Origin of the sequence: Streptomyces sp. CB02980 (assembly GCF_014451325.2) — a bacterium.
Classification (GTDB): Bacteria; Actinomycetota; Actinomycetes; order Streptomycetales; family Streptomycetaceae; genus Streptomyces.
The window spans coordinates 57,029-114,699 of sequence record NZ_JACSCH020000013.1 but is presented as its reverse complement, the minus strand read 5'-3'; the positions used below and the strand labels follow the sequence as shown (position 1 = coordinate 114,699).

The following is a 57,671-nucleotide window of genomic DNA, read 5'->3' as shown; positions in this document are numbered from 1 at the left end:
CCGACACCGTTACCAAGAACGGCAAACTGAGCGGCGAGCGGATGCTTCCCGTCCCGAAGGCGGTCGACTCGGACGAGGTGGTCTACATGCAGGCCCACTTGAAGATCGGCGGAGGCAACACCGTCGCCCCGCGTCTCCACTTCTACGAGGACGGACCCCGGTCCGGGAAGGTCTACGTGGGCTACCTCGGCCCGCACCTGCGCAACACGCTCACCTGAGCAAGAGCCGGTGTGCCGCCGTGGCAGCGGCACACCGGTCGTTCCGTCAGTTCCCCGACACGAACCTCACGAAGGGCGCCCACTCCTCGCGCCCCACGGCGAAGGCCGGGCGGGCCAGGTCCTTGGAGTCCCGTACGTGAACAGCGTCTTCGGCGACCGCAATCTCCACGCAGTCGTCACCCTGGGTGCCGCTGTAGCTGGACTTGAACCAGGCAAGTTCCGTCGTACCGCTGCTCATAGCTCTCCTCGCAGTCGCTCCAGCAGGTACCGGGATTCCTTGGGATTCAGGGCCTGCGAGCGCAGTGTTTCATAGCGACGGCAGAGCAGACTCACCTCTTTTGCGTCGGAGATCAGCCGCCCGTTCTGCTGCCCCTCGGAGTAGCCGATCCGCCGTCCCTCCTTGGTCTCCAGGATCCGCACCGGCCCGTCCAAGCACCCGTGGAACTCCAGATCCATCGGCACCACCTGAAGCGTCACGTTGCGCGGAGCCGTGAGCTCAAGCACGTGGCCCAGCATGCTCGCGTGCACCTCCGCCCCGCCCAACCGGCGCCGGAACACGTGCTCCTCCACGATGAAGCTGAACGGCACCGTCGGCCGCTCTCGCACCATCTGCTGCCGCTCCATCCGCGCGACAAGCTGGTTCCGGGTCTGCTCGTCGTCCAGCAGCGGGATGCTGTTGTCGAACACAGCCCGCGCATACGCCTCCGACTGCAACAACCCCGGCACCAGCCGGCACTCGTACGTGGACAGGGCCGCCGCTTCCCGTTCCAGCCGGGCCCATCGTCGGAACCAGGCGGCGAGGCCGACCTCGCCGCGGCTGAGGTAGCGGGCGGCGCGGCGGAGCGCTCCCGTGTTGCCGAGTGCCTCCCCGGCGCGCTCCACGAACGCCTCGTCCGGCATCCGGCATCCGGCGTCCCAGCTCCACGGACTCCACGGTGTGCTTCGAGTACCGGACAAGGGCGGCGAGTTCGGCCCGGCTGAGGCCCGCGTGTTCGCGCAGGGCCTGGACGACCGCACCGAACGTCCGCAGACTGTCCGACGGGTGGGGCTCCCGCTCCCACTCCCCCGTCGGGACCATCCCCGCTTCGGCAGCCCCCGCCGCCGTCTCCTCTTCGGCGATGCTCATCCATCGCCCCTTTCCTTCGTGCCGCGTCCGCGACGGCTCGCGCGCACGTCGCTCGACTTCACGACTCAGCGTGACGACTCCTCTCGCGTACTGTCTACCGCGCGTACCCGTACGCTGACTCCGCGTACGGGGTTCGGTGCTCGCCTCCGGTCGCGGTCGGCCGTCACGCTGGCGTCATGAACCGGCTCGTTCCCCAACTCGGCCCACCTCCATGCGGTTTCTCCCAGCTCCTCTCGTCCACTCGCCGCGGAGCCCGGCTCGCCCGGCTGCTCGCCGTCTCCGCGCTCCAGTCCTGGGGCGCGCCGCAGGACCTCACGGAGCGTGCCGAGCTGGTCGTCGCGGAGCTGGCCGCCAACGCCGTCGCACACGGGTACGCGCCAGGCCGCGACTTCCGGCTCGCGCTCCACTTCGAGCCGGCGGCCGGTCTGGTCCGCGTGGAAGTGACCGACGCCCTCGGCGAGCGGCTCCCCCGTTTCCCCCGGCCGCTCCCCGAGGGCGGCCCGTCCGACGCGCTCCGCACCGGCGGGTACGGCCTCATGCTCGTCGCCGCGCTCGCCGACCACTGGGAGACGATCCCCCACCCGCCCGGTGGCAAGACCGTCCGGGTCGTTCTGACGACACCGCCCCCGGGTGACCGCCGTACCTGAGAAGAGAGCCCCATCGGGACGAGATCCGGCCAAGGTCGAGCGCCCCGCCAGAAGCGCGTTGACGCCGCCAACACACCTCCCTACGGTGGATCTTGTCACGGGGGAAGCAAGGGGGCGACAGCGCGTGCGGGTGGACGAGACCGGGGGAACCGACCGGGAGGTCACGGCGGAATCCCTGCTGGCCGCCGCCGAGCAGGCCTTCCTGCGCAGCGAGTTCGACGTCGTGCAACCGCTTCTGCAGCGACTCCGGAACACGTTCGGCGAGCCCGACACCGATCCGGCCGATGTCCGGTACGGCACCCTCCTTGCGGCGATGGCCGCACGGGTAGAGGACTGGCCGAAGGCGGTCCGGTTGTGCCCTGACGCACCCGTCGGGGCGGAGACCGGGGTCATCCACTTCCTCGCCGTGAGCGCCCTCCGTGAGCTGGCGCGGGAAGACCGGCACGCGGACGCCGGTGTCGCGGCGGTCGCGATCGTGCTGTGGGCGCACCTCCTGGACGAGGAGAACTCGGACGACATCCGCGCGCTGGTCACCGGACGACGGGGCGAGCCCCTGCCCGACGCCCTCTGGGAACAGGCCCTCGGCAGGCTGCGGGGGCGTATCGCCGACCTGCTGCGCGCCCTGGACGCCCGGGCCGGGCGGGACGCCCTCGCCGCCTGGCACACGGCCTGGGAGGCCGAGTGCGCGGACGGCGTGATCGTTTCCTCCGACATCCCCACGGATGCCGGGCCGCACGCCCTGATTCCCCTCGTCGATGCCGCCTGGTACCTCGTCGACCACGGTCGCAGCGCCGACCTCCTCTCCGCCGACACCGCCCGCCACCTCGGCCTCAACCTCTGGGCCGAGGAAGGGCCCACGCACCGTACATACGCTGTCCCTCTGGCCCGAGCCCTCGCGGACCGGGGGCGGGACCGCGTACGAGGCGGCAGGTGGAGCGAGGCGCTCGCCGACATCGGTACGGCGGCACAGCTCGGGCACGCCCTCAAGAGCGACGAGAAGGACGCCGTCATCCGCGCCTGGCGGAACGTCGGGCGGGGCCGGAACGGGCTCGGCAACGACCCTCTCATACGGATCGCCGGACTCGAACAGGCCTACGTGCTGCTGCCCAGGGACACCGCCCTGGCCGCCGAACTGACCGCCGAACTGGTGCGGCGGGGCAAGCAGGTCGCCCACACCGACCCCCTGGAGAGCCGGAGCCTCTTCAAGCGCGCCCTGGCCGTGACACCCCGGGACCCTGCCGCCCAAGCGGAGCTCGACGGCCTCCTCGGGGACGAAGCGTCCTTCGCCAACGCGGTACGGGGCATGCTCGCGCGGGACCCTGCCTGCGGACCGGCGCGGCGGTGGCTGGAGCGCCACAGCGAGGAACGCGCCGTGGCGCTCGCCGTGAGCGGCCATACAGACGAGGCCCAGGCCGCCGTCCGCGAGATGCTCCGCCACAAGGACCCGACACAGACGCCCCTCCGGAAGAACAACCACACCCTCAGCGGCCTTCTGCTCCTCGCGGCCCGGCGCACCGACGCCGGCAGCCGCGACGGCCTGGAACGCCGCGTCGAACTCCTGCGCACGGCTGCGACGATCCCGAGCCGTATTCAGGGCCATGTCCGGGAGAACCTCCACGAGGCGCTCCTCCTCCTCGCGGAGCACCTGGAGGCCACCGCCGCCCCGTCCGACGTCATCGACCTGTTTCTCCGGGACCTGATGCGGACCGGTGTCAGCACCCGCTTCGACAAGGTCGTGGAGAACGCCTATGTGCTCCGCGCCACCGTGCGCAAACGGACGGGCGACCTCGGCGGGGCGCAGCGCGACCTCGCGTGCGCGGAGGCGATCGGCGACGGACTGCCGCTCCAGGCCCCTCTCTTCGGCTCCGCCCCCCGCACATCTCGCCGCGACGACCCCCGACAGGACACCCTCTTTTGACCACCGGCGCCCCTTCCCCGCAGCCCGTCGACACCGAACCGCCCCCGCTCCCCTGGTTCGGCCCCACGCTCCACGAGCTCCTGCCCGACACGCCGCCCGGCACCAGGCCCATGAAGCTCCGGGCCCAGGCGGCCCGGGAACTGAGCGCCGCCCGCGCCCGGCAGGACCCGGCCCGGCAGGCCCTCGTCCACCGGGCCGACCGGAACTCCCACACGCCCGTCGACGCGCTCGTCGCCGAGATGCTCACCCCGCCCCTGCCCCGCCCCGATCCCGAGGAACGCCCGTGACCGGTCCCGACCCCCTCCCCGGCGGCCCCGGCGGCCCGCCGTCCGAGCTCGACAAGCTGCGGCGCAGGGTCGCCGCCCTGTCCGGCAAGCGGGACGAGGCCGAAGCCCGACTGCACGCCCTGCTGGGCGCGCTGCTGCCGTTGGACGACCTGCTCGCCGACACCCGCCGCCGGGCCGGTGTCCTCCACGCGGCACGATCCGCCCGCGAGACGGCCTCGGCGGCCCTTGCGCTGGGCGAGCAGATCAAGGCGGCCCACCTGATGCTGCGCGCCGAGTTCGCGCGGCACGATGTCGACCCGATGGACGTCGTGGGCAGGGCCGTCGACCCGGCGGAGATGCGTGTCGTCGGCACCGAGCCGCACCCGCGCCTGCCGGGTGGCACCGTGCTGCGGGAGAAGGCCACCGGCTTCCGGCGCGGCTCCGCCACCCTGCGGCCCGCGCAGGTGGTCGTCGCGGTGCCGGGGCCCGCACCGGAGCCCGTACCCGATCCGGTACCGGAATTCGAACCCGCGCCCGATGCCGTACGGGCCCAGCCCCGGCGCACCACCCGCGCCCAGCGGCGGCTCCGCCGCAAGCCGTCGGCCGGGCGTGGACGCCGCACCTGACCCGCCTACTTCCCGCCTCCGCCCCACCACGACGACCAGGAAGCGCTCCTTCATGCACCGGACCCTCGGCATCGATCTCGGCACCACCAACTCCGTCACGGCCTGGATGCGCGACGGCGTCCCCGTCGTCCTGCACAACCGGGACGGCGGTCAGGCGACCCCCTCGGCCGTCGGGGTCGATCTCTCCGACGGCCTGCTCGTCGGGCAGGAGGCCCTCAACTGGCGCTCCGGCGAACCCCGTTCCGTGATCACTGAGGTCAAGCGACTGATCGGGCGGCGCTGGGAAGACAAGCTGGTCCAGCAGGCGCTGGAGACGCGGCCGGACGACGCCCCTCCCGTCCGGGAGAGCCCCGACGGCTCGGTGGAGATCCGGCTCGGCGCGCACTGGCTCTCCCCCGTGCAGGTCTCCGCCATCCTGCTCCGCCGGCTCAGGAAGGACGCCGAGGACTCGGCCGGAGTACCGTTCCGGCGCGCGGTGATCACCGTACCCGCGTACTTCGCCGAGCCGCAGTTCGCGGCGGTGCGCGAGGCCGGGCGGCTCGCCGGATTCCACGTGGCACGGATCCTGCAGGAACCGACGGCCGCCGCACACGCCTTCGGGGTCAGGCCGGGCGAGGACGGGATCAAGGACTACGCCTCCGTGCTCGTCTTCGACCTGGGCGGCGGCACCTTCGACGTGTCGCTCCTGACGCTCGGGCCCGGCCACTTCGACGTGGCCGCGCTGGGCGGGGACAACCTCCTCGGCGGTGCCGACTTCGATGCCCTGCTCGACGGACACCTGCGGAACCTGATCGGCGAGCGCGACCACGACGGGGACGGGGACGCCTCCCGCATCCGGGCCGCCGCCGAGCGGGCGAAGATCGAACTGTCCGCGCGGGACACCTCCGAGGTCGTCCTCGCCCCGCTCGGACGGCGGGGCGGCTCCTGGTCCGGAGCGGTGCGGCGTGGCGACTTCGAGGAGCTCCTTACCGGCCACCTACGCGGGATGCGGGAGACCATCGAGGCCGTGCTGACGGGGTACAGCACGATGCCCGAAGACATCCAACGGGTCCTGCTGGTCGGCGGCTCCACCTTCATCCCGGCCGTCCGGCGCGAACTCCAGGACCTCTTCGGCGAGGAGACGGTGTCCGACGCGGTGGACCCCATGACGGCCGTCGCCCACGGCGCCGCCGTGGAGGCCGGGCTCCTCGACACGCTCGGCTGCCCGTCCGAAAGCTGCACCGTCGAGGGGATCCCCGTCGACTCCGACGCCTGCCCGGCCTGCGCCACCCCGCTGCTCGGCAGGGTCACGGTCGACTGCCCCGGCTGCCACGTCCCCGCCCCCGAACTCACCGCCGCCTGCCCCGTGTGCGCCGCAGACCTGTCCGGGCTGCGCGCGACCGCCCCGGCCGCCGCCGTCGTCGTGTGCCCGGGCTGCGACCGGGCCGACAACCCCGCCGGCGCGACCGTCTGCGGCGACTGCGACACGCCCCTGGACTCCGGCGGTCTGAAGTGCCCGGGCTGCTCCATGGTCAACGCCGCCGGCCTCAGCGCCTGCTCGAACTGCGGCGGCGATTTCGGCACCGCCCCCGCCCGGCAGGTCACGGCCCAGGACATCGGAGTCGAGCTGGAGGACGGCGGCGTGAAGGTCGTCTTCCCGGGCGGCACCCCGTACCCGACCGAGTGGGAGCACGTGGACGGCCTCGTGATCCGCGGCGACGACAGCGCCTACGTACAGTTCAACTTCTGGGAGGGGCGGCATCTGCGCTCGGCGCGGCGCAACGAGTTCTGTGGCGGGCACGTCCACCACAGCGCCGACGGGCTCCGGGGCGACCTGCCGCTCACCCTTCAGGTGCGCATCGACACCGACCGGACCATCGACCTGAGGTTCCGCATCGGCTCCGAGGAATGGAGCAGGGCCGAGCTCCGGCGCAACCCGGTCTCCTCCGCCGTCGGCCGGAAGGCCGCCGCGCTCCAGTCCGACTACACCGACTTCCTCACCCGCTGGGCGCGGGAGCTCACCCACGCCGAACGCGACGCGCTCACCGAGATCGGAGACGACCTCGCGGCCCTCGCCCGCGGAGAGACCGTGAGCCGCTCCCTCGACGGGTTCCTCGACTCCGCCCGCGACACCTTGGACCTGTGCACGCGGGCCCGGAACGTCCAGGCCGTGGCCGGGAACCTCGCCAGGGGCGGACGCGGGCTGCTTCCGACGGAACTCCTGACAGAGCTTCGGAACGCGACCCAGGCAGTCAAGGACACCCGCGAGACGATGGACACCACTGCGATGCGCACGGCCGCGGAACGGGCGGAGGACCTCCTGGCCGGCATCGACCCGACGATCCGCACCGCGGTCTCCACCATCCAGTTCGCCGAACAGGGCTCCTTCCCGGCCGCCCTGAGCGCCGAGGTCATCGCCGCCAGGGACGCCCTGCGCAGCGCGGTGGCCGACGGTGGCCAGGACGCCCGGGACGCCCAGCTCGTCCGCCTCGGGCGGCTCTGGGCACAGGGCCAGAACCAGTTCGCGGAGCACAGCGCCCCTACGGCCTCGACGATCGTCCTGCCGTCCCGGCAGTGAGGCCGGGACGGACACGACGACGATGCGGGCGGGGCCTCAGGCCGTCCCGACCAGCCCGTGCAGCTTCTCCAGGTGGCGGGGCTGCCGGCTGCCCCGCCAGCCCAGGACAAGTTCCTCCCGCGCACGGGTGATCATGACGTAGTAGGCCATACGGAGGTCGGCGGCGGTGGGATCGCAGGCCGCGTCGGCCTCCGCGTCGGCGATGACGACGGTGTCGAAGTCCTGGCCCTTGACGCTGGCCCGCTGGACCAGGACGACGCCGGGGCGGGCGAGGTCGAGGTCCCGGTAGCGCCCGGAGACGGCCTTCGAGCTGTACATCTGAGGCTCCTGCGCGAGGCCGGCCCGCTCCAGGCGCCGTATGAGGTCGGACGCGGTACGCAGGGAGGAGACGATCACGCCGATGCGGTGATGCGGCCGCTGGGCGGCCAGGGTGACGAGGTCGTCGACGAGGTCCTTGTCGCCGGTGTAGTTGCGGACGAGCGGGAGCCGTCCGCTGCGCCCGGGTGTCTCGGGACGGGTGCCTCCCGTCCGGAAGTGCTCGGCCAGGGCGGCGATCTCGCGGGTGTTGCGGTGGTTGCCGACGATCGCGACGCGCTCCGTGGACCGTCCGAGGGCGGTGGTGATCTCGGTGAGCGTGGAGTTCGTCTCGGTGAGCCGCTGGCACTCGTCGGCGAAGACGGTGACCGTGGTGCCGAGGAGGCGGGCCAGCTGGTAGAAGCCGGGCGGCAGGTCCTGACCTTCGTCGACGACGAGATGCGGCGTGGCCAGGTCGCCGTCCCCGAAGCCGGCTGCGGCCCGGTGGATGAGGGCCGACCAGTCGAACCAGCCGTCGCCGGTGCTGCGGGCGTCCCGTCCGAAGTGACGGTGGACCCAGCTGTGAACGGTGGCCGCGACCGCGGGGGCACCGGTGACGCCGAGGCCCTGGAGCGTCCCGTCGAGAAGCTGCTGCAGAAGGTTGGAGTAGGACAGCAGGAGGGTTGGGCGGCCGGTGAGGGAGAGGTGGACCGCACGATGGGCGGCGAGCAGGCTCTTGCCGCTGCCGGGCGGCCCGCTCACCACCTGGTGACCCGTCAGCGGCAGGGCATCGAGGCAGTCTCGCTGGGCCGGGGTGAGATCCGGATGGAGCACGGGGGTGGGAACAGAGGTCACAGGCTTCATCCCAGGGCCATGGCGGCCGCGTACTCACGGCTCGCGGTGAGGACGTCGGCGAAGTAGCCGGGGACGTGGACCGACCCGACGACCAGGGCCCGGTCGAGGAGGGTGTTGCCGGTCTGACAGCTCGTCTCGGGCAGCAGGGCGCAGGCGTGGCAGGCGGCCCGGTTGAGGTTTCCGAAGCCCTGGCCCGTGTGCTCGGCGCACAGCGGGTCGGCGGAGCACCAGGCCGCCGCCTCCAGCATCCGGATGAGCGTCTCGGAGAAGTGCGGCTTCTCGCCCTGTCGGACCAGGCCGCCGAGGGTTCCTTCGGCATCGCCAGCGGCCGTGTAGATCAGCAGACCGTGCTGGCCGTACTCGGGGCGGCCGTAGACGCGCTCACGCAGGCTCGCGGTGGTGTAGCCGGAGTCGAACGACAGCTGGCGGATGAGCAGATGGGCGAGGGTGTGCAGGAGAAGGAATCGAGGGGAGAGCTCCGCTCCGACGGTCTCGGCGAGCTGTTCGTCGCGAAATGACTCATCGAGGTCCGCGCGGACCCCGTGGACGTGCGCCTGGACGCGCGGGTCGTTCTCCCAGGCGGTGAGACGCCGCTCGTCGAGAGTGAGGACGATGCCCTCGCCGTAGACCTCGGTCGCCGGCAGCCAGCGCAGCCGCCCACTGGTGTCGGCGGGAACGAGCGTGCCGTTCACCGAGTGGCGGCGGAACCCGGTGAGTGCCCGGACCTCGCGGAGCCGGTCGACAAGAACTACTCCGCCGACATGGGCGTCGAGGGTGGCCCACGGTTCCTCGGTCTCGCCGTCGAGGCCGAGACCGCCCCTGCGGACTGCGAACTCCTGGGTGGCTTCCGGGAGATGTTCGGCGTCGAAGGCGTGCCATTCGTCGCGGCTCAGGTCGATCTTCGAGGCCCCGGGCTGGGGAGCCGGCTGAGACGTCGGCGCACCCGTGGCCTCGGCGGCCAGCTGGTCGATGAGGCTGTCCGGGGCGTCGGTATCGGTCTTGATCATGGTGCGGAAGACCTCCGCCCGGTCCGTACCGAGCGCGCCGAGGTAGACCGCCCACAGACCGTGGCCGCGGACGGATTCAGAGGCGTCACGCTCCACCCGCGGGGGTTCCGCGGATCGCGGGATGTCGAGCGCCGAATAGACGACCGGGTAGTAGACGTTGCCGGCGGTGCGCTGCACGTTGTGGACCTGCTGGCCGCACGTGGCACGTTCGTCCCAGCGCTGCCAGGGGTTGCGGCCGGAGCAACGGCCGGCCTGGGGGCCGAGGATGTCGAGGAGGTCGCGCTCCGCGCCGCAGGTCCTGCCGGCCTCCCCGATCGCCCCGCAGCGTACCGAGAGCGCTTCGAGGCCGGAGGCCCGGTCGGCGACACGGAAGCTGAGACGGCGGGCCTGCCAGGCCTGCCTCTCCTCGGAACAGGCCGCCCGCTCCTCGGGCGTGAGCCTGGAGTGGGCCCAGTAATACCAGTCGATGTCGTCGAGGTGCCCGTCCGGGCAGATGCGGACGAAGCGCATCGGGGTGAGGCGGGGAGCGGCGGCGCACGAGGCGCATACGGGCGGCTCGCCGGGCTTCTCGTGCTCCCGCAGAAAGCGGACCATGGTCCGGCAGGCTCCGCAGAACAGCCAGCCGGGGAAGCGGACGTAGGGGACGCCGGGGCGAGCGGGGTCGTCGTACCGGTCGTTGAGGGTGTGGGGGGCCGCGAAGAACCCGTTGACTACGAGGCGTTTGGCGAGCCGTTCAGAGGTGACGGGGGTCTTGGTCTGCGGCCAGTTACCGGTTCCCGCGGCCACGAAGGACTCGCCCTGGACATCGATCACGGCTCCGACGCCGAACGGAAGCACGGTCTGCGCCTGGCGGACCCGGAGTCTACGCGTCACTTTCCCGCTCCTGTCACGGTGATCTGGCACTCCCGGTCGACGCTGCGCATGGAGTTGAGGGTCTCCCACAGGCCGTAGCGCTGCTCGAATGTCTTGAGCAGGTTGTACTGGCCCTTGCCCTGGCTGTGGTAGTAGAGGTCCTTGCCCTCCGCCTGGGCCCTGGCTGCTTCCCGGCACCAGTCGTCGAGGAGGTAGCCGAGATCGGCGCGGACCTCGGCACGGACCGCGTCGCCGTCGCGACCGGTGGCTCCGCTTTCGGCGATCGCGGCACGCCCGGCGAGGGCGTCGGCGATCCGGTCCGCCTCCGCCCGGTGGCCGGTGATGCGTCCGGCCTGATTCTCGGCGGACAGGCCGAGCCGGTGGCGGACCAGGACGACGAGCGTGGCGTGCAAGGCCCGCCGGCGGGCCGGTTCGGACCAGGGGGTGACGCTGGCGGGTTCGACGTATCGGTACAGCGCCCCGTGGTAGTCGATGAAGGTCTCGTAGTGGGATCGGTCACGCGGGCGGGTGGCGTTGAAGTAGGTGACGACCAGTCCTGGCACGTGGTGGCGGCCCACGCGGCTGGTGGCCTGGATGTACTCGGCGGTGGTCTTGGGCTGGCCCTGCATGAGCATGTAGGCGAGCCTCTTCACGTCGACGCCGACGGAGAGCATGTTGGTGCACGGCAGGAAGGACACGGCCTGTGAATCCGTCCAGGGCTTCTCCAGCCGGTCGAGGAGGATCGGCTGATCGGCGCGCGCCACCGTGCTGTCCAGTTGCTGGACGTCGGCGCCGCCGAGCGGACGGATGCCCATGCCCTCGTCGAGCCCCCGGAGCTGGGCGGGAATGTCGTCTCCCGCAGCAGTGACGGTCCGGCCGAGTTCCCTCAGGCTGTGGTGGTACGCGACGAGCGTCCAGTAGTCGTCACGATGCTCCTCGGGAAGCTGGTGGACGCCTTGCAGCATGGCGGCCGTGGTCGCGACGGCCCCGCGGCCCGCGGTGTGGCCCTGCGCCATCACACCGAGGTAGAGCCGGCCCGGACGGCCGGTGTCGGGGACGGCGAAGAAGCTGTCGTCGGCGTCGAGTCCCGGCGGCGGGAACAGCTGGACGTCCTGGTGGTGCAACGCGCGGACCTGCTCGGCCGACCGCCGGATGGTGGCCGTCGCGGCGACGATCTTGGGCGGGCGGCCGTCGGAACCGGTGCACAGTTCGAGAACGGCCGCCTCGTACAGACCCACGGTGGTGCCGAGCGGCCCGGTCAGGAGGTGCAGCTCGTCCTGGATGATCAGCGACGGCGGCGGATTGCCGGTGCCGGCGCCGAAGAGCCGGCCGGAGAGGGGTTCCCAGGCGAGCCGGGCGAACTTGTCTACCGTGCCGAGGACGAAGGTGGGCGGCTGCTCGTACAGGTGCTGATCGACGACGGCAACGGGCAGGACATCCCGGAAGGCGCACTCGTCCCGGGTGCAGTTGAACGCGAAGGTGTCCGCCTCGGCCTTGATCCCGTAGTCGGAACGGACGGCGGAATGGGTCGGCGGCATGATGCGCGTACCGCACCAGGGACAACGATCGAGAATGAACACGTCCCCGGGGTGGCTGGCGTCACGCTGCTGGCCGAAAGCGTCCTTGGCCGCCTGGAAGCTGTTGGGGGTGGTGGTGTCCCCCACCCACAGACCCACGGTGATGGGCTCGTCCCCGAGGCCGAGTCCCGGTGCACTACGCCGGAGATACTCCAGCGCGCAGACCGTGGTCGCCGCCCGCTGGAACTGCTGGGTGGTCAGCAGGCTGAGGGTGTAGCGACTGAGCACAGTGGTTCCGCCGCCCTCGCCCCTGATCCGGCGCAGCGCGACGGTGAACGCGGCAAGCAGCAGGTACGCCTCCGTCTTGCCACCGCCGGTGGGGAACCAGATCAGATCCGTGGCCTCACGATCACGGTGACCGGGATCGGCGACACCGTCGAGCGCAAGGAGGAAGAAGGCGAGCTGGAACGGCCGCCAGGCCGCCGTGGGGTCGACGGGCGGGTCGGCGGCAACGGAATCCGACCTGAGCCACCGTCGTCCCGCCTGGTCCGGGGCGGAGTGCCGCATCTGCAGCAGCATGGCCCGCTGGGCGATGCGAAAGGCGTCCAGGAGTTCGGGCCGGTCCGGGTCGCACAGGGTACGCACCCCCGCTTCGATACGGATGACGGCCTGACGCACCCGGCCGAGGACCCGTTCCGCGGCCTCCTGTCCCCAGGTCGGAACCTCGACGGATCGCTGGCCCACATACCAGGCGTGGTAGGTGGCGGCGAACTCCGCAAGCTCCTCCCGCAGTTGGTCGCCGCTCACGGCGGGGTCGGCGAGGTGGGAGATCGTGAGTACGGGGGCGTCGAGCGGGCCTCCGGCCCGGACGGCGGGCACTTCGGCCTGTGGCAGGGCTTCGCAGACCAGGGTTTCGACGTCATCGTGGTCGCCGGCCTCTTCGCGGACGGCGCAGCCATGACCGACGGCATGGGTGACGATCCGCCGGTACTGCAGGCGAAGTTCGCGTTCTTCGGGATCGCGGCTGGCCAGCCGGACACTGGGGTAGGGCAGCACGGTGCCGTCGACGGGACGGACCGTGAGACGGCACTGGAACAGCATGTCGTCCCAGCTGGGCGTCTTGCCGTCGGAACCGTCGTGACGCGCCTTGTTCACCAGGGCCACGGTGACGAGTGAGCCGTCGCCGTACGGACGTCGGCGCAGGCGGAGCTCCGCACGGCCGTCGAGAACGGTCACGGCCTGCCGGTCGGGGCCGACGGTGTGCGTCTCGGCAGGAAGGGGCAGCCGCTGCCAGCGGCGTCCACGGCCGGGATCGTTCCGCTGCGTCTCGTAACGGGCGGCCGCACAGGTCACCTCGATCTCCGCGGCAGCGGTGTAGAAGCTGAGCCCGAGGGATGCGGGGAGCCAACTGTTGGTCTCGGGAACGGGATCGGCGGCGGGGTTCGTGTCCGAGGAGGCCTGCTCGACCCCCGGCGCCTCGGGATCGTCGGCCGCGCGCGCGAGCTGCCGCTGGAGGTCCGCCTGCTGCGGATAGAGCGTCCCCATGAGGTACTGCCGGTCGGGCGGCGCGTCGAGCACCTCGCCCTCTCCGCCGGCGGGGCCGACGAGCTGGCGGGTGAGGTAGTCGACCAGCTCCTGGCGCGGGTCCATGTACGGCTTCCTTCGGATCTGGGTGTGTAAACGGCGAGGGCGGGGATTCGGCGTGGGTTCAAGGCCGACGAGGAATGACTCCCCTTTGGATCAGTCGCTGCTTGAAGACCGGTTTGGCCTTTGACTCGATCTGCCGGATGCGCTCACGCGTCACCTTGAAGACCCCACCGAGTTCCTCCAGAGTGGCGGGCTCGCCACCGTCGAGACCCGACCGCCGTACAAGGATGTGGAACTCGCGCTCGGTGAAGCAGACCAGTACCTCCTCGACCGTTTCGAAGAACTCCTTGCGCAGCAGCACGGTGCAGGGGTCGGGAAGCCGACTCGGGCCGATGATCAGGTCGCCGAGAGCCGTGTCGTCGCCGATGATCCGGTGCAGGGAGTCGGTGGGTCGGCTGATTCTGCGGGCCTCTTCCACGTCAGCAAAGGTGAAACCCGTCGCGTAGGCCACGTTCTCGATGGTCCTGGGCCGTCCCTCGTTCAGGAGTTTGCGCTCGGCCCTGGCGACCTTGCTCACCTTCTCGTGCACTTGCACGGGCAACCGGATCAGAGTGCCTTCGTCTGCTATGGCCCGGGTGATGTGCTGCCTGATCCACTGCGTCGCGTATGTCGACAGCTTGTAGCCCTTGGTGGCGTCGAACTTACGGACCGCGCGCATCAACCCGATGGAGCCGTGCTGTACGAGGTCTTCAATGTCCAGCCCTCGCCCCTGGTAGCTCTGCGCGACCTTCCACACGAGCCGCACGTTATGCAGGACGAGGCTTTCGTGAGCGCGCCACTCGTCACTGCCGTACGACAGGGCGGCGATCTCCTCCTTCGGTATGTCCCGCGCGAGGTCCCCAACACCGCAGCGGAGCAGAACGGCAAGGCCCACCTCTTCCTCCGCTTTGAGCAGACGCGTCTTCGGATCGCGCAGCCACCGGTCCTCCTCCAACACCACCCTGGCGGCCTGGACGGCTTCCCACAGCGAGGAGTCGCCCGCGGACATCCCGGGCCCCATGGGCTTCTTCCGGGCCTCGGCGGCCTGGCCCGGTCCCGCAGCCGCACCGATCGGCCGCGGCCGGTTGATCGGGAAGTCGACGCTCAACTCCCGTGCTTCGGCAGGGCCGAGCCCATGGAGCCGTACCACTCCGTCGTGGGCGAGCCTGCTGACACGGCCGTCGGCGTCGGCGTAGCGTCCAAGCATCTTTCGTGCCAGCGCCAGGCGCCAGGCTGCCTCAGAGGCGATCGGGCCCGGTCCGGGGGTGAGGATCCTCCCTGCGGAGGGCTGCCCGGGCACGTCCACCTCCCGCGTCCGGGGCTTCACGCGGAGACCGACACCTGCCAGCCCCGTACGAAGCCTCCGTCGCTGCTCATCAGTCGTGAGTCCGAGCCGCTCCGCCTCCTTCACGAAGGACCTCTGAGTGATGACCCCGCCACGCGACGCACAGCGCCGCAGCCTCTCGATCACGGCGGGCAACTCCGCCTCGATCGTGCGGCGTTCCGCTCCCGACATCACCGGTTCCCCACCCATAACGCCCCCACCTCACGACCGCGTGCCGGTTCCGTCCGGAAGTGCCGCAGACATAACCGAAGCCTAGACTCGGTACGTTTACACCGTCAACATGTTGCCCAAATCTGTGTACTGGCTAGTAGGGGTATCTTGACAGTGTCAACAGGTAGGCTGTGCGATGTTCTCGCAGGCCCGCCCCGGGAAGGTCGTTCCATGTCGCAGCCCCAGCACCTCCTCGGTACACCGGAGTTCCGCATCAAGCTCCTCAAGGGCGGCGGAGTGGCATACGGCCATCTCCTCACCGAGTTCGGCGGCAACGGCACACACAAGTTCCTTCTGCGCCAGGGTTCGTCGGTGGCCGCCGATGCATGGCCCGGGCTGGGCGACCACGCGCGCCGCTCGCGCGCGGAACTCCGTGCGAGCGGCGCACTCGCCGACCCCCCGGCGGCGCTCGGCCTTCCGGACGTACCCGCGCACTGGGTGGCGACCCGGGACATCACCTGCAACTCCTCGTCCGCGGCGGCCGGGCTGGTCTACGGGTACGACGCCTCCGGGCCCGAATCCTGGCGGACCGCCGAGGGTCATCCGCTCGCCGACTACCTCTCCACCGGCTGGCGGGCACCGCGGAAGGCCTGGCTGGTGCGCGGTTCCAACGTGTCGGGGCACAACCTGGTTCGGCAACTGTGGCTGCAGGAGGGGCTCGTCTCGCTCTCCGGGGCCCACCTGCCGCCGCTGGAGGAGGGTGACCCGACCAAGAGCGCGCTGCGCCGCTACGTCGAGGACGGTTACGAGGGGGCGGCCTCGTACAACCAGAAGCGCGGCCTCGTCGACGAACTCCATGGCTTCCTCACCCAGATGCGGGTAGGCGACACGGTGGCGACCATAAGCGACGGACAGCTGCACGTCGGCCGGATCGCCGGGAATGCCGTACAGACCGCATCCCCGGGCGGGTTGTCGAATCTGCGGCGCCCCGCCTCCTGGCAGCCGAACAGCCACGCGTACGAGGAGCTCCCCGAAGAAGTGCAGCAGAAGCTGTCGGTACAGCACGATGTCGTCGACCTCACCGGTGTCCTCGAAGTGCTGGACGGACTGACCGGGCCCGCCGGCGCGGGCGAGGGCATCTCTTCCGCCATGCCGTCGCCCGTCGAGGGGCAGGCGCAGCGGGAACTGACCCTGCCGAAGGTCACGGACGGCCTGACGGCCGAACTGCTCGTCCACGACCGGGCATGGCTGGAGGAGGTACGCGAACTCCTCATCGAGGAACGCCAATTGGTTCTGTACGGTCCGCCCGGTACGGGCAAGACGTATCTGGCCATGAAGCTCGCGGAGCATTTCGGCGGAGGCCCCGAGCAGGTCAAGATCGTCCAGTTCCACCCGTCCTACGCCTACGAGGACTTCTTCGAGGGGTTCCGCCCCGTGGAGGACCCCGAGACCCGGGACGTGGCCTTCCGTCTGACGGCTGGACCGCTCCGAGAGCTCGCGGACCTCGCCTCCCGCGAGGGCAACCGGCACATCCCCCACTTCCTGATCATCGACGAGATGAACCGCGCCAACCTCGCGAAAGTCTTCGGCGAGCTGTACTTCCTGCTCGAGTACCGCAAGCGGTCCGTCCGTCTGACCTACTCGGGGGACGACTTCGGGCTGCCGCCCAACCTCTTCGTGATCGGCACCATGAACACCGCCGACCGGTCCATCGCGCTGGTGGACGCGGCCATGCGCCGCCGGTTCGCCTTCGTGGAACTGTCACCTCGTACCGAGCCGACCGCCGGCCTTCTCGCACGCTGGCTGAAGCGCGAGGGCAAGGACGGAGAACCCGCCCGTCTCCTCGACGCCCTCAACGCCCTCATCAACGACCCCGACTTCGCCGTCGGCCCGTCGTACCTGATGAAGCCGGGTGTGGACCGTGACGGCGCCCTCAGCCGGACGTGGCGCACGAAGATCCTGCCGCTCCTGGAGGAGCACCACTACGGCGAGGGACTTGATGTCGCCGCCCGCTACGGCCTCGACGCCTTGCGGAGGAACCTCACATGAGTCCGGAGGAGGTGTCGTTGCGCGAGCACGGACCCGCCGTCTCCGTACCTCTTGACGCCCAGGTCGGCCGGGCCCTTGCCCGTGCCGGCATTCTTCGGAGCGCCACTCCTGACCCCGGCCGGGACGGCCACTGGCTCCTGAGGGCGGGGAGCAACGTGGGCGCGGTACGAATCCCCGACGGTCCCGTCCTGCGGATCACGCCCAAAACGGCTGTGAGCAGGCTCTTCTTCCTGCTCGGTTTCAGTCTCGACCCGGCCCGGGCCTGGCGGGACAGCGGGGAGGGCACCGTCGACACCGGGGGGTACGACGACGTCGTACCCGCGCTCGCGCACGCCGTGGAGCGGCAGATCGAAGCGGCCCTGCGGCAGGGCGTCCTCCAGGGGTATCGCAGCGTGGAAGAGTCCGCGCTGTTCGTGCGGGGACGGATACGCGAGGCGGATCAGATCCGAAGACATTTCGGCCGGACACCACCCGTCGAGATCAGCTACGACACGTACACGGCCGACACCGCCGAGAACCGCATCCTGCGCGCCGCCGTCGACCGACTGCTCCGCCTGCCCGGGGTGACCGTGCCCGTCCGGCGGCGTCTCGCCCGTCAGCGCCTGCGTCTCGCCGATGCCATGCCGCTGACCCGGGGCCGGGAACTGCCCCGATGGCAGCCCTCCCGCCTCAACGCCCGTTATGAGCCGGCACTGCGGCTCGCCGAGGCCGTCCTGCGCGGCTCATCGCCGGAGCACCGGCCAGTCGGGGCCGTCCCGCTCTCACTGGACGGCTTCCTGTTCGACATGAACAGGTTGTTCGAGGACTTCGTCACCGTCGGACTGCGCGAGGCCCTGCGGGAGTACGGCCTGAACGCGCGCCTGCAGGATCCCCACCACCTCGACACCGCCAAGCGCGTGGGCATACGCCCCGACCTCGTCGTGCGCACCCGGGACGGTCGCACTCCCGTCGCTGTCGTCGACGCCAAGTACAAGCTCGAAAAGGCCGATGGCCTTCTCAACGCCGACCTCTACCAGGCACTCGCCTACGCCACAGTCCTCGGGCTGCGCGAGGCTCACCTGGTGTACGCGGCCGGCCGGGAACCCGTGCGCGTCCATGAGGTGAACGGCGCGGGCATCCGGCTCTATCAACACAGCCTCGACCTCTCGCACCCGCCCGAAGGACTCGTGTCGGCGCTGAATCGCATCGCCCTGCAGCTGGTCGGGACCGCGCCACATCCTTGATCATGAACCATCGTCAGGCAGACACGGGAGGACCTCATGCCCCGGCTCGCTTTCGCCCAGAGCTTCTGGGACGGCTACGAGACCTTGGAAAAGCCGGTTCGCGCCGGAGTGCGCAAGGCCATGGCGAAGTTCCAGGCCCTGAGTGCGGCAGAACTCAACGCGGACAAGGGACTTCATCTGGAGTCCGTGGAGAAGGCGCGTGACACACGGATGCGAACCATCCGCATCACCGACTTCTGGCGGGGCGTCGTGCTCGCTCCCGATGACGGCAGCGATGTGTTTCTCCTGGTCAACGTCCTTCCGCACGACGACGCCTATACCTGGGCCGCGAAGCGTCTGTACAGCGCGAACTCCGCGACGCGGGCGCTGGAGGTGCGCAACGCCGTCGCCCTGGACGAGCTGACGCCGCACTACGAGACGGCGGCGCGCCGGGCTCCCCAGCTACTGTTCACGAAGGTCTCCGACGGAACCCTCCGCGAGCTGGGCGTCGACGACCAAGTACTGCGCGCCGCCCGCTCGCTGGTGGACAAGCAGCAGCTCGACGCCTTCGCCACGCTTCTGCCGGAGGACCAGCTGGAGGTTCTCCAGTACCTCGCCGAAGGCTTCAGCCCCGACGAGGTGTACCGGGACGTCGTGGCCGTCCGCCGGCCCGCGGACGCACCGGCCGAACAGGTCGAGGACCTGGCCACGGTGATCGCCAACACCACCGCCCGCATCCGGCTGGTCACGGGGCCGCAGGAGTTGGAGGAGGTTCTGGAGAAGCCGTTCGAGGCCTGGCGGGTCTTCCTCCACCCCTCCCAGCGACGCGTCGCCTACCGCACTTCGTACGGTGGCCCCGTCCAGGTCACCGGCGGACCCGGAACGGGCAAGACAGTGGCCGCCCTCCACCGGGTGCGGCATCTCCTCGGCCGGTCCGCGGACAGCCGCATCCTGCTCACCACTTACACGAACGCGCTCGCCACCGGACTGCGCGACATGCTCGGTCTGCTCCTCGACGATGACAAGAAGGCACTCGCGCGGGTGGACGTGACGACGGTCGACGCCTTCGCGAACGGCGTCGTGCGGACGACGTCGGCTACAGCGCCCAAACCGATCGGGGACCGGGAGCAGCGGCAGTTGTGGGAGAAGACGGTCAAGCAGCTCGGTCTGCCGTTCACCGCGCAGTTTCTGGCGCAGGAGTACCGCCACGTCGTCCTCGGCCAGAACCTGCGTGATCTCGACGCGTACCTCGGCGCGAGCCGCCGCGGCCGTGGCACCGGCCTCGGCCCCGCGCGCCGCCGCGACGTGTGGAGATGCGTGGAATGCTTCGAACAGCTCTTGCGTGACCGGGGTGAAACCACCCACCTGCGGATCTGCGCACGTGCGGCGGAGATCCTCACGGCCGAGCCGGCGCCGTACACACACGTCGTGGTCGACGAAGCACAGGACCTGCATCCCACGCAGTGGCGGGTGTTGCGCGCCGCCGTTTCCCCGGGCCCCGACGACCTGTTCGTCACCGGCGACCCTCATCAGCGGATCTACGACTCACGGGTCTCGCTCGGCTCCCTGGGCATCGCCACCGCGGGTCGCAGCTTCCGGCTACGCGTCAACTACCGTTCCACCGAGGAGATCCTCACCTGGTCCGCAGGGCTCCTCGCCCCCGTCACGGTGGACGCCCTGGAGGGCGAAGGTACGGACTCGCTGACCGGGTACCGCTCCCTCCTGCACGGGAGCCGCCCTCGGCTGCAGGGGTACGCGACGCGGGCGGAGGAGACAGAAGCCCTGGTGGAGCAGGTCCGGTCGTGGGTCGCGGAAGGACTCGCCCACCACGAGATAGGCGTCTGCGCACGCTTCAATCTCTCTCTCGACGCCGCTGAGGAGAAACTGAGGGCCGCCGGCATCCCGGCTGTGCGGGTCAAGGGACAGCTCCCGCACAGGGCCGAGGGCGTGCGGCTGGCGACCATGCACGCGATGAAGGGGCTGGAGTTCCGGGCGGTTTCCGTCCTCGGTGTCAGCGCCGGCACCGTCCCGTTCACCCGCGAGATCACGGCCCAGGAGTCGGACCCCCTCCAGCACGAGGCCGACCTGCTTCGCGAACGCTGCCTGCTCTTCGTCGCCTGCACGCGCGCTCGCGAAGCCCTTGCTGTCACATGGAGCTCCGATCCGAGCCCGTTCCTGTCCCTCTCGGGCGGCTCCGCCTGACCCACGCCGGTGCGCGGCGCAGCCGCGGCCTCACGCCACCCCTCATTCCTCGGGTGCCAGTCCCCCCGTGGCCAGACCGTCCCTTGCAAGATCGGCAAGCTGTCTGCTCAGTTCGCCGATCTCGCGCATGTCCTGCTCGAACGCGGACAGGGAGCGGAAGGCGGAACCGTAGCGACGCTGCTCGTCGATGCCCATCCGGGGGATACGCGCGCCGCGCGTGTCGAGGCGGTAGGTTCCACTGGTGCTCGTGGACCGGCGGGCGTTCACGGAACTGCGCAGAAATCCCTGCAGGTAGTCCGTGTCGAGCTGATCGCTGGCCGAGACCGGCTCCGATTCCTCATAGCTGACCAGTCCCGCCCGAGCGAGATCCGCGACGCTGGTGGTCGCGCCGTCCAGCGAACCAGGCCCACCGCCCGCCTCCAACTCGGGCAGCAGAGCGGCCAGGCGGCGGATTCGTTTCTGCATTTCCTTGCGCAGCACGGAGTACTCCCCGGGGTAGTCACGGTGCCGGGACCGAAGGTGCGTGCCGGGGGTGAGATCGACGGTGTCGTCGAGGAGTTCGATCAACGGCACATCGGCGACCTGATCGGGGCGGGGATCCAGGCTGCCGTCCGGACTGTTTCCGGTCAGATCGACCATCCGCACTGTGTGACTCGTCTCCGCGTTCCCGGAGCCCTCGGGGCGCTGAAGGCACCATACGTGCACGGGCAGAGAGTGCGAGGTGGCGGCTCCCGGCGGGAGGGCCACCACTTGCCGCAGGATGCCGCGGCGCACGAGCTCCGAGCGGATACGACGTCCTGCCTTGCGATAGGCGACCGAGGCCGGCATGACCATGAGAACGTGACCGCCCGGCTCGGTATGCGCGTACGCATGTTGCAGCCAGGCAAGCTCGCCTTCGGCCTTGGACGGTGTGCCGAGCTCCCAGCGGGAGTCGAGCAGCAACTCCTCCCGTCCCCACTCGGTGACGCCGGCAGGCGGGTCGCACACCACGAGGTCTGCCCTGAGGTCCCGCCACGCGTCCGCACGCAGGGAGTCCCCGTCCACGACGGTGACCCTTGTCCGCCCCAGGAGGTCGGCGCGGAGCTGCGCGAAGCGAGCGCTGTCGGCATCCGCTTCCTGGCCACAGAAGCGCGTGCCCGCTCCCGAAGCCACAGACAGGAGCAGCACTCCGATCCCACAAGCGGGGTCGAAGACCGTCGCATCCGAAGGGAGTTCGGGTGCGAAGCGGCACACGGCACGCACGATACGTTCGGGGGTGACCTGATCCGATCCCGCCCGCCGTGCCGAGTCCACGAACCGTTCGGTCAGTCCGTTGACAAGGTCGACAGGTGCCTCGCTACGGACGAGCCGCCGCACATGGGCCATCACCTCGTCCGGCAAGCCGGGCGACGGCGCCCCGGCCAGTGCCGCGGCCACCTCCGCCAGACCTGCAACGATCTGCTCTCCGTAAACGGCCCGAAGGGCTTGCCACAGCTCGACCTCGGGCGAGATCTCCTGCCCCTTGCGCTGCTTGTCCAGCCAGGCCTGGACCTCGACAAGCGCAAAGAGCGGGCTGTTCGCGCCACCTCCCGCCGGTGCGGGGAAGTCGTCATAGCGCCGTCGCCAATTGGAGACAGCCGCCCGGGTGACACCGGCCAATCGAGCGATCTCGGCTCCGGTGACCAGGGCGCCGACCGATGTAGCGGCATTCTCTGTCATAGCCACAGCGTACACGCGTAGCCGGAAGCACTCCAGAGTCAAGTCCGTTGACACCGTGCACATGCTTATGCCAGCATTCTTCGTGTACAACCTGCCCTGTCCGGCCGCACCGCGAGGGCATGTCCGCGTCCGCTGCGCCTTTCTCGCCCTTGTTTCACGGAGACCCACCATGACCACGAGCACCGAAGTGCGCACCATCTACCGGTTGAGCAGCGTCACTCCCACGCCGGAGGCCATGCTGGACGTCTTCGACGCGGCGTTGCTTGACCGGCGCGGAGCGGACGTGCACTTCCCCGACCTGATCGGCGTTCCCGCCGTGTACATCACCTGCGGGATGGAGAGCACCGAAGCCTCGTGGTGTGCCCCCATGGCGCGCACGACCGGGATCGAGGTCACCGAGAGCGTCCGCCGGACGGCCGCAGTACTTCTCCTCGCCGTCGACGGCACGGTGTACGGCATCGGCTGCGACCAGGGGTACAGGCTGATCCCCGATCACCTCAAGGACAAGCGCTTCGGTCTCTCCTTCGTCATCCGGCAGATGGATCCCGCCATGGTGCGCGGCGCGGTCTCGAAGACGCTCGGGCAGGCGCGTACGGACATCTCCCTGGTTCCCGGTGGCGCACCCGTCCCTCTCCTCGGCATCCGCGACCACTCGCGCATCGTGCGGAGCCTGGGCGGATACCTCGACGGGGTGCCGCTCACCCGCTCCCGCTACTCACGGGGGAAGGCCGTCAGTGCCCAGGGTGGATGCGGACTGAAGATCGCCTTAGGGATCGAACCCGGCGAGCTGATCTCCGACCTGCGGGCCGTCGCCGCCATCTGTCGCGAGGACGTCCCTCACCAGGAGCTGGAGTTCGTCGATCGCATCGTGCCGGTCGACGACTCCCCGACCACCGAGGCCCTCGAACGGGCACTGGACGAACGTCTCGGTCTACCCGCCGACGAACGGATCACCGTCGCTGCGCCCTCCGATCACCAGGAGGCGTACGCAGAGGCCACCACGTACCTCACCCGGATCAACAGCACGGACGCCCGGCACACCGACGGCTTCGACCTCGGCTACGTACTGGAACGGGCCCGACTGACGCCGTCCGGCCGACGCCTCGCAGTACTGCGCGAGGGGACCGTCACCCTGGCCCGGGACCGACGGGCGAGGGCAGTCGACACGCTCGCTGTCACCGACGCGCTGTCATGGCTGGAGGCCGAGGTCTCCCTCGGTCCCCGACGCTTCTTCCTACTGGACGGCGAGTGGTACGAGGTCGGAGTGGCCTATGTGGAGGAGAGCCGGGCCGCCGTCGCGGCCCTTCTGCCTCGCTCGCCCTCCGTCGCACTGCCGGCCTGGGACAACGGCGAGTCCGAGAACACCTACAACAACAGGGTGGCGGACGAGCGGCCGGGCTGGCTCTGCCTCGACACCAAGAACATCACCAATCCCCTCCGGAGCACGGACCAGGTCGAGATCTGCGACCTTCTCGTGCCCGACGGGACGCTGGTCCTGGTCAAGCGAGCAGGCGGTTCCGGTCCGCTGAGTCACCTGTTCAGTCAGGCCAGGGTGGCAGTGGAACTCCTCCAGGAGTCCGCCCAGGTCCGTGCGCAGTTCACTGCTAAGGTCGCCCGCCTCAGCAAGGGCAAGTTGGTGCTTCCTAGGGACTTCACGCCCAAGCGGATCATCCTTGCCATGCTGCTCAAGAACCGCGACAGCCTGACCCCAGAGTCAATCTTCGGCTTCTCCCAGATCACCATCGCACAGACCGCGAAGGCCCTGGCAGCCCGAGGAGTGACTGTCGAGGTCATCGGCATCCCGGAAGGCGGCACCGAATCAATTCCCCTGCCTTCCCTCGGGCATCCGTGCGGGGGTGACCGGCTGAGCGTCCCGGACGCCGGTTCGGGATGACGGTCATACCGACCGGGACATCTGAGCACGTCCGAGGAACCCGGTGAGGCCCGACGGCAGCTGACCGGACCCAACGAGACCTGAGGCCCCCTCGCTCTTCATGAGCTAGGGAGTCTTTCGCACGGGGTGTCAGGAGGCTGCTGGGGTGCTCGGGTCGCGGTACGGCGCGCGGGTCGCCAGGCGGGTGAGGAGGGAGGTGCGGTGGTCGGGGGTGGTGGCCAGGTCTAGGGCCGTCCAGGCCATCGCGAGGCCGCCGTCGAGGACCGCGCGGTCGGCCTGCGGGGTCGTGCCGTACCGGGTGAACTCGGGGTTGTGCATGATCGTGTCGCCGCAGTCGTAGCCGATCATGGGGTGGATGGTCGGGACGTGGTGCGAGACGTTGCCCATGTCGGTGGAGCCGCCGCGGATAGAGGGGTCCTCGGCCTTGGCGTCGCGGCCCAGCGCGCGGGCAGCGGCGAGGTAGCTGCGGCCCATGGCGAGGTCCTGGCGGAGGTCGGCGTAGTCGTTGCCGACGGGCTGCAGGGCGAGTTCGGCGCCGGTGGCGAGGGCGCCGGCCTCGAAGCAGGCGCGGACGCGGGCCTGGAGCTCCCGGAGTTCCTCGCTGGTGCCGGCGCGGCAGTCGTAGTCGGCAGTGGTGCGAGCGGGGATGACGTTGGCGGCCTCGCCGCCGGAGGTGACGAAGCCGGAGACGACGGTTCCGGGCCGCATCTGCTGGCGGTACGCGGCGATGGCGACCTGCGCGATCATCATCGCGTCGGCGGCGTTGACGCCGCGCTCGGGCATGGCCGCGGCGTGCGCGGCGCGGCCCGTGTAGCCGACCTGCCAGCTGCTGATGGCCAGCGAGCTCATGCCGACGGAGTCCGAGGGCGCGGCGTGCACCATCATCGCGGCAGCGACGTCGTCGAACGCGCCGCCGCGCAGCATGTCGACCTTGCCGCCGCCGGACTCCTCCGCCGGGGTCCCCAGGAACTGGACGGTGATGCCGAGTTCGTCGGCCAGCGGTGCGAGCGCGAGGGCCGCGGTGACGGAGGCGGCGCCGTTGACGTTGTGCCCGCAGGCGTGGCCGATGCCCGGCAGCGCGTCGTACTCGGCGCAGATGCCGATGACCAGGTCGCCGCTGCCCGCGGTGGCGGTGAACGCCGTCGGCAGGTCGCACACGCCGCGGGTGACGTCGAAGCCGGCGGCCTCGACGAGGTCGGTGATCCGGCGGGCGGCGCGGTGTTCCTCGTAGGCGAGTTCGGGGTCGGGGCGTGCAGCTGGTGGCTGAGGGCGAGGACGTCGTCCCGGCGCCGGGTCACGACGTCGCGGGTGCGTGCCCGGAGCAGGTCGAGGAGGGTGGTCGCGGTGGTGGTCATGAGCGGGCCTCGCGGTCCTTCGACGTGCGGTAGAGGAGGGAGAGCGCGGCGCCGGCCAGGGAGACGACCGCGCAGATCGTCCAGGAGGTGGTGTAGGCGCCGAGTTCAGGCAGGGTCTCGCCCGCCGGGGTGCGGGCGGCAAAGACGGTGAGGACGATCGCGGCACCGACGGAGCCGCCGACGTTGATGAGGAGTTCGTTGATTCCCGAGCCGACCGACGTCCGGTCGTGCGGGACGGACTCGACGGCGAGGGTACGGGTGGAGTGCTGGAGGAGACCGATGCCGAGCCCGGCGACGGCGGTGCCGGTGAGGAACAGCGGCATCGAGCCGTGCCAGGCCAGGGAGGCGAGGTAGCCGGCGGCCATGAGCAGGGAGCCGGTGGCCAGGGTGACTCGGTCGGAGATCGCGGCGGCGACGGCGGGCGCGGCCAGGGCTCCCGCCGCGATGGCGAGGAGGTTGGGCAGCATGGCGAGGCCGGTGGCGAACAGGTCGAGGCCGAGGCCGTAGCCGTGTTCGGCCGGGCCGGTGCCCATGAACACGGGGTTGGCGACCTGGAGACCGATCAACGGGATGGTGAACGTGACGGTCACGAGGGAGACGGTGACGACGTTGCGGCGCCGGAACATGCGGACGTCGATCACCGGTTCGGCGGTCCGCAGCTCGACGAGGACCCACAGTGGCCGTCCGCTGTGCTCCCGGCCGCGTGCACGACACCGCGCTGGCCCTCGCCCGGCGGCCCGAGGCGCGGTCCGTGGAGGTCGCCACCGGCGCGCTCGACGTCTTCGCCGAGCTGATCGTGCCCGACCACGACGCCCTGCTCACCCTCGTCGACGCGGGGCTCGGGAGGCTCGACGGTGTCGTCGACATCCACTCCTCGGTGGTGCTGCGGCTACTCCTCACCACTAGCGACTGGGCCCCCTACGACGACGAGCCCACCGTCGTACGTCGCCACGCCGTCGAGGGCCGGCCCCTGCCCGAGCCGCCGGTGGTGGACGAGCTCGACCGGCGCCTGGTCGCGCTCCTCCACCGCGATGCCCGGATGTCCACCACCCGGCTGGCACGCGAGCTCCGGGTCGGCGAGACCACCGCGCGCCGCCGGTTGGGCCGGTTGATGGCCTCCCACGTGCTCCACCTGCGGCTGCACGCGGAGCCGGAGGTACTCGGCTACCCCGTCGAGGCGCGGTTCCGGCTGGCCGTCGGGCACGCCCGCCTCGATGCCGCGATCCGCCGCCTGGCCGAGGAGCCGGCCGTCCGCCACCTCGTGGTCACGACCGGCACGACCGCCCTCCTCGGCTACTCGAGCCACCGTTCCACCCGGGATCTGCACGACATCACCACTCGTGTCCTCGGCTCGCTCGACGGCGTCACGTCGGCGGATGTCGCCGTGCTGATGCGTACCTACAAGCGCGCCGGGTTCGAGTCGGGGTCCTAGGGGAGGCCGGTCGGCCTCAGTGACAGCCGGTCGTCCGGCCGTGGTGGCTCAGCCGCCCACGCCCGGTCCCACCCCGCCCTTGAGGCGTTCGATGTCGGAGGCGCGGACCTGGATCACGAAGATGGCGATCAGCGCGCCGACCACGGCGAAGATCGCCGCTGTGACGAAGCCCGCGGAGACGCCGGAGGTGAGTACCTCGTCGCCCCAAGGGGGTGGCAGCTGGCCGGTTCTGGCGAACTGGGCCTTCTCTAGTGGGCCCGCCTGGGCGAGGAACGCGGGGACCTGGGTGTCGGCCTCGTTGCGGCTGGCCGTGCCGAAGACCGTCACCAGGATCGACAGGCCGAGCGAACCGCCCACCTGTTGCGTCGCGTTGAGCAGGCCGGAGGCGGCGCCCGACTCCTGGGGTTCGACGTTCGACAGCGCCATGATGGTCAGGGAGACGAACATCAGACCCATGCCGAGGCCGAAGACGAGGATCGGTCCGAGGATGCTTCCCAGATACGTGGAGTCGACGTCGGTGAGTGTCAGCCAGGACAGGCCGGCTGCGGCGAGGATGGAGCCCACCACCATGAACGGTTTGGGTCCGTACTTGGGCAGCAGGGTGGAGGTGAATCCGGCGCCGACCGCGATGATGGCGCTGATGGGCAGGAAGGCGAGCCCGGCGTCCAACGGGCTGAAGCCGAGGACCTGTTGGACGAACAAGGTCAGGAAGAAGAACATCCCGAAGATCGCCGCCGCCAGGCAGAGCATGATCGCGTAGGTGCCCGACCGGTTGCGGTCCGCGAACATGTGCAGCGGGGTGATGGGTTGCTGGGAGCGCCGCTCGATCAGGATGAACAGGCCCAGGAGCACCACCGCGGCACAGAACGAGCCGATCGTGTACGGGTCGCGCCAGCCCTCCTGGGCGGCGCGGATGAATCCGTACACCAGCGCCACCATGCCGAGCGTCGAGGTCAGCGCGCCGGTGAGGTCGAAGTGGCCGGGGTGCCGCTCGGACTCCTTGACGTGGCGCGGGGTGAGGAACGCGATCAGCAGGGCGATCGGCACGTTGACGAAGAAGATCCAGCGCCAGTCGAGCCATTGGACGAGCATGCCGCCCGCGACCAGACCGATCGCGCCGCCGCCGGCCGAGACGCCGGCGAAGACGCCGAAGGCCCGGTTGCGCTCCGGGCCTTCGTCGAACGTCGTGGTGATCAGGGAGAGCGAGGTCGGGGAGGCTATCGCGCCGCCGACGCCCTGGAGGGCGCGGGCCGCGAGGAGTTGCCACTCGCTCTGGGCGAGTCCGCAGAACAGTGAGGCCAGTCCGAAGAGCAGCACGCCGAAGATGAACACACGCCGCCGGCCCAGGATGTCGCCGGCGCGTCCGCCCAGCAGGAGCAGACCGCCGAAGGTCAGGGTGTAGGCGTTGACGACCCAGGACAGGCTGGTGGTGGAGAAGTCCAGCGCGGTCTGGATGTGCGGGAGCGCGATGTTCACGATGGTGATGTCGAGGACCACCATCAGCTGACACGAGGCGATCACGAACAGGGCGATGCCCTTGCCGTCCTTGCCGCTCTTGCGGGGGGCGGTCGCCGTCGGAGTCTTCGGCTCGGGGGTTCTACTCATGGCAGTTCATGGCGCATCGCGCCCTCACCTGACGGGTCCGTGGGCCGGTCAGTCCACCTTTCGACATTAAGCCCGGCCCACGCGGGTGACCAGTTGATCAATCGCGGGTGACCCGTTGATCAATGGGGGGACGGTTCGTCCAGGACCGCGAAGCCGTCCAGCTCCACCCGGGCCTGCTCGTCCCAGAGCCGTACGACTCCGATCACGGCCATCGCCGGGTAGTCGCGGCCCGCCAACCGCCGCCAGATCCCCCCGAGTTCGGGTGCGTGCGCGCGGTAGTCGTCGACGTCGGTGGTGTAGACGGTGACGCGTGCGAGGTCGGCCGGTGTGCCGCCGGCGTGGCGCAGGGCGGTGAGCAGATTGGCGAGCGCGGTGGTGAACTGCTCGGCCAGGGTGTCCCCCACGACGACGCCCTCGCTGTCGAGGGCGGTCTGACCGGCGAGGAAGACCAGCCGGGTGCCGGTGGCGGTGACCGCGTGGGAGAAGCCGGTGGGCGGGGCGAGTTCGGCGGGGTTGTGCCGGTGCAGGCTCATGGGGTCGGCTCCTCCTGGCGGGAGTGGGACCGTCGGTGGGACGCGTACAGCTCCTTGGCGATGATCGTGCGCTGGACCTCGGTCGCCCCCTCGTAGATACGGGGTGCCCTCACCTCACGGTAGAGGTGTTCGAGGAGGTGGCCGCGCTGGAGGGCGCGGGCGCCGTGGAGTTGGACGGCGGAGTCGACGACGTACTGGGCGGTCTCGGTGGCGAGGAGTTTCGCCATGGCGGAGCGCCGGGGCACGTCCGGGTCGCCGTCGTCGTACGCGGTGGCCGCCGCGTAGACGAGGAGGCGGGCGGCCTCGGTTCGGGTGGCCATCTCGGCGATCCGGTGCGCGACGGACTGGAGGTCGGCGAGGTGTCCGCCGAAGGCGGGGCGGTCCGCGGTGTGGGCGAGGGCCGCGTCCAGGGCGGCCTGGGCCATCCCGACGGCGAAGGCCCCGACGCTGGGCCGGAAGAGGTTGAGGGTGTTCATGGCGACCCGGAAGCCCCGGTCGGGTTCGCCGAGCAGGTCGTCGGGGCCGACGGGGACGCCGTCGAAGGTGAGGGTGCCGAGGGCGTGCGGGGCGAGCATGTCGAGGGCCTCGCCGCCGAGTCCTGGCCGGTCGGCGGGGACGAGGAAGGCGGTGACCCCGCGGGCTCCGGCGTCCGGGGTGGTGCGGGCGAAGACGGTGGCGAAGTCGGCCTCGGGGGCGTTGGAGATCCAGCGCTTCTCGCCGTGCAGGCGCCAGCCGCCGGCTCCGTCGGGGCGGGCCTCGAGGGCCAGTGCGGCGGCGTCGGAGCCGGCGTCCGGCTCGGAGAGCGCGAAGGCGGCGACGGCGCGTCCCGCGGTGGCCTCGGGGAGCCAGCGGGCGCGCTGCGCGGGGGTGCCGAAGGCGGCGACGGGGTGGGTGCCGAGGCCCTGGAGGGCGAGGGCGGTCTCGGCCTCGGTGCAGGTCCGGGCGAGGGATTCGCGCAGGAGGCAGAGTTCGAGGGCGCCCGCGTCGAAGAGCCGGGCGAGGAGGCCGAGCTCGCCGAGGGCGGCCACGAGGGGGCGGTTGACCCGGCCCGGTTCGCCCTTGTCCGCGAGCGGCTTCAGGCGTTCGGCGGCGAGGGTGCGGAGCTCCGCACACCAGGTGGTCTGTGCCGGATCGAGCGAGAATGCGGGCATGTGGGCCCTCTCTGACGCCCTCGGGCGTCTTCGTCCCCGCGCCGGGCGGCGTGCCTGTGCCGCCCGGTGCGTGCGTCCCTGCGCCGTACGGCGTCCGCGCGCCGTACGGTGCCTTCGTCAGGGTGCTCGCAAGCACCCTTGTCGCGAACCGTTGACTGCCGTCACCAACACGATACGCTCGTGGAGCGACGGTCGACCCCACCACGACAGGGGGACGGACTCATGGAGCTGACACCCTCGGCCCACCTCGACACCTTCGCCCGTGACCGGCTGCCTCCGCCGGACCGGTGGCCGCGTCTCCTCTTCGACCTCCCCGAGCTGGTGTATCCCGACCGGCTCAACTGCGGCGCCGAGCTCCTCGACGGTACGGCGGAACGATTCGGCGCCGACCGGCCCGCCTTCCACGACGGCGACGGCGGCGTCTGGACCTACGGAGAGCTCCAGGACCGGGTGGACCGCATCGCCCATGTCCTCACCTCCGACCTGCGGGTCCGGCCCGGCAACCGGGTCCTCCTGCGCGGCCCCACCACCCCGTGGCTCGCCGCCTGCTGGCTCGCCGTGATGAAGGCCGGCGCGGTCGCCGTCACCGTCCTCGCCCAGCAGCGCGCCCCCGAGCTGGCCACGATGGCCGACGCGGCCCGCTGCACCCACGCCCTCTGCGACGTCCACACCCTCGACGAGCTCCTCGCGGCCCGGATACCGGGGCTCCGCGTCACCCCCTTCGGCGGGGACGGCCCGGACGACCTGATCGCCCTCGCGGCCCGCCGCCCCGGCCCGTACACGGCGGTGGAGACGGCCGCCGACGACGTGGCCCTCATCGCCTTCACCTCCGGCACGACCGGGCGGCCCAAGGGCTGCGTCCACTTCCACCGGGACGTCCTGGCCATCGCCGACACCTTCTCCGCGCACGTCCTGCGCCCGCTGCCCGACGACGTCTTCGCCGGTTCGCCGCCGCTCGCCTTCACGTTCGGCCTCGGCGCGCTCGTCGTCTTCCCCCTGCGGGCCGGGGCGAGCGCGGTCCTCCTCGAACAGGCCGGACCCAAACAGCTGCTCGCCGCGATCGAGCGGCACCGGGTCTCGGTGCTCTTCACCGCCCCGACGGCCTACCGGGTCATGCTCGACGAGCTCACCCAGGGCACGGCCCCCGATCTGGGCTCCCTGCGGCGCTGTGTGTCGGCCGGGGAGAACCTGCCGGAGACCACCTGGAAGGCCTGGTACGCGCGCACCGGTCTGCGCCTGATCAACGGCATCGGCGCCACCGAACTCCTGCACATCTTCATCTCCGCCTCCGACGGCGACATCCGCCCCGGCGCCACGGGCCGCCCCGTCCCCGGCTGGCAGGCCAGGATCGTCGACCACGCGGGCAAGGACGTCCCGGACGGCGAGGAGGGGCTGCTCGCGGTGCGCGGCCCGGTCGGCTGCCGCTATCTGGCCGATCCCCGCCAGACGGAGTACGTACGGGAGGGCTGGAACGTCACGGGCGACACGTACGTCCGCGAGCCCGACGGCTACTTCCGCTACGTCTCACGCGCCGACGACATGATCATCTCGGCCGGGTACAACATCGCGGGACCCCAGGTCGAGGAGGTGCTCCTCGACCACCCCGACGTGGTGGAGACGGCGGTCGTGGGCCGCCCCGACGAGCTGCGCGGTCAGGTCGTCGTCGCCTACACGGTGGTACGGGACGGGGTGCCGCGCGACGCGGGCACCGCCGCCGCGCTGCGGGCCTTCGTCCGCGCCAGGCTCGCCCCCTACAAGTCGCCCCGCGAGATCGTCTTCCTGGACGCGCTGCCGCGCACCCCCACGGGAAAGCTCCAGCGGTTCCGGCTGCGCGCCCCGGCGTGACGGCCGTCCCGACCCCGGTGGCGGCCGGCCGGCCCCGGCCGTCCCGCCCGGACTCCCCCGCCCGTCCCGGACTCCCCCGGCCCGGCTCCCCCACCCGGCCCCGCCCGACCCGGCCCGACCGGCGCACCACCCTCTAAAGTGATCACGTGGCCGAGCAGCACACCCCCCGATCCCTGATCGTCTCCCTCTACGGCGCGTACGGCCGTGCGCCCGACGGGTCGCCGATGCCGGTGGCCGCGCTCATCCGGCTGCTCGCGGTCCTCGGGGTCGACGCGCCCTCGGTGCGCTCCTCGGTGTCGCGGCTGAAGCGGCGCGGACTGCTGCTGCCGGGCCGGACGGCCGACGGGGCCGCCGGATACGCCCTCTCGGACGACGCCCGCAGGCTCCTGGACGACGGCGACCGCCGGATCTACGCCCGTACCGAACCCAAGCTCTCCGAGGGCTGGGTCCTGGCCGTCTTCTCGGTGCCGGAGGCCGAGCGGCACAAGCGGCACCTGCTGCGCTCCCGGCTCGCCCGCCTGGGCTTCGGCACGGCGGCGCCCGGCGTCTGGATCGCACCCGCGCGGCTGTACGAGGAGACCCGGAACGCCCTGGAGCGCCTGGAGCTCTCCCCGTACGTGGACCTCTTCCGGGGCGACCACCTGGGGTACGCGGCGACGGCCGGGGCGGTGGCCCGCTGGTGGGACCTGCCGGCCATCGCCCGGCTCCACGAGGAGTTCCTGGCGGCCCACGAACCGGTGCTGCGGGCCTGGCGGACGGCCCGGGCGGGCGCGGAGGCGCCGGCGGGCGGCGAGAACCCGGCGGGCGCGGAAGCCCCGGGAGGCGCCGAGGAGGCCTACCGTGACTATCTGCTCGCCCTGGACTCCTGGCGCCGCCTGCCCTACGCGGACCCGGTGCTCCCGGCCGAGCTCCTGCCCGACGACTGGCCGGGCCGGCGCTCGGCGGAGGTCTTCGCGGCCCTGCACGAGCTGCTGCGGGACCGCGGCGCGGAGTTCGTCCGCCCGTACGTGTCCGGGCCCGCGAACGGGGCCGGGTCCGGGAACTAGTCCCGGGGCCGGGACCGTACCGCCAGGGCCCGGAGCAGGCAGGCGAAGCCCACCGTGGTCAGGATCGCGCGGACCAGGTTCCACGCCACCCAGGGCCCTTCGAAGGCCGCCCGGGCGGCCGTGGGGTCCTTGGCCGCGGCGAGCGCGTCGTTGAGGGGTACGTTCGCCGCCGAGGTGACCAGGAAGACCGCCACGGAGAGGACGAGTGCGGCGAGCGTCCAGATCCGCGCCCGGGTGGCGCGGTGCTGCCAGGCGGCCACCGCCGCGAGGATCGTCGCGCCGAAGAACGGGGTGAAGAAGAGCGGGTTCTGGATCACCTCGTTGATGTTCCGCATCACTTCGACATAGACCCGGTCGTCGCTCCTTGCCAGTGCCGGCATCACCGAGCACACGTACGCGAACCACACCCCCGCGACCAGTCCGGTCGCCACCGTCGCCGCGCCGAGGACCGCCCCGGCACCCTTCCCACCCCGCTGCTCTGTCATGTCCCCATTCAAGTGCAGGGGGCGGTGCGCGGACCATGCTTGCGCGTCGCCCCCGCATACGCGGGCGTCCACGGACACCCGCTGGGGCGCCCGTCAGCCCCGACGGCCGGTCGGGGGTGGGCGGTTGCCCGCGCGGTACGGGGCCGGCCAGGGGGCGGCCGGGCCCTCGTAGTCCTGTTCGGCGGCGGCGTGCAGGGTCCAGTTCGGGTCGTAGAGGTGCGGGCGGGCGAGTGCGCACAGATCGGCGCGGCCGGCCAGGAGCAGGGAGTTGACGTCGTCCCAGGAGGAGATCGCGCCGACCGCGATCACGGGGACGCCGGTCGCGTTGCGGATCCGGTCGGCGTACGGGGTCTGGTACGAGCGGCCGTAGGCGGGGGTCTCGTCGGAAACGACCTGGCCGGTGGAGACGTCGATCGCGTCGGCGCCGTGCTCCCTGAAGGCGCGGGCGACGGCGACCGCGTCCTCGTCGGTCGTCCCGCCCTCGGCCCAGTCGGTGGCGGAGATGCGGACGGTCATGGGGCGGTCCTCCGGCCACACCTCCCGTACGGCGTCGAAGACTTCGAGCGGGAAGCGGAGCCGGCCGGCCAGGTCGCCGCCGTAGCCGTCGGTGCGGTGGTTGGTGAGCGGGGAGAGGAAGCCGGAGAGCAGGTAGCCGTGGGCGCAGTGCAGTTCGAGGAGGTCGAAGCCGGCGTGCGCGGCGCGGCGGGCGGCGGCGGTGAACTCCTCGCGTACGGCGGTGAGTCCGGCGCGGTCGAGGGCGCGCGGGGTCTGGTTGACGCCGGGGCGGTACGGGAGGGGCGAGGCGGCGACGAGCGGCCAGTTGCCCTCGGGCAGGGGCTGGTCGATGCCCTCCCACATGCGCCGGGTGGAGCCCTTGCGGCCGGAGTGGCCGAGCTGGACGCCGATCGCGGTGCCGGGTGCCTGCGCATGGACGAAGGCCGTGATCCGGCCCCAGGCGGCGGCCTGTTCGTCGGTCCACAGACCGGTGCAGCCGGGGGTGATCCGGCCCTCCGGGCTCACGCAGACCATCTCGGTCATGACGAGTCCGGGGCCGCCGAGGGCCCTGGACCCCAGGTGGACGAGGTGGAAGTCGCCGGGGACGCCGTCCTCGGCGACGTACATGTCCATCGGGGAGACGACGATCCGGTTGCGCAGGGTCAGTCCCCGGAGCCGGAAGGGCGTGAACATCGGCGGGGTGCCGGGCGGGCAGCCGAAGTCGCGCTCGACGGTGGCGGTGAAGGCCGGGTCGCGGAGCCGCAGGTTGGCGTGGGTGACGCGGCGGCTGCGGGTGAGCAGGTCGAAGGCGAACCGGCGGGGCGGCCGGTCGACGTGCCCCGCGAGCTCCTCGAACCACTGGAGGCTGGCGGTGGCCGCGCGCTGGGTGGACTCGACGACGGGCCGGCGCTCGGCCTCGTAGGCGGCGAGGGCCTCGGCGGGGGTGGGGTGGTCGCGGAGGCTGTGGGCCAGGGCCAGGGCGTCCTCGACGGCAAGTTTGGTGCCGGAGCCGATGGAGAAGTGCGCGGTGTGGGCGGCGTCGCCGATGAGCACGGTGGTGCCGTACGACCAGCGCTCGTTGACGACGGTACGGAAGGCGGTCCAGGCGGAGCGGTGGGAGCGCAGTTCCCGGCCGCCGAGCGCCTCGGCGAAGATCTTCGCGCAGCGGACGGTGGACTCCGCCTCGTCGAGTTCGTCGAAACCGGCGGCCCGCCAGACCTCCTCGCGCATCTCGACGATGGCGGTGGAGGCGCCGGCCTCGTAGGGGTAGGCGTGCAGCTGCATCACGCCGTACTCGGTCTCGGCGGTCTCGAAGCGGAAGGCGTCGAAGGCGAAGTCCGCGGCGAGCCAGATGTAGCGACAGCGGTGGGTGGTGATCCGGGGGCGGAAGTGGGCGGCGTGGGCCTCGCGGGTGCGGCTGTGGACGCCGTCGGCGGCGACGACCAGGTCGTGGCCGGCGGCGAGGACCTCGGCGGGCGGGGCCTCGGTGCGGAAGCGGAGCCGTACGCCCAGGTCGGTGCAGCGGGTGTGCAGGATCTCCAGGAGCCGGCGGCGGCCGAGGGCGGCGAAGCCGTGGCCGGTGGAGGTGGTGCGGTGGCCCCGGTGGACGACGTCGATGTCGTCCCAGCGGACCAGGTCGCGGCCGAGTGCCTCGTAGACGACGGGGTCGGCGTCCCGGATGCCGCCGAGGGTCTCGTCGGAGAGGACGACGCCGAAGCCGAAGGTGTCGGAGGGGGCGTTCCGCTCCCAGACGGTGACCTCACGGGCGGGGTCGAGCCGCTTGAGGAGCGCGGCGGCGTAGAGCCCGCCGGGTCCGCCACCGACGACGGCGATACGGGAGAAGGCGGGGGCGGGGGCGGGGGCGGGGGCGGGGGCGCGACGGGGGTCGGGGCCCGGGTCCCGCCCCGGGGGCGGCATCGTCAGCACCCCCGCCATTTCGGGGGGCGTTTCTCCGTGAAGGCGGCGTGGAACTCGGCGTAGTCCTCGCCGTTCATCAGGAGGGCCTGGGTGGCCGCGTCCAGTTCGATCGAGGCGGCCAGCGGCATGTCGAGTTCCGAGGTGAGCAGCGCCTTCGTCTGGGCGAGGGCCAGTGCCGGGCCGTCGGCCAGGCGGCGGGCGAGCTCGGCGGCCCGCTCCCCCGCCCCGCCCTCCTCGGTGAGCTCGGAGAGCAGGCCGATGCGCTCGGCCTCGGGGGCCAGGACGGGCTCGCCCAGCATGAGGAGCCGGGTGGCGTGTCCGAGGCCGACGACCCGGGGCAGCAGATACGCCGCGCCCATGTCGCCGCCGGAGAGTCCGACCCGGGTGAAGAGGAACGCGAAGCGGGTCGTGGGGTCGGCGATCCGGAAGTCGGCGGCGAGGGCGAGGACGGCCCCGGCGCCCGCCGCGACGCCGTGGAGGGCGGCGACGACCGGGAAGGGGCACTCGCGGAGCGCCCGGACGACCTGGCCGGTCATCCGGTTGAAGTCGAGGAGCTGGGCGGTGTCGAGCGCGAGCGTGGCGCCGATGATCTCGTCGACGTCGCCGCCGGAGCAGAAGCCGCGGCCCTCGCCGTCCAGGACGAGCGCGCGGACGGACCGCTCGCGGGAGAGCTCGGCGAGGAGGTCGCGCAGGTCGGCGTAGGCGCCGAAGGTGAGGGCGTTGAGTTTCGCGGGGCGGGCCAGCGTGACGGTGGCGACACCCCGGTCGATGTCGACGCGCAGATGGTGCCAGCGTGCCGTGCGGGGCGTGGAGCCGGTAAAGGGGCTCATCCGGAACGGCCTCCTTCCTCCGTTCGGAGGGTATCACTCTACTGTGACCGTCGTCACGAGTACGCGATAAGGGAGGGATGAGGGCGCCCCGCAGAAGGTCCTCGGCAGCTGGTGACGGAAGTCCCTACCGATCAGGGAGGGGCGCCTCTGGAGAATCGATTTGCACCTCGTAAGGTTGAAACCAGGACGTCTCGGGATGCCTCCACCCCACTCGCCCACCCCCCACTCGGTGAAGGGAGCCTGCCCCATGCCCGAAGCCACCGGACCCGCAGCCGGCCCACCCGCCGGACCGACGGGACCCACCGCATACGGACCCACCGCACACGGGCCCACCGCCTCCTGGCGCGTCCGGCTGCCCCACACCACCGCCGCCGTGCCGATCGCCCGCGCCCTGATCCGTACCGCTCTCACCGACCTCGACCCCGCGACCGGCGGCCACCCCGACAGCGACACCGCGGAGCTGCTCACCGCCGAGCTCGTCGCCAACGCCGTCGAGCACACCGCAGGCCTCGGCCCCATCGAGCTGGTCGTCGAGCTGCTCGCCACGCCCGGCGGCTGTCAGATCGAGGTCCACGACTCCGAGCCCGCCCGCGCGGGCGAGCTCGTCTGCCCCGAGCCGGGAGAGGTGGACCCCTGGCAGGAGCACGGCCGGGGTCTGCTCCTCATCCGGGCCCTCAGCAGCGACTGCGGCCACCGCCCCACCGCGCAGGGCAAGGCGGTCTGGTTCACTCTGCCGGGGATACCGGCGCAGCGCCCTCGCTCGGAGCAGTGACCAGACGCGAGCGGCGGCGCCCGTAGACGGCGTACACCAGCGTCCCGACGACCAGGAATCCGGCGAACTGCAGCCAGGTCGTCCAGCCCGTGCCCCAGATCAGGTAGAGACAGAACCCGATGCCGAGGATCGGGCTCAGGGGGAAGAGCGGCACCCGGAACGAGCGCGGCAGCTCGGGATTCCGGCGCCGCAGCACCATCACCGCGAGGTTGACGACCGCCATGACCGCGAGCGTGCCGATGGTGGTCAGGTTGACGACCACGTCGAGCGAGGCGAACGCCGCCGGTACGGCGAAGACCGCGGCCACGATCCACGTGTTGGCCACCGGAGTGGCGGACTTCGGCGAGACCCGCTCGAAGACACGGGGCACGAGACCGTCCCGGGACATCGACATCAGGATGCGGGTCTGCCCGTACATCACCGCGAGGACGACGGACGCGATGGCGACGACCGCGCCGAACGCGATGATCCCGCCGCCGACCGACGATCCGGTGACCTGGTCGACGACCAGCGAGAGCGCGGCCGGCTGACCGGCCACGGCGTCGGCGCCGAGGGCCCCGATCGCGGAGAGCGCGACGGCACAGTAGAGCAGCGTGACGAGCCCGATGCAGATGAGGATCGCGATCGGGATGTTCCGGCGCGGGTTCTTGACCTCCTCGCCGGCCGTGGTGATCGCGTCGAAGCCGATGTACGAGAAGAAGGCCACCGAGGCGCCCGCGGTGATCCCGCCCATGCCGTGCTCGGCGAAGGGCGAGAGGTGGCCCGCCTGGAAGGCCGAGAAGCCGACGGCACAGAAGACGATCAGGATCCCGATCTTGAGGATCGCCATGGCGGCGGTGGCCCGCGCGCTCTCCCGGACCCCGCGCACCAGCAGGGTGGCGGCGAGCGCGATCACGACCACGGCGGGCACGTTGACCACCCCGCCCTCGCCGGGTCCGGCGGAGAGCGCGGCCGGGAGCTGCCAGCCGGTGAGGCTTTCGAGCAGTTCGTTGAGGTACTGGCTCCAGCCGACGGCGACCGCGGAGACCGAGACTCCGTACTCCAGGAGCAGGCACCAGCCGACGAGGAAGGCGGCCCGCTCGCCGAGGCTCGCGTACGCGAAGGAGTACGAGGAGCCCGAGACCGGGATCGCGCCGCCCAGCTCCGCGAAGGAGAAGGCGGTGAAGACGCAGGTGATCGCGGCGAGGACGAAGGAGATCACCACCGCGGGGCCCGCCTCGGCGACGCTGTCGGAGAGCCCGACGAAGATGCCGGTGCCGACGATCGCGCCGACGCCGAAGCACACGAGCTGGAAGAGGCCCATGGTGCGCTTGAGGCCGTGGCCTTCGAGGTCGGCGCCGGATTCGGCGAGGAGCTGCTGCGGGGTCTTGATCCGCGAGACGGACGGGGTCATGCGGTGGTTCTCATCTCTCATGGGCACGCGTCAGGGGGTCCAGGCATGCACGCCCGAACCCCCTGTAAAGGTGCGATCGTAAACCGCACCACGCATAATCACCCAATCGGGCGTAAAGCTATGCCATCGGGAGCACCGTGGGGACCGCCGCGGGGATCACCGTGGGAAGCGGGCCGCCGGCCATCGTCGCGACCAGGACCGCCTTGATCGTGTGCATCCGGTTCTCCGCCTCGTCGAAGACGACCGAGTGCGCCGACTCGAAGACCTCGTCGGAGACCTCGAGCTCGGTGAGACCGTGCCGGGCGTGGATGTCCCGCCCGACGTCCGTACCCAGGTCGTGGAAGGCCGGCAGGCAGTGCAGGAACCTGACGCCGGGGTTCCCGGTGGCGCGCAGCACGTCCATCGTCACGGAGTACGGGGCGAGGGCGGCGATCCGCTCGTCCCAGACCTCCTTCGGCTCACCCATGGAGACCCAGACGTCGGTGGCCACGAAGTCGGCACCCCGGACCCCCTCGGCCACGTCCTCGGTGAGGGTGACCGTGGCCCCACTGGCCTCGGCGAGCTCGCGGGCGGCGGCGACGATCCCTTCGGACGGCCAGTACGCCCGCGGGGCGACGATCCGGACGTCCATGCCGAGCAGGGCGCCGGTGACCAGGTAGGAGTTGCCCATGTTGAAGCGGGCGTCGCCGAGGTAGGCGAAGGAGATCGCGTCCAGCGGCTTGTCCGTGTGCTCGGTCATGGTGAGCACGTCGGCGAGCATCTGGGTGGGGTGCCAGTCGTCCGTGAGCCCGTTGAACACGGGGACGCCGGCGAAGGCCGCGAGTTCCTCGACGATGTCCTGGCCGTCGCCCCGGTACTCGATGCCGTCGAACATCCGGCCGAGGACGCGGGCGGTGTCCTTGACCGACTCCTTGTGACCCATCTGGGAGCCGGACGGGTCCAGGTAGGTGGTGCTGGCCCCCTGGTCGGCGGCGGCGACCTCGAAGGCACAGCGGGTGCGGGTCGAGGTCTTCTCGAAGATCAGCGCGATGTTCCGGCCGCGCAGCCGCTGGACCTCGGCACCGGCCTTCTTGGCGGCCTTGAGTTCGGCGGAGAGCGCGATCAGGCCGCGGAACTCCTCGGCGGTGAAGTCCAGCTCCTTGAGGAAGTGGCGGCCGATGAGGTCTGTGGCCATGGGACGCGCTCCTGTGGGTACGGTCGAGGGGTCGGCGATCGGGGACGACGATCAGGGACCCTGGAAGTGTATACGCACTTCAACATTTATATACAGCCCTGGCCTCGTTCATATACAGCCCGGCACATACAGTCCCGGCTCTCGTCCCGTACTGCCCCCGGCTCTCGTTCCCGTACTGCCCCGGCTCTCGTTCCCGTACTGCCCCGGCTCTCGTTCCCGATACTGCCCCCGGTTCCTGTGCAGCCCGGCCTCCGGCGGGAGACCTCAGGCGGCGTCCCGCTCCACCGGGCAGCTCATACAGCGCGGGCCGCCCCGCCCCCGGCCCAGCTCACTGCCGGGGATCTCGATGACCTCGATGCCCTGCTTCCGCAGATGGGTGTTGGTCGTGACGTTCCGCTCGTACGCGACGACCACCCCCGGCTCCACCGCGAGCACGTTGCAGCCGTCGTCCCACTGCTCGCGCTCGGCCGCGTGCACGTCCTGCGTGGCCGTCAGGACCCGGATGTCCTGGAGGCCCAGCGCCGCGGCGATGGCGCTGTGCATCTGCTCCGGCGGATGGTCGGTCACCCGCAGGGAATGGCCTGCGTCCCCCGGCTCGATCGTGTACGAGCGGAGCATCCCGAGCCCCGCGTACTGCGTGAACGTGTCCTGGTCGACCATCGTCATCACCGTGTCCAGGTGCATGAACGCGCGCCGTTTCGGCATGTCGAGCGCGATGATCGTGCGCGCCGAACCCGCCGCGAACATGCCCCGGGCCAGCATCTCCACCGCCTGCGGCGTCGTCCGCTCGCTCATCCCGATCAGCACGGCGCCGTTGCCGATGACGAGCACGTCCCCGCCCTCGATCGTCGACGGGTAGTCGGCCTGCCCCTCCGACCAGTGGTGGAAGGTGCCCGCCTCGGCCCCCGTGAACAGGGGATGGTGCTTGTAGATCGCCTCGAAGTGCACGGTCTCGCGCTGCCGGGCCGGCCAGCGCATCGCGTTGATCGAGACGCCGTCGTAGATCCAGGCCGAGGTGTCCCGGGTGAAGATGTGGTTCGGCAGTGGGCCGAGGACGAAGTCGTCCAGGTCCATGGCGTGGAAACGGACCGAGGTCGGCTCCCGGTGCGCCGCCAGGAACTCCCGCTTCGTCATCCCGCCGATGAGCGCCTCGGACAGCGCGACCGCGTCCAGCGAGTCGAACGCGGCCCGGAGATGGTCGGTGGCGAGCGGTCCGTACTCCTTCTCGTCGAAGACCCGGTCGAGCACCAGCGCGCGTGCGGTGGGCACGTCGAGGGACTCGCTCAGGAGATCCCCGAAGAGGTGCACCTCCACGCCCCGGTCGCGCAGCACGTCCGCGAAGCCGTCGTGCTCCTGCCGGGCCCTGCGCACCCAGAGCACGTCGTCGAAGAGCAAGGCGTCCTTGTTGGTCGGGGTGAGCCGCTTCAGCTCCAGATCGGGCCGGTGCAGGATGACGCGGCGCAGCCGCCCGGTCTCGGAATCGACGTGGAATCCCATGCGTCCATCCTGACGGAGCGGGGCGCCCGTGGCCCGTGTTTCGGGACAGGCGGGGCCGGGACGCGTCGGGTGACCGGCGGCGTCCCCGCGCCCCGCTGCGGCGGTCCCGGCATCGGTCCCGGTATCAGTCCCGGTATCGGTCCCGGTCAGCCGAACCACTGCCGTACGGCGACGAGCAGGAGGATCGCCACCACCATGCCCCCGATCAGCAGCCCGGCGCGGCGCAGGAAGCGCCGGGTGTAGCCGTTGCCGGGATCGTCCGGCCGGCCGGTGACCGCCCCGGGTGCGGGCGGCCCCGGGCGGCGTGCCGTACGGGGCACGCCGTACGCGTCCTTGAGGAGGGTGAGCCAGACGGCTTCCGGCAGGCCGGGGCGCTCGTCGTCGACGATCAGCCAGAAGGTCTCACGGGCGGACGGCACCGGGCTCGTGCGGAGCCGCGCGAGCAGCTCCCCCACGGTGCCGACCGGGGCGTCGCCGCCGGCGAGGAGCGGGCGGACGGCCCAGCGGTGCAGCTCGGCGGCGTTGGCCGCGCGCTGCTCCTCCGGCGGGTCGGACGGGTCGGCGGAGGCGCCCGACGGTGCGACGGCCCAGAACTCCTTGCCGATGGCCACCTCGCACAGCTCCCGGCGCAGCGGATGCTCCCAGGACGGCAGGCGCCGGGCGGCCTCGCCGAGGAGGAGGGTGAGGACGACGTACGCCTGCGGGCGGCGCAGCGAGTCGAGCAGCTCGCGGTTGCCGCCGCGCTCGACGAGCTCGCGCGCCTCGTCCACGGTGCGCGCGGCGGGCAGCTTGTGCAGGAGGCCGGTCTCGGCCTCTCGCTCCCGCCCACGGCCCCGCACCGCGGCCCAGGCCCGCCCCGAGGCCGTGGGCGGCCCGGTCCACGCGGGCGCGACGAGGGGAAGAACGGGCCGGGGGTACGTCTCGGCACCCGCCGCTTGGGTCGGGCGGGCGCCGGACTCGGCGGGCGCCTTGGAGAGATCGGGGCGGTGCGGGGGGATGTCGACGGGCCGGGACCGGTCCGGGGTCGGCGGGGCGGCGGGGCGGTCGGGGTGGGCCGTGGGGACGAGACGGGGCTCACGGTCGGCGGCGTCGCGGCTGTACGGGTCGGGCTCCGGGGTCGGGTAGGACGGGCGGTTCGGGTGGTCGGGGTCGGGGTCGGGGTCGGACTCCGGTTGGGGCGAGCGGCGGTACGGGCTCGGCTCCGAGGCCGGGTGAGGTGGGCGGTACGGGTTCGGCTGCGGGGTCGGGGGAGGCACGCGGGGCGGGGCGGCGTGATGATCCGCCGAGGCCGCGCGGCTGTACGGGTCGGGCTCCGGGGTCGGGTAGGACGGGCGGTTCGGGTGGTCGGGGTCGGGCTCCGGTTGGGGCGAGCGGCGGTACGGGTTCGGCTGCGGGGTCGGGTGCGGTGGGCGGTACGGGGTGGGCTCGGGCGTCGGGTGGGACGGGTCCGGTCGGCGGGACGGTCGTGTCGTCGGGCCGTCCTGGGGCGCCGCCGGAGCCCCGGGACCGGCCGGCGCCGCCGGCTCCGGCTCCGGCCGGTCCGGGCGGAACCATTCGTCGGGGCTCTCGTACGGACCGGGGCGGCCCGCTCCTCGGGGGTCTCCCCCGGCGGGTGCCGCGTCACCGACTCCCGGGCGGTCGGCCGTGGTGTCGCCCGCCGTCGATGGGGCGTCGTCGCCGGTCCGGCTCCCCAGGCCCCATCCCCATTTCCGGCCCGATGTCCTCCGGGCCTCCGGCGCGGACGGCGCCTCGGCGCGGGGTTCCACCGGGGCCGGCGGCCACGAGGCCCGGCCCGTGGCCCCCGGGGCGGGCGCGTACCCGCCGGGGTTGCGGCGGTCGAGGACGTCGAGCGCCCGCACGGCCGTCTCCAGGAGCGAGGCGCCACGGGCGGAGGAGGCCCCGTGCAGGGCGCTGCCGACCGCGTACTCCTGGCCCTCCCCCTCCGCGACGCCCCTCAGGTGGTGGCGGACGAGCCGGCCCGCGATCTCCTCCGCCCGGTCGCCGACGCCCTCGCGCGGGTCGACGCGGCGCCGGTCGGTGTTGCGGCTGGCCGCGCCCGACCACCGGCCGACGAACACGAAGCGGAGCGCGGTGAGTTCGACGGTGTCATGGGTGGCGAAGGTCCACCGGCGGCCGGTGAGCGCGCCGAACATGCTGTGCAGCCCCCAGAGCACGGGGCCCGCGGTGTCGCCGCGTTCGTCCAGGACGGTGAAGCGTTCGTCCTGGTGGCGCAGCAACTCCGCGACCATTCCGGTGAGTTCCCCGGCCACACGCTCCAGGGCGCCGTCGAGTTCGCCCTGCCCGTGGCCGGTCGCGGGGACGAGGACCCGTTCCGGGATCACCGGCAGCTGCCCGCGCACCCGGGCGCCGTCCATGGCCGCGCCCTCCCAGTTCCAGGCGTGGAGCCCGAGGCAGGTGGCGGGTTCGAGGAGTCCGGGTGAGCCGACGAGGGCGTGGCAGAGCACGGACGTCCCGCCGTCCGCGTCCGTGAACGGCGTGCGGCGGATCAGCATCACCTCCGAGCGCCGCTGGAGCCGGATCAGCGCGGGCCGGGTCTCCTCGCCGCTGGCGCGCAGCACGGGCCCGGACATCCGGAAGAGGTTCTCGGCCTCTTCGCGTGGCCCGGACCAGGCCACCGGTCCGAAGCCGGTGCTGCCGGTGAGGTTCTCGCTGTCCCACCGGAACACGATCTGGTCGACCTCGTTCTCCGACCGTGTCATCGGTCGATCCCCTCCATAGGTCCCGCGGTCTCCGCCCCGGGCAGCAGCCCGCACAGGGCGAAGAGCGACAGCAGTGGCGCGAGGACCCGGCGCGGCCGGGCCCCGTGCGGAAATCGGTCGCCGCGCGCCTGTCCGCCGGTGGCGGCGACGAAGTGCAGGGTGCAGTCGGCGCAGTCGTCGAACGGCTTGAGCCAGGCGGGGCTGGCCCCATGGGCCAGGAAGGCGTACGCGTCCCGGCTCTCGGCCCGTACCGCGGCGGGGTCGTGACGGCCCGGCAGGGCACGGCCGAGCCAGCGGTCGACGACCGGTTCGAAGCGCACCAGGTCGCTCTTGTTGACGGCGAGCGCGGCGGGGGCGGCGACGAGTCCGCCGCGCTGCCGGGGGATCCGGTTGAGGACGGTGGCGAAGGCCTCGTCACCGAGCTCGCGCAGGCGCAGTCCGCTCTGTTCCCGTACCGGTTCGAGGGCGGGCAGCCGGAGCGCGCGCAGCGGGTCGAGGACGAAGATGAAGGCGTCGACGCCCATGAGGAAGCGGCCGACCTCGCTGTCCTGGGCGAGGTCCTCGCCCGCGAGGTCGAAGAAGACGACGGGCCGCGGTGTGGCGCCGCCCGCCGAGACGAGCAGACCGTCGGCGAACCGGGCGAACGTCTGCTGTCCGGTGCGGCCCAACTGCCGTCCCTGTTGCAGGCTCTGGACGCGCTCGCGCAGATAGGCGCGGTGTGCCTCGGGGTTGAGCGGCAGGCACTTCAGTCCGTACGGTTCGAGGCCGCCGAGTTCGATCTCGCCCAGCATGGCGGCGAGCAGGTGGGTCTTGCCGACGGAGGAGCTGCCGACGAGGGCGATGGAGAGCGGCTCGCCGTTGACGAGGTAGGGCAGGGGCAGTTCGTGGCCCTCGTCGCCGTCCACCGTGTGCGGGCACAGGTGGTACGCCTTGCGCAGGGCGTCCGCGCGGTGGGCGGGCCGGCGTTCGGCCCTGAGGTCCAGCGGGATGCGGTTGCCCTTGGCGTCGATGGTGACGAGGAGGCGTTCGTCGTACTCGACGGGGAGCAGGCAGTGCGGGCACATCCGGCTGCGTGACGGCGGCGCCTGGACGAGTTCGGAGGGCGGGGCGGGCGCGCGGGGCGGTTCGGCGGCGCGCGGACCGGCGTGGCGGGGTGCGGCGCGGGGCGGTTCGCCGCCGCCGAAGATCTTGCTCATCAGGGAGGGGCGCGACGGGCGCGGATCCCGGCCGGGAACCTCCGGGGCCTCACCGGCCGGACCCGCGCCTGGCCGGCTCCCCCCGGACAGTGCGCGCTTCCGGGCGACCTGGGCGTCGTACTGGGCGCGGAACGGTTCGAGCACATCGACGGCGTCGGCCCCGGCCGCGAGCGGGTCGGGCACGTAGAGGAGCCTCAACAGCTCGGCCGGCTCCGGCCGTTCCGTCGCGTTCGGGGAGAAGAGACCGCTGTGCCGGAGAGCCGCGAGCCGCCGGTAGTCGTCGAGGTCCGCGGGAGGCCCCTCCCCTCGGTCGGGGCGGCCGGAGAGCAGGTAGTAGGCGAGCTCGGCGACGGACCACAGGTCGTCGCGCGGGTCGACGGTGCCGCGCCCCGCGCGCTGCTCGGGCGAGGCCCAGGGAGCCGCCCCGAAGGGTTCGCGGGCCTCTCCCGCACGCAGCGCCGCGTACGGCTCGCAGAGCCTTACCCGGGCGCCGTCCCACCGGACGTTCTCGGGTGTGATCGCCCGGTGGACGAGCCCCAGTTCACCCAGGAGGCGTACGGCCATGGCGAGTTGGCCGGTGATCCGCTCCTGGTCCTCGGCGCCGAGCCGCCCCGCCCAGTCGGAGAGCGGATGCCCGCTCGGCGGCCGGTAGAGCACGAAGGGTTCGGCGGCGGTCAGGTCGAAGCCGACGATCCGGGTGAGGATGCCGAGGAACTTGTGGCCGCCGTACCGCCGTTCGAGGGCGACGGAGGCCGCCACCTCCCGCTCCAGGAGGCCGTACGCCTGGGGGTCGCCCTGCGCGGACGAGGCAAGCCGGTACTGGACGACGGGCACGCCACCGGCCCCCAGGAACGCCCGGCGCGCGAGGAACCCGGGGCGTCCGGGGGGCCTGTGGTCCTCCCCGTACCGCACGACGAAGCGGCTCTGCGCCTCCCTGGGGGTGAGGAACTCCAGCTCCTGGTAGTACGGATGGGGCGGCGGGCTCGGCTCGCTCAGGTGGTCGGGGTGGTCCGGGCCGATGGGCCGGCCCGGGCCGGCGCCCTGGCCGCGGTCGCCAGGACCCGCGGCGTGGTTCCGGTCCTCGGGACGGTCCGGGTCGGTCCGGTGGGTCGGTCGCTCCGGGTCACGCCGACCGTTCGGATGGTCCGGGTCACGCCGACCGTTCGGATGGTCCGGGTCATGCCGGTCGTTCGGATGGTTCGGGTCGGTCACGGTTCTCCCGCCTCCTCGGCGCGGACGGTGTGCACGACGTCCGCGCGCAGTGGTACGAGGCGGAGGATTCCGGCGTGGCGTCCCGCACCGGTCCATACGACGTCCTCGGCGATGCCCCGCCAGATGTCGTCGCCTGCGGCCCCGCGCCGCATCGCCTCCGGCACGAACCGGACCTGCCGGGCGGCGAGCGGGTCGTGGGAGAGCAGTCGCATGTGCTCAGGGCCGCAGAGCGCGGCCAAGCGGGCGGGGTCGTCCTCGGCCAGGACCAGCCGGGCCACCGCGTCCGGGGCGACGCCGGTGAGCCGGGCGGCGTCGGGCCGGTCGGAACGGTCGGTGAAGGCGGCGAGGCCGGAGAACGCGTCCTGGTCACGGAGGCCGTCGTACGGGGGCGGCGGCGAGGCGGCGACGTCGCGCTCCAGACGCACCCGGGTGTCGTCCAGGAGCTCCGCGATGCGCTCCTCGTGGACCGCGGGCACCACGGCCCCGGGGTCGCGCTCGATGCCCGCCCAGCACCGGTCGAGGATCAGGAGGGTCCCGGCCACCAGGTCACCGACGAGCGTGTCGACGAGCAGGGGACCGCCGTCGCCGTACCGCCGCTCCAGCCACGCGGGCGCGGGGACGGGCCCGGGGCCGCTACCCGGTCCGGCCCAGGCCGCCCCGCCGCCGGCGACGGCGGGGTCCCGGTCGGAGGGAACGGAAGGCCCGAACGGCCCTGCGGGGTCGACCGGACCGGAAGGGCCGAACGGGTCGGAAGCACCGAGCGCCTCGGAGGGGCCGAACGGGTCGGAGGCGTACGGAGACCCGTTCGCCGGCGGAGCGGGGGCCCGTACCGGCGGCGGGGGTTCCTCGTCCATGTCCGACCACACGTCGTCCGCGCCGCCGTCCCCCCAGTCCTCCCAACTCCACGACGAGGTGGCGCCGTCCGGCCCCGGCGGCCCGGCGGACTCCCTCCGGAGTCCCCCCTCCGCCGGGTCGGCGGAGTCGGCCGACGGCACGTACCCGTATCCCGGCCCGTTCGCGTGGGACGGCCCCCGGCCGTACGCGTCGGCCGTGTCCGCGAGGCCGCGGAGCAGTCGGGCCACCGCGCCCGCGCCCGCCGAGCAGTGGTGCCGCACCTCGGCGAAGAGCCAGTCGTGCACGGCGGTCGTGACCACCAGGCTCTGGACCTCGCGCAGGATCCGCCAGGCGTCCTCCGGGTCCGCCCGGGCCCACCAGTCGTCCACGGCCCGGCTCCAGTCGCGCAGCGCGAGGAGGAAGACCGTCGTCAGGGACACCGCGAGGGCCACCGCCCCCGCCCACGGCGGCAGGCCGAGGAACTGGCCGAGGCCCGCCCCGACGAGACCGCCGAGCACTCCGCCGAAGAGCCGGGGCGCCGCCCCCGTGGCACCGCCTCCGTCGATCCGCCCGTCCGGTGAACGGTTCGGCCTGCGCCGCAGCATCAGATGGGCGAGCCCGGCGGCGAGCACGCCGACGGCCGGGCCGAGGACCCAGCCGAGGACCGGCCAGACCCCCGCCAGCAGGGCCAGGAGGCCGGTCACGGCGAAGGCGACCGGCCGTGAACCGCCGGCCGTGAACGGATACCGGCCGCCGAGCCGCCGCAGCCGCTCCGGCCCGCAGATCGCGTCCAGCCGGGCGAGCCGGGAGGCGCTGCCGACGGGCGCGGTGCGTGCGGAGAGCGCGGCGAGCCGGGCCGCCACCGAGCGCAACGGCAGCCCCTTGCCAATCAGTTCGTGGGTGTGGTCGCGCAGGGCGGGGACGATGCCGGCGCGTGAGATCTCCCGTGGCATCTCGGGCAGTTCGATGCCCCGGTCCCGCAGCACTCCCCGGTGCTCGACGGTGAGCCGGCTGCCGCCCGCGGCGGCGAACGCGTCCGCGACGGCGATCCGCAACCGCTCCAGCTCCCCCGCCACCCGCTCGATGTCCCCCGGCAGATCGACCGTACGGCCGGCCCCCGTGAGGAGTCCGGCCGCGCCGCGCACCCGGTGGTAGCCGTCGACGGCGTCCTGGACGGCCTCGTCGCAGGTGGCGAGCCGGAGCCCCGCCCGGCCCTGGGCGGGCAGCCAGCGGTGGTCGGCGAGCGAGCGCGGCAGGCCCTCGTCGAGCAGCAGCGCGAGCGCGGGCGGCACCTGCTCGGCCGAGGCGCTGCCGGCCGGGACCTCCGGGCCGGTGAGCCCCTCCACCGCCTGCCGCCAGGCGCGCGCCCGCGCCTCGTCGGTGAGGTCGTGCTCCAGGACGCGTACGGCGGGCACGGCGACGCCGTGCACCACCTCGCCGAGCGCGCGCAGTACCGCGTCGAAGACCTCGGGAGTGGACAGGACGTCGACGAGCGGACGCAGCACCGCCTCGGCCGGGACGCCCTCCTCCGTCGTGTCGAACACCCACAGGACACCGGCGGCGGGCGGGCGGAGGGTGAGGGTGCGGCGTACGGTCCGCTCGCCCCGGGCCCCGACGGCCAGGCAGACGATGTGGGCGGGCCCGTAGGAGGAGAGCCGCTCGTACAGCAGCTGGTGGGAGACGAGCCGGTCGGCCTCGTCGAGGACGAGGAAGCGGCGCTCGCCGCCGGGCTGTGGGGCGTCGAGGGCGGCGCGTACGACGGCAGCGGGGTCGTACGCCCCCGCCGTCCGCAGGTCGAGGCAGACGGCGTGGCCGGGCAGCGGCCGTTCGGGGAGGACGCGCGCGCTCACTCCGCCTCCCCGGCCCGGTCGCGGTGGGAGGGCTCGTCGTCGAAGTCGGGACCGAAGTCGGGTCCGAAGTCGGGTCCGAAGTCGGGCTCGGGGTCCATCTCCCAGTCGTCCTCGAAGGCGGAGTTCCGCCGGGGCGGCTGGGCCGCGGGGCCCGGGCCGGGGGCGTCTCCGTTGCCATAGGCGGTACGGGGATCGGGCACGGCGCCGGTCCCGTATCCGGGTCGGGGGCCGTTCTCGTACCCGGGTCGGGGGCCGTTCTCGTACCCGGGTCGGGGGCCGTTCTCGTACCCCGAGCGGGGGTCGTTCTCGTACGCGGGACGGGCGCCGTTCTCGTACGACCGGGGTCGCCGCACCCCCTGCCGGCCGCCACCTTGACCGTGGTTCTGGTTCTGGTTCTGGTTCTGGTTCTGGCTCTGTCCCTGGCCGTGGCCCTGACCCTGGCCCTGGCCCTGGCCCGGCACCATGCCGGCCCGTGGCGCGTGCCGTTCGTACAGCGCCCGCAGGCTCGACCGGGTCGCCCGGGCCGACCTCGGGAAGCGCATGTCGAGGGCGCCGGGGAAGGTGACCTCCCAGAAGTGGCGCAACGGGGCCAGCCATTCGATGTCCGATTCGCCGTACTCGCCGTATTCGGCGACGAGTTCGTCGATCAGGGCGAGCTGGCGCGGCGCGACCTGCTCCACGAAGTGGGCGAAGAGCGGTGACGGCGGCGCCGGGACCTGCGCGAGGCCCTTGGGCAGGGCCTGCATGAGGCGTTCGCAGAACTGCTCGATGATCTGCCCCTCGTCGAGCAGCGCCCACCGCTCGTACGCGCGCAGCAGCCCCGCCCAGCTGGTGAGCGAGCCGTCGAAGTCCTCGAGACGCAGGGACATGGCCGCGGACTCGCCGTCCTGCAGCCGGATGCGGACGCGGTGGGGCGAGCCGGCCGGGCCCTCGGTGTCGATGTGCCCGTTCCACATGGCGCAGAGCAGCCGGTGCAGGATGCGCTGCCGGTCGTGCTCGGTGGAGACCAGCCAGTCGTCCTCGTAGCCGAGCCGCTGGCGCCAGTGCAGGAAGTCGTCCTCGCCGGCCGAGTCGCGGGCCTCGGACCAGAGGCTGAGGACGTTGCGGACCTCGGAGATGTCGGTGAGGTTCATGCCGCTGCGGAAGAAGACGACGGTGATGGAGTCGGTGTCGCCGGCCCGGCTCTCCGGGGTCACCCGGGAGGGCAGGTTGAGTGCCTGCTCCAGGTACTCCCGGGCGCGGCCGTCGGACTCGCTCGCCGGATGCACGATGAGGATCTTGAGCGGTCCGCTGCCGTCCGGGACGAAGCCCACCGGGATGAGCCCGGCGAGACGGGAGCGGAACTGGTCGAGCCAGCGCGCGTCGACCTTCGCCTCGGCGGTCTCGTCGCCCGCGGCGGCCCGGAGCAGCAGTTCCATGGAGGGCAGCAGGGGGCGGGCGAAGGCGTCCTCGTTGGCCTCGCCGAAGAGCCGCTTGACCCGTCGTTCGACGACCTGCTTGATCTCCTTCACCGCCGCGCCGGACGATCGGCGGACCGCGTCGAGTGCCCGTCGCCAGTCCTCGGGGCCGACGATCCGGCCGAGCAGGTTCGCGGCGTCGGAGGACTCGGGCAGGCCCTCGCTCTGGGCGAGCCGGTCGACGACGTCGTCGTAGAAGGCGCGCAGGGTGTTCTGCGGGGGCAGCAGATAGGCGATGCCCGCGCGGTCGTCGCGGTAGAGGTCGCGGCGGCTGTCGGCGAAGGCCTTGCCCTCGTCCTGCTCGTGGTCGCGGAGCGCCTTGACGAGCTCGGCGACCTCGGAGCTCGCCTTGTTCAGGGAGGGCCGCCACTGGGCCTCGCCGTTCTGCCAGCCGTGGTGCCAGAGGGTGCGGGCCCGCCACTGGTACCAGGCCTGCTGGGCGGCGAGCGCGTCCTGGACGTCGGGGTCGCTCCACCGGGCCGGTACGACCCCGCCGACAGGGCCCTTGATCGGGGGGAGGTTGGGGGCGGCCGTGTGGACGTTCGGGGGTCGTTCGGGTTCGTTCCGCCGGTTGTCGATCATGCCGGTGAAGCCCTCCCTCGCCACCCGGTCGGGGTGGCCCGGCAGGCCTGACAGGATGACTTTGATCTGGAACGGGTCCATGGCGCCGAGGAGTTCGCGGACCCCCGCGCTCGGCCTGAAGTCCTCGGTGAGGCGCGGGATCTCGCGGGCGAGACCGGTGTCGAGGCGGCGCAGGGCCTCCTCCATGTCCCCGAGCCGGTTCCGCAGTTCCTGGGTGATCTTCGTCTTCCCCCGGGGGAGTTGTTCGGGGAGGGGGACGTCCGGGGCGTCCCGGGTCCAGAGGCGGCCGATGCCGGAGCGGTTGAACAGCTCCCTGACGTGGTTCTGTCCCTCCCGGTCGGGGCGCCGGGCCCGCTCGGTCATGCCGCGTACGGCCTGGGCGAGGAGCCGGGCGGCGACGATCTCGGCGAGGTCGTCGACGGGCACGGTGAGGGCGGCGGCGAGGCTGGTGGACATGCCTCGGTAGCCGATGCCGGTACGGGCCGGGGTGGAGCGTTCCACGGCCTTGTTGATGAAGCTGGCGGCGAAGGACTGGTAGTCCTCCTCGGCGCGGGTCGCCGAGCCGTTGTCCTGGCCGAGGTCGGTGCCGATCAGCGACATCACCATGGCGGCGATGGAGCGCCGCAGGTCCTCGCTGTTGATGACGGAGGGCTTGGAGAAGAGGAAGGCGGTCTGCATGGTGGCGGGACGCAGCGCGACGACGCCGTCGCCGGGGTACGTGACGCTGAGCCGCCCGCGGTCCTCGACGTCGCCGACCTGGTCGACGGCGTCGGGCACGTTCTGGTCGTCGACGAGCCGCGAGAGGTCCACGAGGGCGCGGGCGGAGTTGAGTTCGGCCTCGCGTCCGCCACCGGCCTCCGGCGGGAAGGCGGAGGGCATGACGACGAGCGGGTAGATCTTCACCCCGGGCACCCGGGCGTTGCGGAACTCGTGCCCGATGAGGTGGATGAAGTCGTAGAAGATGCCGGCCCCGGTGCCGCCGGCGACGGAGAAGGCGACGAACACGTCGCAGCCCCGGATCTTGCCGCCACCGACCCGCCGCAGGTCGCCCGCGGCCTGCCCGATGGATCCGATCGCCTCGCGGAGCTGCCGCAGGACGGGTTCGAGCCCGGAGCGGAGGGTCGCGAAGAGCGCGGAGCGTCCGACGGTCGGCAGCTGTCCCGCCCCGTTGTTGAGCGGGGCCACGCGCGGCTCACGGGCCTTCGGCGGCAGCCAGAGCCGGGTCTCCTCGGGGACGGAGACGCGCAGCATGCGCGTCACCTCGGGCGAGGAGTCGAAGTCGGTGGGCAGCAGGTCGCGGACGATCCGGGAGGTGCGGGCGAAGGCGGCTCCCTCGGCGCCCCTCGCCTTGAACTGCGGGTAGTTGAGCAGCTCGGCCTCGCTGAAGTCGGCGTAGACGAACTGGAGACAGTCGGGCAGCTGGAAGGGCATGCGGCGGCCGCCGTCGACCAGGTCGGTGCCGTCCGGGCCGCACAGCTCCCGGCGCAGACTGCGTTCGAGCTCGGTGCCGATGCGTCCGCCCGTGCCGCCGAGCCCGACGAAGAGCATGGGCTGATAGATCTTCATGTCGTTCTCCTCGGGACCCGTTCAGAAGTTGCCGTCGTATGCGCTCGCGTCGGGGGAACCGTCCGAGCCCGTTCCGGTGAGGCGGCCGGAACCCGCGTCCGTGTCGCCCGCGCTGCCGCGTCCGGCTCCGCCGCCGGCGCGGCGAGGGGGACGGAACCACGGTGTGTCCCGGCCGCCGGTCGGCGCCGGTCGCCCGGCGGTCGCCCGGCCGCCGGTCGGCGCCGGGCGGCCGCCCCGTACGACCAGCTCGTGGTCGCCGAGCCCGGCCGGCTCGCCGGTCCGTACGGGGACCTGCGCGCCGCCGCGGGGGCGCAGCAGCAGCTCGCCCGCGCCGGTGCGGCGCAGCACATGGGCGGAGGAGCCGCCGCCGGGGACGCGGCGGAGGGTGGCCGGCGCCCCGTACGGTTCGTCGACGGTGAAGGCGAAGGCGCCGCCGGGGCTCTGCCCGCGGCGGACGGTCAGCGAGTCGAGCGACCGCCCCTCCTGGCAGAGTTCGAGCGTGACGCCCGTGAGGTCGCGGCGGCGGCGCCGGAAGAGGAGCCGGATGCCGACGAAGGTGCCCACGAGAAGGACGAGGACGGCCCCGCCGACCACGGCCTTCCACCAGCGTTCCCACCAGGTCGGCGGCTCCACCACCCGGACGTTCAGGAGCGCGCCGCGCAGGGTGCGGTCGCCGTCCGCGGTGTCCACGACGGTGACCTGGCCGCCGAGCGTGCCGTAGGGCGTGTTCTTGCCGACGGTGACGGTGAAGGGGATCCGGGTGCTGCCGTTCGGCGGGGCCGTGATGGTCGCCGGGGCGACGACGAGTTCGGCGCCCGGGGTCTGGTCCGCGAGTCCCAGCCGCAGGGTGTGCGGCGCGGAGTCGTTGTTGGTGACGTCGAGGGTGCCGCTGACGGTGGCACCGGGGTGCACGGTGTCGCTGTCGACGGTGAGGGCGGCGGTCACGAGCGGCGCGCCCTTGGCGACGACGGCGTGCAGCGGGCGCCGGTCGGAGGTGATCCCGGGCGCCTCCATGCGGGTGACGAGCTCCAGTGCGCCGGTGGCGCCCGCGGGGACGGTGAGCGTGCCGGTGAACCGGACGTCGCCGGCCTTGGCGTCGGGGGCCTTGCCGTCGTCGGCGAGCCGGAAGGTGACGGGTTCGAAGCCCTCGCCGCTCAGGTCGGCGGCGACCGAGAGGCCGGCCAGCTGGTGCCGGTCGGTGATGACGACTCCGCGCCGGGTCTGCATCTGCACCTCGACCTTGACCTGCTCGCCTGCGCGCGGGGACGCCGGGTCGAGGACGACGGCGGAGCGCAGCCGGCCCTGCCAGATCGCCCGGACGGCGACCTCGCGGTCGCCGTGGCCGGGCGGCGCCTCGATGTGCACCCGCCAGAGGCCGGGCAGCGGGTTCTTCACCCGCAGCGCCTCGACCGGGCCGTTCTGCCCGCTGACCTCGAAGGAGGAGCCGTCGAACTCGTCCCGGACGGGGACCTTGCGGCCGGCCGGGTCGTAGTAGGTGACCTGCACCTTGGGGTCGTGCTTGGCGACCGTCAGGGAGCCGTCGGTGGCGATCGGCGGGATGGTGACGGTCAGGTCGGCGGGCGGCTTCCCGGCGGTGCCGTGCGCGATCCGGGCGCAGCGGGCGGCGGCGAAGGTCTCCTGGAGTGCCTTGTCGATCTCGGCGGAGGTGTCGACGACCCGCATGCGCGGGGCGGAGCCGGGGATCTCGGAGCAGGAGCCGCGGTAGCCGCCCTCGGCCATCGCGGTGAGGCCGGCGCGGTCGAGCTCGCCGCCGAAGCCGAGGGGCCAGATCTGGACGCCGGCCGCCCGGGCGCGGGCGAGTTCCTCGACGAGCCGCTTGGCCCCGTTGGACTGGCGGCTCTCCCGGTCGGTGCCGTACTCGGGGCTGTCGGCGACGTCGAGCTTTCCGTCGGTGAGCAGGAAGACGACCTTGGGGGTGCCGGGCTTCTTGGCTCCGCCGGTCCCGGTCCCGGTCCCCGTCCCGGTGCCTGTGCCTGTCCCGGGTCCGGCCGCGGCTCCGGTGAGGCGGGTGACGGCCTGCCGGACGGCGGCCGGGAAGTCGGTGCCGGGGCCCACCCGGGCGGTGTCGCGGCGCCCCAGCTCCTGGACGCAGTCGCTGAGTCGCTCACGGCCCGCCGCGTCGGCGACGGTGAGCTGGCACACCTCGCGTACGGGCGACTGACCGCGCTTCTCCGAGCTGCCGAAGCCGATGACGGCGGCCCGGGAGCGCTCCGATATCTCGCCCTGGACGAGCAGCGCCGCCGCCTCGGTCTCGCGCGCCAGATCCTTGTCGGCGAGGCTCGCCGACTGGTCGACGACGACCGCGAAGTCGATGGGGTCGGGTCCTTCTGCGGGGTCGGTGGGAGCGGCGGGGGCTGCGGGAGCGGTACGGGGGACCGCCCGCGCCCCGGAGACGCCGGGCGCGCCCGAGGCGGTGGTCGCCGCGAGCGGTCCGGCGAGCGCGAGGAGCGCGCCGGCGAGGAGCAGGACGCCCCTCTTGTTGGTCCACTGCATGTTCTCTCTCACCACAGTTCACTGAAGAGGGCCAGAAGGGCGCCGAGCGCGAGCGCGGACACGCCCAGGCGCAGCCACCGGTACTTCGCAGCGAGCACGAGGCCGTGCACGCTGGCCTGTTCGAGGAGCCAGCCGGTGGCGTCCGCGCCGGGTGCGGCGAGCCGCTCGCGCAGCGCGGTCACCGACGGTCCGCCCGTCAGCTCGCGCAGGAACGTGCGGTCGGCCCCGATCCGGGTGCGGGGCAGCACCACCGAGACGAGCATCAGGACACCGGCCGTCCAGAGCGCACCCGCGAGGAGCAGGAGGACGAGCCCGGGTCCGGAGTCGGGCAGGAGGGCGCGGTCTCCGGAGAAGACGACCGCCAGGAAGGCGAGGGCGCCGGAGAGCAGGATCGCGGCCTTGGTGTCGGCCCGGCCGATGTCCTCCCGGACGGTGGCGAGCAGCCGTTCGGCCATGAACCTGAGCTCCTCGGCGGGGACGGGGACGGGGACGGCGGCGGGCGTGGAGGCAGGCGCGGGCGTGGGGGCGGGTGGGGGCGCGGGGGCGGGTGGGGGCGCGGGGGCGGGCACGAGGGCGGGCACAGGCATCGGGGCGGGCACGGGCCTCGGCGCCGCCGCGCCGGCCGGTTCCCGGTCCCGCGCGGTGGGCGCCGCCCCTGTCGGGTCCTGCCCGAGCCCCGGGGAGGTCGTCATTCGTCGTCCCAGTCGGTGAACTCGGAGCTCGGCCGGGCCGGACGGGCGGGCCGCCGGGTGCGGTCGCGCCCGTCCCTGTCGTAGGGGTCGTCGCGGTCGTACCGGTCGTTCCGCTCGTAGGCGTCGCTCCGGCGGTACGGGTCACCGTCCTCGTACCGGTCGTGTCCGTCGTCGTGGCCGTCGTCGTGCCGGTCCCGCGAGCGGGCGCGCTCGCGGTCGTCGCCGTCGCGGCCCCTCTCCCGCGCCCTGCCCCGCTCCCGTTCCCGCTCGGAGCCGGACTCGACGCGGGTCGGCTCGTAGACGCGGGGCCCGCCGGGGGCCGGGGCGTCCCCGCGGTCCTGCTCCTCGTACCAGTCGGGGCGGTTCGGCTCCGGCGCCGCGTCCTCCAGGGCGAGGCGGTGCGGCGGGGGGTTGCCCGAGGGGTTGAGCACCCGGTTGGTGATGCCGTCGAGGACGGTGCCGGTCTGCGTCCGCAGGTACATGAGCACCTGGTACATCTGCTCGCCGATGTCGTGCCGTTCCAGGACGCCGGTGTCGAGGAGCCGGTTGAAGACGGCCAGGTAGTCCTCCTGGCCCTCGCGCCGCTCGCGCTGGAGCTGGGTGCGGATCTCCCACTGCTTGTCGGGGTGCATCGCCATGTGGTGGGCGATCTGGGCGAGGTCGCCGCGCCGGAAGAGGTCCTCCATCTCGCGGGCGCGGTCGGCGACCAGGGCCCGGTCGGCGGCCTCCCTGCGCCGCTCGGCCTCGGCGACGCGCTCGTCGGCCTCCATCGTGACGCCGACCCGGTCCCGGCGCGAGACCTCGGCCTTGACGGAGTCGTCGAGGTCGACGAAGACATGGACGCGGGTCCGCAGCCCGATGTCCGCGCCGAACCTGAGGCGGCCGGCGCTCAGTTCCTCGCGCACGGCCTCGTCGGCGCGCTGCGCCTCGGTGATCCGGAACCGCCGGGAGATCCTGCGCAGCCCGTCGAGCAGCTCGTCGTGCAGCAACTCGGCGACGTCCTCGACCTGTTCGCGGACGACGAGGTGGGGGTCGGTCACCACCCACTGGACCCTGGCGACGGCCTCGAAGAAGACGCCGTCCCCGGCGGCCGGCAACTGGAGCCTGAACTCGGTCACGTTGCGCCCGAGTTGCACTTCGAAGACGGTGTAGGCGGAGCCGAGCATCGGCTTGTTGACGTCCTCCACACGGTCCGGCCAGACCACCCGGTGGCCGCCGTTGCGGTAGAGGAGCACCGCCGCGACCTTGCCGCTCCGGCGGCGGTACGGGGGCGCGTACTCGGCGATCAGCGGCCCGCGCGGCCGCTCGCCGGAGCGGGACCCCGCACCGGACCCGCCGCCGTCGTCCCCGCTCCAGCGCCCGCCCCGGCCCCGGACGCGCCCCCCGCCCTGCCGCTGCTGCTGCTCTCGGTCCAGCTCCTCGTCCGGGTCCACGTCCAGGTCCTCGTCCTCGTCCCGGCCACCGGCGTG

37 protein-coding genes and 2 pseudogenes (2 of these 39 running past the window's edge) are annotated in these 57,671 nt (G+C 72.4%); 14 read left to right on the top strand and 25 right to left on the bottom strand.

The annotated features are described in order from the left end of the window. Positions 1 to 218 carry the 3' portion of a hypothetical protein gene (locus E0F75_RS25740; protein ID WP_229313008.1) on the top strand. Its footprint begins 1,432 nt before the window's first position, so the window shows 218 of its 1,650 coding nt (coding positions 1,433-1,650); the start codon falls outside the window, past its left edge; its stop codon occupies positions 216 to 218. A gap of 46 nt (positions 219 to 264) precedes the next feature. On the opposite strand, the gene E0F75_RS25735 is transcribed toward E0F75_RS25740, so the two are convergent. Further along, positions 265 to 456, bottom strand: a complete 192-nt coding sequence (locus E0F75_RS25735) for a DUF397 domain-containing protein (protein WP_229313006.1) — start codon at positions 454 to 456, stop codon at positions 265 to 267. Then, positions 453 to 1,344 (bottom strand): annotated as a pseudogene (locus E0F75_RS25730) (helix-turn-helix domain-containing protein). Before E0F75_RS25730 ends, E0F75_RS25735 begins: the two are co-directional and overlap by 4 nt. A gap of 176 nt (positions 1,345 to 1,520) precedes the next feature. Between E0F75_RS25730 and E0F75_RS25725 the strand changes: the two are divergent. The 5 genes from E0F75_RS25725 (at position 1,521) to E0F75_RS25705 (ending at position 7,358) form a co-directional block, all read left to right on the top strand. After that, entirely contained in the window at positions 1,521 to 1,991 is a 471-nt protein-coding gene (locus E0F75_RS25725) for an ATP-binding protein (protein ID WP_229313004.1), read from the top strand. A gap of 124 nt (positions 1,992 to 2,115) precedes the next feature. Continuing rightward, the gene (locus E0F75_RS25720; RefSeq protein WP_229313002.1) at positions 2,116 to 3,909 is read left to right on the top strand and encodes a hypothetical protein; all 1,794 of its coding nucleotides are present in this window, start codon (positions 2,116 to 2,118) and stop codon (positions 3,907 to 3,909) included. After that, positions 3,906 to 4,196: a hypothetical protein gene (locus tag E0F75_RS25715; RefSeq protein ID WP_229313000.1), complete on the top strand. Its 291-nt coding sequence runs from the start codon at positions 3,906 to 3,908 to the stop codon at positions 4,194 to 4,196. Before E0F75_RS25720 ends, E0F75_RS25715 begins: the two co-directional genes overlap by 4 nt. Continuing rightward, the gene (locus E0F75_RS25710; protein WP_229312998.1) at positions 4,193 to 4,801 is read left to right on the top strand and encodes a nucleotide exchange factor GrpE; all 609 of its coding nucleotides are present in this window, start codon (positions 4,193 to 4,195) and stop codon (positions 4,799 to 4,801) included. Before E0F75_RS25715 ends, E0F75_RS25710 begins: the two co-directional genes overlap by 4 nt. Positions 4,802 to 4,853: 52 nt before the next feature. After that, positions 4,854 to 7,358, top strand: coding sequence for an Hsp70 family protein (locus E0F75_RS25705; RefSeq protein ID WP_229312996.1), 2,505 nt, complete (start codon positions 4,854 to 4,856; stop codon positions 7,356 to 7,358). A gap of 36 nt (positions 7,359 to 7,394) precedes the next feature. On the opposite strand, the gene E0F75_RS25700 is transcribed toward E0F75_RS25705, so the two are convergent. Genes E0F75_RS25700 through E0F75_RS25685 form a run of 4 tightly spaced genes read right to left on the bottom strand, consistent with a single transcriptional unit; the run spans position 7,395 to position 14,980 of the window. After that, complete coding sequence (locus tag E0F75_RS25700; RefSeq protein WP_229312995.1) at positions 7,395 to 8,507, bottom strand: AAA family ATPase; 1,113 nt, start codon at positions 8,505 to 8,507, stop codon at positions 7,395 to 7,397. Positions 8,508 to 8,512: 5 nt separating this feature from the next. Continuing rightward, positions 8,513 to 10,387, bottom strand: coding sequence for a DUF1998 domain-containing protein (drmB, locus tag E0F75_RS25695; RefSeq protein ID WP_229312992.1), 1,875 nt, complete (start codon positions 10,385 to 10,387; stop codon positions 8,513 to 8,515). Beyond that, a complete protein-coding gene (locus E0F75_RS25690) occupies positions 10,384 to 13,533 on the bottom strand; it encodes a helicase-related protein (RefSeq protein WP_229312984.1) in 3,150 nt (1,049 codons plus the stop codon). The genes drmB and E0F75_RS25690 overlap by 4 nt, the downstream gene beginning before the upstream one ends. Positions 13,534 to 13,591: 58 nt before the next feature. Continuing rightward, a complete protein-coding gene (locus tag E0F75_RS25685) occupies positions 13,592 to 14,980 on the bottom strand; it encodes an RNA polymerase sigma factor RpoD/SigA (RefSeq protein WP_229312982.1) in 1,389 nt (462 codons plus the stop codon). Positions 14,981 to 15,235: 255 nt separating this feature from the next. On the opposite strand from E0F75_RS25685, the gene E0F75_RS25680 reads away from it, so the two are divergent. From E0F75_RS25680 to E0F75_RS25670, 3 genes are read left to right on the top strand one after another with little or no spacing between them, the layout of a single operon-like run. After that, positions 15,236 to 17,053, top strand: a complete 1,818-nt coding sequence (locus E0F75_RS25680) for an AAA family ATPase (protein WP_229312980.1) — start codon at positions 15,236 to 15,238, stop codon at positions 17,051 to 17,053. Further along, positions 17,050 to 18,276 (top strand): McrC family protein, encoded by a 1,227-nt coding sequence (locus E0F75_RS25675; protein ID WP_229312978.1) that lies wholly within the window; start codon positions 17,050 to 17,052, stop codon positions 18,274 to 18,276. Before E0F75_RS25680 ends, E0F75_RS25675 begins: the two co-directional genes overlap by 4 nt. A gap of 36 nt (positions 18,277 to 18,312) precedes the next feature. Continuing rightward, positions 18,313 to 20,457 (top strand): UvrD-helicase domain-containing protein, encoded by a 2,145-nt coding sequence (locus E0F75_RS25670; protein WP_229312976.1) that lies wholly within the window; start codon positions 18,313 to 18,315, stop codon positions 20,455 to 20,457. Positions 20,458 to 20,499: 42 nt separating this feature from the next. Here E0F75_RS25670 and E0F75_RS25665 read toward each other — a convergent pair whose 3' ends face one another. Continuing rightward, positions 20,500 to 22,155, bottom strand: a complete 1,656-nt coding sequence (locus E0F75_RS25665) for an N-6 DNA methylase (protein WP_229312968.1) — start codon at positions 22,153 to 22,155, stop codon at positions 20,500 to 20,502. Positions 22,156 to 22,324: 169 nt separating this feature from the next. Here E0F75_RS25665 and E0F75_RS25660 point away from each other — a divergent pair, with 169 nt between their 5' ends. Continuing rightward, positions 22,325 to 24,049: a TIGR04141 family sporadically distributed protein gene (locus E0F75_RS25660; RefSeq protein WP_229312966.1), complete on the top strand. Its 1,725-nt coding sequence runs from the start codon at positions 22,325 to 22,327 to the stop codon at positions 24,047 to 24,049. A 129-nt stretch (positions 24,050 to 24,178) separates the two neighbouring features. On the opposite strand, the gene E0F75_RS25655 is transcribed toward E0F75_RS25660, so the two are convergent. Further along, the gene (locus E0F75_RS25655) at positions 24,179 to 25,252 is read right to left on the bottom strand and encodes an amidohydrolase (protein WP_229313317.1); all 1,074 of its coding nucleotides are present in this window, start codon (positions 25,250 to 25,252) and stop codon (positions 24,179 to 24,181) included. Between the two features lie 148 nt (positions 25,253 to 25,400). Next, a pseudogene (locus E0F75_RS40460) lies at positions 25,401 to 26,105 on the bottom strand (MFS transporter); the annotation flags it as partial. Between E0F75_RS40460 and E0F75_RS40455 the strand changes: the two are divergent. Next, positions 26,081 to 26,836: an Lrp/AsnC ligand binding domain-containing protein gene (locus E0F75_RS40455; RefSeq protein WP_229312962.1), complete on the top strand. Its 756-nt coding sequence runs from the start codon at positions 26,081 to 26,083 to the stop codon at positions 26,834 to 26,836. The pseudogene E0F75_RS40460 and the gene E0F75_RS40455 overlap by 25 nt on opposite strands. Positions 26,837 to 26,884: 48 nt before the next feature. On the opposite strand, the gene E0F75_RS25640 is transcribed toward E0F75_RS40455, so the two are convergent. The 3 genes from E0F75_RS25640 to E0F75_RS25630 form a co-directional block, all read right to left on the bottom strand. Next, a complete protein-coding gene (locus E0F75_RS25640; RefSeq protein ID WP_229312960.1) occupies positions 26,885 to 28,441 on the bottom strand; it encodes an MFS transporter in 1,557 nt (518 codons plus the stop codon). A 119-nt stretch (positions 28,442 to 28,560) separates the two neighbouring features. Next, positions 28,561 to 28,974, bottom strand: coding sequence for a RidA family protein (locus tag E0F75_RS25635; protein ID WP_229312958.1), 414 nt, complete (start codon positions 28,972 to 28,974; stop codon positions 28,561 to 28,563). Continuing rightward, entirely contained in the window at positions 28,971 to 30,125 is a 1,155-nt protein-coding gene (locus E0F75_RS25630) for an acyl-CoA dehydrogenase family protein (RefSeq protein WP_229312956.1), read from the bottom strand. The genes E0F75_RS25635 and E0F75_RS25630 overlap by 4 nt, the downstream gene beginning before the upstream one ends. A gap of 222 nt (positions 30,126 to 30,347) precedes the next feature. Between E0F75_RS25630 and E0F75_RS25625 the strand changes: the two genes are divergently transcribed. Beyond that, on the top strand, positions 30,348 to 31,970 hold the full coding sequence (locus tag E0F75_RS25625) for an AMP-binding protein (RefSeq protein WP_229312953.1): 1,623 nt from the start codon (positions 30,348 to 30,350) through the stop codon (positions 31,968 to 31,970). 146 nt (positions 31,971 to 32,116) lie between these two features. After that, complete coding sequence (locus E0F75_RS25620; RefSeq protein ID WP_229312950.1) at positions 32,117 to 33,016, top strand: PaaX family transcriptional regulator C-terminal domain-containing protein; 900 nt, start codon at positions 32,117 to 32,119, stop codon at positions 33,014 to 33,016. Here E0F75_RS25620 and E0F75_RS25615 read toward each other — a convergent pair. The 3 genes from E0F75_RS25615 to E0F75_RS25605 form a co-directional block, all read right to left on the bottom strand. Then, positions 33,013 to 33,501 carry a DUF1772 domain-containing protein gene (locus E0F75_RS25615; protein ID WP_229312948.1) on the bottom strand — a complete coding sequence of 163 codons (489 nt, stop codon included), beginning with the start codon at positions 33,499 to 33,501 and terminating at the stop codon, positions 33,013 to 33,015. The two genes, E0F75_RS25620 and E0F75_RS25615, sit on opposite strands and share 4 nt — an antisense overlap. 93 nt (positions 33,502 to 33,594) lie before the next feature. After that, the gene (locus tag E0F75_RS25610; RefSeq protein WP_229312946.1) at positions 33,595 to 35,931 is read right to left on the bottom strand and encodes a bifunctional salicylyl-CoA 5-hydroxylase/oxidoreductase; all 2,337 of its coding nucleotides are present in this window, start codon (positions 35,929 to 35,931) and stop codon (positions 33,595 to 33,597) included. After that, positions 35,916 to 36,743, bottom strand: coding sequence for an enoyl-CoA hydratase family protein (locus E0F75_RS25605; protein WP_229312937.1), 828 nt, complete (start codon positions 36,741 to 36,743; stop codon positions 35,916 to 35,918). The genes E0F75_RS25610 and E0F75_RS25605 overlap by 16 nt, the downstream gene beginning before the upstream one ends. Positions 36,744 to 36,990: 247 nt before the next feature. On the opposite strand from E0F75_RS25605, the gene E0F75_RS25600 reads away from it, so the two are divergent. Further along, on the top strand, positions 36,991 to 37,515 hold the full coding sequence (locus E0F75_RS25600) for an ATP-binding protein (RefSeq protein ID WP_229312935.1): 525 nt from the start codon (positions 36,991 to 36,993) through the stop codon (positions 37,513 to 37,515). Here E0F75_RS25600 and E0F75_RS25595 read toward each other — a convergent pair. From E0F75_RS25595 to E0F75_RS25545, 10 genes are all read right to left on the bottom strand, one after another. Beyond that, entirely contained in the window at positions 37,469 to 38,908 is a 1,440-nt protein-coding gene (locus E0F75_RS25595; protein WP_229312922.1) for an amino acid permease, read from the bottom strand. The genes E0F75_RS25600 and E0F75_RS25595 overlap by 47 nt on opposite strands. Before the next feature lie 118 nt (positions 38,909 to 39,026). Next, positions 39,027 to 40,082, bottom strand: a complete 1,056-nt coding sequence (gene argF, locus E0F75_RS25590) for an ornithine carbamoyltransferase (protein ID WP_229312920.1) — start codon at positions 40,080 to 40,082, stop codon at positions 39,027 to 39,029. 264 nt (positions 40,083 to 40,346) lie between these two features. Further along, the gene (locus tag E0F75_RS25585) at positions 40,347 to 41,579 is read right to left on the bottom strand and encodes an arginine deiminase (RefSeq protein WP_229312918.1); all 1,233 of its coding nucleotides are present in this window, start codon (positions 41,577 to 41,579) and stop codon (positions 40,347 to 40,349) included. A 146-nt stretch (positions 41,580 to 41,725) separates the two neighbouring features. Further along, positions 41,726 to 44,299, bottom strand: coding sequence for a hypothetical protein (locus E0F75_RS25580; RefSeq protein ID WP_229312916.1), 2,574 nt, complete (start codon positions 44,297 to 44,299; stop codon positions 41,726 to 41,728). Then, positions 44,296 to 46,707 (bottom strand): hypothetical protein, encoded by a 2,412-nt coding sequence (locus E0F75_RS25575; RefSeq protein ID WP_308189604.1) that lies wholly within the window; start codon positions 46,705 to 46,707, stop codon positions 44,296 to 44,298. Before E0F75_RS25575 ends, E0F75_RS25580 begins: the two co-directional genes overlap by 4 nt. Further along, positions 46,704 to 49,391, bottom strand: a complete 2,688-nt coding sequence (locus tag E0F75_RS25565) for a hypothetical protein (protein ID WP_229312914.1) — start codon at positions 49,389 to 49,391, stop codon at positions 46,704 to 46,706. Before E0F75_RS25565 ends, E0F75_RS25575 begins: the two co-directional genes overlap by 4 nt. Further along, positions 49,388 to 52,996: a tubulin-like doman-containing protein gene (locus E0F75_RS25560; protein WP_229312912.1), complete on the bottom strand. Its 3,609-nt coding sequence runs from the start codon at positions 52,994 to 52,996 to the stop codon at positions 49,388 to 49,390. The genes E0F75_RS25565 and E0F75_RS25560 overlap by 4 nt, the downstream gene beginning before the upstream one ends. Before the next feature lie 21 nt (positions 52,997 to 53,017). Next, positions 53,018 to 55,510, bottom strand: coding sequence for a VWA domain-containing protein (locus E0F75_RS25555; protein ID WP_229312910.1), 2,493 nt, complete (start codon positions 55,508 to 55,510; stop codon positions 53,018 to 53,020). Positions 55,511 to 55,518: 8 nt separating this feature from the next. Beyond that, positions 55,519 to 56,202: a Pycsar system effector family protein gene (locus E0F75_RS25550; RefSeq protein ID WP_229312908.1), complete on the bottom strand. Its 684-nt coding sequence runs from the start codon at positions 56,200 to 56,202 to the stop codon at positions 55,519 to 55,521. After that, on the bottom strand, positions 56,199 to 57,671 hold the 3' portion of the coding sequence (locus tag E0F75_RS25545; RefSeq protein ID WP_229312900.1) for a hypothetical protein. It continues 282 nt past the right edge of the window; 1,473 of the gene's 1,755 nt are visible here — the last part of the coding sequence; the start codon falls outside the window, past its right edge — the gene reads right to left on this strand; the stop codon is at positions 56,199 to 56,201. The genes E0F75_RS25550 and E0F75_RS25545 overlap by 4 nt, the downstream gene beginning before the upstream one ends.

What these genes read in the sequence shown, in the direction of transcription:
- E0F75_RS25735 (WP_229313006.1), bottom strand. Translation starts at nt 456, where the DNA reads ATGAGCAGCGGTACGACGGAACTTGCCTGGTTCAAGTCCAGCTACAGC.
- E0F75_RS25725 (WP_229313004.1), top strand. Translation starts at nt 1,521, where the DNA reads ATGAACCGGCTCGTTCCCCAACTCGGCCCACCTCCATGCGGTTTCTCC.
- E0F75_RS25705 (WP_229312996.1), top strand. Translation starts at nt 4,854, where the DNA reads ATGCACCGGACCCTCGGCATCGATCTCGGCACCACCAACTCCGTCACG.
- E0F75_RS25690 (WP_229312984.1), bottom strand. Translation starts at nt 13,533, where the DNA reads ATGGACCCGCGCCAGGAGCTGGTCGACTACCTCACCCGCCAGCTCGTC.
- E0F75_RS25680 (WP_229312980.1), top strand. Translation starts at nt 15,236, where the DNA reads ATGTCGCAGCCCCAGCACCTCCTCGGTACACCGGAGTTCCGCATCAAG.
- E0F75_RS25675 (WP_229312978.1), top strand. Translation starts at nt 17,050, where the DNA reads ATGAGTCCGGAGGAGGTGTCGTTGCGCGAGCACGGACCCGCCGTCTCC.
- E0F75_RS25670 (WP_229312976.1), top strand. Translation starts at nt 18,313, where the DNA reads ATGCCCCGGCTCGCTTTCGCCCAGAGCTTCTGGGACGGCTACGAGACC.
- E0F75_RS25665 (WP_229312968.1), bottom strand. Translation starts at nt 22,155, where the DNA reads ATGACAGAGAATGCCGCTACATCGGTCGGCGCCCTGGTCACCGGAGCC.
- E0F75_RS25660 (WP_229312966.1), top strand. Translation starts at nt 22,325, where the DNA reads ATGACCACGAGCACCGAAGTGCGCACCATCTACCGGTTGAGCAGCGTC.
- E0F75_RS25640 (WP_229312960.1), bottom strand. Translation starts at nt 28,441, where the DNA reads ATGAGTAGAACCCCCGAGCCGAAGACTCCGACGGCGACCGCCCCCCGC.
- E0F75_RS25635 (WP_229312958.1), bottom strand. Translation starts at nt 28,974, where the DNA reads ATGAGCCTGCACCGGCACAACCCCGCCGAACTCGCCCCGCCCACCGGC.
- E0F75_RS25630 (WP_229312956.1), bottom strand. Translation starts at nt 30,125, where the DNA reads ATGCCCGCATTCTCGCTCGATCCGGCACAGACCACCTGGTGTGCGGAG.
- E0F75_RS25625 (WP_229312953.1), top strand. Translation starts at nt 30,348, where the DNA reads ATGGAGCTGACACCCTCGGCCCACCTCGACACCTTCGCCCGTGACCGG.
- E0F75_RS25615 (WP_229312948.1), bottom strand. Translation starts at nt 33,501, where the DNA reads ATGACAGAGCAGCGGGGTGGGAAGGGTGCCGGGGCGGTCCTCGGCGCG.
- E0F75_RS25610 (WP_229312946.1), bottom strand. Translation starts at nt 35,931, where the DNA reads ATGGCGGGGGTGCTGACGATGCCGCCCCCGGGGCGGGACCCGGGCCCC.
- E0F75_RS25605 (WP_229312937.1), bottom strand. Translation starts at nt 36,743, where the DNA reads ATGAGCCCCTTTACCGGCTCCACGCCCCGCACGGCACGCTGGCACCAT.
- E0F75_RS25600 (WP_229312935.1), top strand. Translation starts at nt 36,991, where the DNA reads ATGCCCGAAGCCACCGGACCCGCAGCCGGCCCACCCGCCGGACCGACG.
- E0F75_RS25595 (WP_229312922.1), bottom strand. Translation starts at nt 38,908, where the DNA reads ATGACCCCGTCCGTCTCGCGGATCAAGACCCCGCAGCAGCTCCTCGCC.
- argF (WP_229312920.1), bottom strand. Translation starts at nt 40,082, where the DNA reads ATGGCCACAGACCTCATCGGCCGCCACTTCCTCAAGGAGCTGGACTTC.
- E0F75_RS25585 (WP_229312918.1), bottom strand. Translation starts at nt 41,579, where the DNA reads ATGGGATTCCACGTCGATTCCGAGACCGGGCGGCTGCGCCGCGTCATC.
- E0F75_RS25580 (WP_229312916.1), bottom strand. Translation starts at nt 44,299, where the DNA reads ATGACACGGTCGGAGAACGAGGTCGACCAGATCGTGTTCCGGTGGGAC.
- E0F75_RS25560 (WP_229312912.1), bottom strand. Translation starts at nt 52,996, where the DNA reads ATGAAGATCTATCAGCCCATGCTCTTCGTCGGGCTCGGCGGCACGGGC.
- E0F75_RS25555 (WP_229312910.1), bottom strand. Translation starts at nt 55,510, where the DNA reads ATGCAGTGGACCAACAAGAGGGGCGTCCTGCTCCTCGCCGGCGCGCTC.
- E0F75_RS25550 (WP_229312908.1), bottom strand. Translation starts at nt 56,202, where the DNA reads ATGACGACCTCCCCGGGGCTCGGGCAGGACCCGACAGGGGCGGCGCCC.